Source organism: Streptomyces sp. AHU1 (assembly GCF_045343905.1).
Classification (GTDB): domain Bacteria; phylum Actinomycetota; class Actinomycetes; order Streptomycetales; family Streptomycetaceae; genus Streptomyces; species Streptomyces triticiradicis.
In genome coordinates, this window is record NZ_CP174283.1 from 3593264 (window position 1) to 3650533 (window position 57270).

Sequence of the window (57270 nt, forward strand, 5' to 3'; positions counted from 1 at the left end):
GTCGGGGAGGCGGTAGAGGAGGTCGGTGTCCTCCTCGTCGACGACGTCGAGCCGCGAACCGATGGCGAGGCGCAGGTCGTTCAGGGCGCGCAGCCACTGCTCGGACTGGCCGGCGGTCAGCTCCAGGACCGCCCCGCCGTCACCGCCGGGCGTCAGCGCGTCCAGCGAGCGGATCACCGCGAGGGCGTTCTCACGTTTGCCCGCGCGCAGGTCGTTCTCGGTGAAGCGGCGGAACTCGGCGGAGTGGGCCCGCTGCTCCTCGGCCTGCTCGGGCGTGTCGGCCTCGACGCCGGGGCCGCCGTAGGCGTCGGGGAACAGGCGCTTGAGCACCGGGTCGCTCGGCGGTTCGCTGGGGCCCTCGGCGAACAGCTCGGCGAGCGGGTCGGCGGAGGCGTTCTCCGCGGGTCCGGGCCCGATGAGCTCCAGGAGCTGGACGGCGAGGGAGCGGATGATGGAGATCTCGACCTCGTCGAGCGCGACGGCCGCGCCGCCGCCGGGGAGCGGTTCGAAGTGTCCGGGCATGGAGTGAGTTCGCTACTTCCGGTCCTGCGGGCGGTCGGTTGACAGGGGGCCGGCTACTTCCGGTCCTGCTGAAGGGTGGCCCACAGACCGTAGCCGTGCATGGCCTGCACGTCGCGCTCCATCTCCTCGCGCGTGCCGCTGGAGACGACGGCCCGGCCCTTGTGGTGGACGTCCATCATCAGCTTGGTGGCCTTGTCCTTGGAGTAGCCGAAGTACGTCTGGAAGACATACGTCACGTAGCTCATGAGGTTGACCGGGTCGTTGTGGACGATCGTGACCCAGGGGACGTCCGGCTCGGGTACGGCGAATACCTCCTCCGCCGACTCGGTCTTCTCGATCTCTAGAGGTGCGGGAGCCGTCACATCGCCCATGCTCCCACCAGAGGGGGTCACCCGCATAAACGGCCCCCTGAACAGGGGTTGCGGGGCTCGGGAACCGCCGACGGCCAGAGAAATCGTCAAACTGACGAAATGGGGGTACGATCCCTGCCATGAACACAGCGGACCTTGGGCTGCCGGTGGATGTTCCCTCTACGGCGCTCTTCACTGATCAGTACGAGCTGACGATGCTGCAGGCCGCGCTCGCGGCCGGGACGGCCGAGCGGCGCTCGGTCTTCGAGGTCTTCACCCGCCGGCTGCCCGAGGGGCGGCGCTACGGGGTCGTCGCGGGCACCGGGCGGGTCCTGGACGCCGTCGAGAACTTCCGGTTCGACGCGGACGTCCTCGGCTTCCTGCGCGAACGCGGGATCGTGGACGGGCCCACCCTGGAGTGGCTCGCCTCCTACCGCTTCGGCGGGGACATCTGGGGCTACCCCGAGGGCGAGGTGTACTTCCCCGGCTCCCCGATCCTGCGCGTCGAGGGCAGCTTCGCGGAGTGCGTGCTCCTGGAGACGGTGATCCTCTCGATCCTCAACCACGACTCCGCGATCGCGGCGGCCGCCTCCCGGATGTCCTCCGCGGCCGGCACCCGGCCGCTGATCGAGATGGGCGCCCGGCGCACCCACGAGCTGGCCGCGGTGGCCGCCTCGCGCGCCGCCTACGTCGGCGGGTTCACCAGCACCTCCGACCTGGCCGCCGGTTTCCGCTACGGCATCCCGACCGTGGGCACCTCCGCGCACGCCTTCACCCTCCTGCACGACCACGAGCGGGACGCCTTCCGGGCCCAGGTGGACTCGCTGGGCCGCGGCACCACGCTGCTCGTGGACACCTACGACGTCGCCGAGGCGGTCCGCACGGCCGTCGAGGTCGCCGGGACCGGGCTCGGGGCGGTGCGCATCGACTCCGGTGACCTGCTGCTCGTCGCCCACCGGGTGCGCCGTCAGCTGGACGAGCTGGGCGCGACGGAGACGAAGATCGTCGTGACCTCCGACCTCGACGAGTACGCCATCGCCTCGCTCGCGGCGGCCCCCGTGGACGCGTACGGCGTCGGCACCCAGCTGGTGACGGGATCGGGCCATCCGACGTGCTCGATGGTCTACAAGCTGGTCGCCCGCGCCGAGTCGGCCGACCCGAAGGCACCGCTGGAGCCGGTGGCCAAGAAGTCCACGGGCGGCAAGACGTCCATCGGCGGCCGCAAGTGGGCCGCGCGCCGCACGGACGGGCAGGGGGTCGCGGAGGCCGAGGTCGTCGGCGTCGGGCCGGTGCCCGACGGGCTGGCCGACCGGCAGCTCCTGGTCCAGCTGGTCAAGGGCGGACAGGTCCTGTCCCGCGAGCCGCTCGACGTCGTGCGCCAGCGGCACGCGACGGCCCGCGCCCGGCTGCCGCTGTCGGCGACCCAGCTCTCGCGCGGCGAGCCGGTGCTCCCCACCGAGTACGTCTGACCCGGATACGTCCGACCCGCAGACCTCCGGGACGCCCGGGGCGGGTGGTGCGGATGTTACCGAGGTGGCACCGCGCATGAACCCTCGGTGAGCGGGAATGCAACGGCAGCGTGCCCGCACGGGCCGCGGAAGCCGAACGCCCCCTCCCGCACCGCCCCGGAATTCTCTAGGCTCGGAAGTTCAACGGCCGGGCCCGCACCCTTGTCTGCCTCACCTCATAACCGAAGGACACCACCCATGCGCCGCGCCTTGATCGTCGTAGACGTGCAGAACGACTTCTGCGAGGGAGGCAGCCTCGCGGTGGCCGGGGGCGCCGACGTGGCCGCCGCCGTCACGGAACTGATCGGGCAGGCCCCCGCCGGCTACCGCCACGTCGTCGCCACCCGCGATCACCACATCGCACCCGGGGGCCACTTCGCCGACAACCCCGACTACGTGCACTCCTGGCCCGCGCACTGCGTGGCCGGCACCGAGGGAGTGGGCTTCCACCCGAACTTCGCCCCGGCCGTCGCCTCCGGCGCGATCGACGCGGTCTTCGACAAGGGCGCCTACGCGGCGGCGTACAGCGGCTTCGAGGGCGCCGACGAGAACGGGACGCCGCTGGGCGACTGGCTGCGCGCCCGCGGGATCGGCGAGGTGGACGTGGTCGGCATCGCGACCGACCACTGCGTGAAGGCCACCGCCCTGGACGCGGCGCGGCAGGGCTTCCGCACGACCGTCCTGCTGGACCTGACGGCCGGGGTGGCGGAGGAGACGACCCAGCGGGCGCTGGAGGAACTGCGCGCCGCCGGAGTCGAGCTCACGGGCAAGCCGGTGGTCTGAGGACCGCCCCGGCGCGCCGCACCGCAGCGCGCCACGTCACCGTGGGTGACGCCGTCTCGCACCGCGTCACCGCGGGCGACACCGGGCCGGGCCCGGACCCGCCGCATCCCGCCAGCGCGGTCACGGCTGGGGGGCCGGCTGCCTGAGCAGCGTCCTGGCCGGGTGCCACAGCTCCTCGGCGAGCCCGGGGACCCCGCCCTCGGGGGCCGTGCGCCATATGAGCCCGTCGGGGTGGTGCAGGACCGCGGTGATCTCGTCGGGGGTGGGCGGGGCCGCGTTGCCCCGGAGGTAGACGGCCCGCAGACCGAGGTTGCGCAGCCGGGTCAGGGCGCGGGCGCGGTTCGGGGCGAGGACCAGGAACCGCACGCAGCCGCCCGCCGGACCCGCCGGGCTGGGCAGGTTCAGCGCCACGACGACGCTGCCGTTGGGCAGTCTGCAGAAACCTCCTGCGGCCATGCGGTCACACCCCCGTGTGAGTCGGTGTCGATGTCGGTGTCAATAAGCCGGGCACAGGACGCACCTAAACACGATCGGCGGCAACCCGCCAGGGGTTGCCGCCGATACGCTTCTGACCTGCGGAAATACCGCTTACTTCACCGCGGGGCCGACCTTGAGGGAGATCGTCGAGCCATCCTTGGCCTGCTTGACGATCTCGATCTTGGTGTTGGTGTCAGTGATCTTGACGCCGCCGGTCGGGTTCCGGTTGTCGTAGTAGTCGCTGGTGTGGTCGTTGAAGACCGACACCCCCTTCGACGACGGGATCTTCGTGGCGACGTCGGCGCTGTGCAGCGTGATACCGCCCGTGCGGTACAGGCTGAACGGGGAGTCGTAGGCCTGGATGCGGTTGCGCATCAGCGTGCCGTTGTCCCACCACAGGGCCTTCGGGTGCGAGTCGACCGGAAGCGCGAGGCCGACACCCGGGTGCTCGCTGGTGTTGTTGTCCACCTGCGAGGTGTCCCACTTCCAGATCAACAGACCGGTCTGGTACGGGTAGTGCTCCACCCAGTCCGGACGGGTCGTCGAGAAGCCGAAGTTGTACGGGCCGACCTTGAGGGTCTTGTCGTACGAGACGTACTGACGGTTCTCGGCGAGGTAGTACTGCGCGTAGCTCTTGGTGAACGTGGCGCCGATGCGCGAGAAGCCGTTGGCGGTCCAGGCGGCGTCGGCCGTCTCGGCGTTGTCCGAGAAGAGCGCGGCGCCGTCGGCGGTGACGGTGATCTCGTCGGCCGCGAAGCCCTTGAGCGCCACACCGCCGTCGCTCACGTAGCGGAAGCGGAGGTCGATCTTCTTGCCCGCGTAGGCGTCGAGCGGGTACACCAGCTTCTTGTACGCGTCGATCGTGCCGGTCAGGGCGGGCTTGTCGCTGCCGTCGCGCGGGATGGCTGCGCCGTCCACCGTGCCGTCCAGGGCGGTCCAGTTGGCGCCGCCGTCGGTCGAGACCTCGGTGTAGAGGTAGTCGTAGTTCGCCTCGATGTCGTACCAGCCGTCGAGGGTCAGCTTCGCCGACGACTTGCCCGTGAGGTCCACGGACCGGGTCAGCGTGTTCTTCAGGTCGTTGGCGCTGCCGCTCCACCACTGGGACGAGCCCTGCGCGGGGGTGACGACCGTGGTCGTGACGTCCTTGTTCGGCAGGTCGACGACGAGCGCCTGCTTGTTCCAGGTGTTGTACTCGGCGACGCCCAGCTTGTGGGTGGACTGCTTGCCGGCCTTGGCGGTGTCGTAGTTCAGCCAGCCGAGCTGCATCTTGTCCCAGGCGTTGAAGTCGCCGGGGAGGTCACCGATGGACTGCTTGCCGGTGCCGAGCCAGGAACCCGAGGACATCAGGGTCCAGAAACCGGTGGAGTTGTCGCCGCCGGCGGTGTCGTAGTGGTCCGGCAGACCGAGGTCGTGGCCGTACTCGTGGGCGAAGACGCCGAGTCCGCCGTTCTCCGGCTGGATGGTGTAGTCGCCGACCCAGATGCCGGTGTCGCCGATCTGCGCGCCGCCGAGCTTGTTGTCCGCGGGACCCGTGGCGCCCGCGTCGGTGCCGAAGGCGTACCAGCGGTGGGCCCAGATCGCGTCCTTGCCCTGGACGCCGCCGCCGGCGGACTCGTCCTCACCGGCGTGCACGATCTGGAAGTGGTCGACGTAGCCGTCCGGCTCGTTGAAGTTGCCGTCGCCGTCGTGGTCGTAGCGGTCCCACTGGTCGAACTGGGACAGGTCCGCCTTGATGGCCGCATCGGACCTGCCGGCCGCCTTCTGCTGGGCGACCCAGGCGGTGACGCCGTCCTTGACGACGTTCCACACGCTCGGGCAGTTGGTGCTGCCGCAGGCGTTGTTGCCGTAACGCGCCTCGTTGTAGGGCACCTTGACCCAATCGGCGACCTCGCCGTCGACCGAGTAGCGGCCCGAGGACTGCGCCTCGTAGAACTTCTTCATCGACTCGGTGTTCTTGCCGGTGCCGAAGTAGAGGTCCTGGAAGTGCTTCTGGTTGTAATCCGCCTGCCAGGCCGTGCTGTTGTCCTTCTTGCGGTCCGGCGCGGCTATCTGGTTGTGCGCGGGTCCGGCGGTGCCGCCGAACTTGGGGTCCGTCTTGTCGCCGAACTCCACCAGGATCGTGAAGATCTTGTCGGTCTTCTCACGGCCGAGCTCGACGTACTTCGAGTCGCCCTTCTTGCTCTTCAGCTGGACGACCTGCGAACCGTGACGGTCCTGCATCTTGGCGTCGCCGGAGATGACCTGGTTCAGCGCCTCCTGGCGCTGGGCGTCCTGGGTCTTGCTCAGCGGGCCGTCCAGGTCGTGGTCGACCGTGTTCTTGACCGGCTGGGGGTCGTGGCGGTCCACGACGGGTGACGCGGCGGCCGAGTCGGCCTGCGCGACGGCGTACGTCGAGAACGTGGCGGTGGCCGCCGCGAGGGCGACGCCCACCGCGGCCGCTCTGAACGTCCATGGTCTGTTGGTCACTTGATGTCCTCCCCCGCGCACGTTCGCGCGGAGGGGGTTCCGGGTCATGGAGGTCCGCGCGCGTCTACGCGATTCAAGTGACGTCATTTGACCGGAGTTACGAAAGAAAAAACAGATCTTGACTTGAACCTGGCAAGTGCATTATGCGGAGCCCCCGTTCGGAATCCGGACGCCCCGAAAACTCCTCAACAGGCGCGCTGTCACGTCCACTTGATGGACGTCATGACTCCGTGCGCCCCCTGTGCACCGGCACCGTGGGTAAGGTCACGCTTACCGGACGTTCCACTCGGGCATGCAGGCGAATAGAGTCGATGGGCGAAGCGTCGGAAGCCGGCGGACAGCCACGTCGACACCGTTGTCTCACCCCGACATCCATCCGCCCCCTCCCCCATCGCGAGAGGCACCGGGGGGAGAAACCGCATCCGAGGACACGATTGCCATGCCTCGTCCGACCGCCGCACAGCTCGCCTACGGTTCCTGCACCGTGATCTTCTCCACCCTCGCCATGCTGCTGCTGTCACAGACGAGTTCGAGTCTGGGGATCGTGCTGATCGCCCTCTCGGCACTCGCTCTCGGACTCCTGGTGGCCATGACGGTCCCGCTGCCGAAGCCCGCGCCGGACGCCACCGCGTCCGTCGTCCACGAGCGAGTGCCGGCGCAGCGCGAGACCGCGTCCGTGTCAGCCTCCGCGTCCTCCGCGCCCGAGCCGGTGCGCGAGACCACGGGTCCCTGAAGCCGCGTACGCGCGCCCGCGCCCCGGTCCCCGGCCGGACCGGTGGACCGCCGGCGCCCCGGACGCTCCGGCCTCGTACCTGAACGGCGGGTCCGTCGACCACGGCCCCGCCGTTGTGGTGTGCGCCCGTGCCGCCCGGCCCGCCGTCGTCCGTCGTCCCGTGCGGCGCAGCCGTCCCGCGGCCGTCAGGCGGTGTCGACCACCACCGTCTTGGCCGCCTTGTCGTGCAGACCCTGCTTGTAGGGCTTGTCGAAGAAGCTCCAGCCGCCCGCGATCGCCGTCCAGACGCAGGCGCAGCAGAACGCGAACGGGATCCACAGCACCAGGGCCCGGACCAGGGAGGTCTGCACGGAGGGGGTCGAGCCGTTGTCGAGGTTGGCGACCCGGTGGTTGAACAGCCGCTTGCCGAGGGTCTGGCCCGTCCTGCTGATCATCACGGTGTCGTAGCTGACGTAGAGCACGGCGGCGACCAGGGACTGCCCGAGCGACTTGCCGTAATCGATCTTGTTCGAGTCCATATCGTACTCGGTGACACCGAACGCCCAGGACAGCAGCCACACCACGACGCCCACCAGGATCATGTCCAGGATCCTGGCCAGCACCCGCTTCCCGCTGTCCGCGAGCGGCGGCATGCCGGCGAGCGGATCGCCGCCGTACGGGCCCCCGCCTCCGTATGGGTCGCCGCTCCCGCCGTACGGTCCGCCGCCTCCCGGGTGGGGTCCGCCGCCCTCGCCGTAGGGGCCGCCCGCGAACGGAGGCGGCTCACTGCCGTACGGCGGGGTCTCGCCGCCGGAGGAAGGCGGCGGGTCGTACGGAGACCCCGTGCCCTCACCTGGCGGGGGCTGCTTCTTGAACGGGTCGTCGTCCGGTGGCCGGCCGGGGCCCGGGGGCGGCGGTTCGCTGCTCATGGCCCGAGTCGACCGCGAACCCCCCGGCTCCGCACCCGGCGAAGGGCCGTCCGGGGGACGGGATCACCAGGCCCGTCCCGCCACGAACGTGTGCGCCGCCTTGTCGTGCCAGCACTGGTTCCAGGGCTTGTCGAACAGGCACCACAGGACGCCCGCCAGACCGAAGAACAGCAGGCACGGCACGGTGAGGACGAGCCAGCGGACCAAAGCCATGCCGAAGGAAGGCGGTTCGTGACCCTCTATGTCACGCACCTCGATGCCGCACAGCTTCTTGCCGAGCGTGCGGCCCCATCTGACGGTGGGCAGGACTTCGTAGAGGACACCGAAGACGAGCAGGACGGCGAGGACGGCGCCCAGACAGGAGGCGGTCGTGCCGTCGAGCAGCCAGACGGTCACCTTCTCCCCCGACAGCTTGGCGGCGTCGATCTTCTCGTCGATGTGGTCGACCGCCCTGGTACCCAGCGGCACGGCGGCCGCGGCGGTGACGCCGGCGATGACGACGGTGTCCATCAGCCGGGCGGCCAGCCTTCTGCCGAGGCCGGCCGGACGGGCCGCCGCCTGCCGGCGCGCGGCCTCCTGGAACGGGTCCTCGACCGGCGGTTTCCACGGCGGCGGGACCCGTTGTCCCTCCTCCGCCGGGTCGCCCGCGAGCCGGTGCACCTGCTGGGCCCACGACGGCTGACCGCCGCCGGCCCCGGAGGCCACCGGGGTGGAGCCGCCGGGCTGCGGGGAGGCGGCGGAAGCGGCCTGCGCGGCGGCGCTCCGCGCACCCGCCGCGGGACCGAAGCCGCTTCCGGCCGACGCGGCGGACGGAGAGGACGAACCGGGTGCGGCCGTCGGACCCGACGCGGCGGACACGCCCGGCGCACCCGCCGGACCCGTGCTCCCGCCCTGCTGCTCCGTACGCGGGGAGGGCGCACGGAACGCCGTGTCGCCCCCGGCGGGAACGGGGTCCTGCGTTCCGGGAACGGCGGTGGGACGTCCGGCTCCGGACTGCCCGGCGCCCGCGGCGGTCCCGGTCCCGATCCCGTCCCAGACGTCGGCTCCGTCCGAACCCGCCTCCCCCGTACGGCTCGTGCTCCCCGCACCGCCGGCGCCCTCCGCGTGCTCCGCACCCGTGGACGGCACCGCACCCGTGGGGCGGCGGAAGACCCTCGGACCCGCGGGCCGGACGGGGTCGCCGGAGTCGGCGGGCGGGATCGTCGTCGTGCCGTCCGTGCGCGCCGACGCCCCGTCGGGCGGGCTCACCGTGTCGGCGGGTTCCTCGGCACGGGGGTCGCGCGCGTCGGTCTCCTTCGGCGCGCCCCAGGACACCCGGCGGTCCTGGTCGCCGCCGAAGCCGGACTGCCGGGAACGGTCCGCGCCCCACGAGGCCGCGGGCTCGGGCCGGCTGCCGTGCTGGGACGCGGCGGGAGCGGCACCGTGGGGCTGCGGGTCCTCGTCGAAGAAGTGCGGACCCGTTTCCTCCGTGGCGGGGACGGCCGTCTGCCCGCGTGAGGCCGAGAACTCGGGGGACGACGCCGGAGCGGGCACGTGGACGGCCCGCGCGGCGGCGGGCGGGGTGAGCGCCTCGCCCGCCGACGGTGCCGGGCGGCTCGTGCCCGGCACCCAGGCGGCACCGTTCCAGTACCGGACGTATCCGGGGATGGAGGGGTCCGGGTAATACCCTTCGCGGGGCCTGTCGTCACCGGGGGCCGGGGTTGGGGCGCTCATGTCCGTCGTCCCGTATCTGCTCGGGGGTCGTGTAGGAGGTCCACATCTACCAGACCCGCGCGCGCATCACGGCCCGTCCCGCCGTACCCACTCCTTTCGGGCAACGTTCCGCCACCTTCTGCCGATCGGACGTCCCGGGCCGTGCGCGCCGTGCCCGAAAGGGAGAGGGGGACCGGCCCGAAAGAATCCTCCGGACCCGCGTAATGATCGCGGCACGGGGCGCTCTCCACTCGTACGGGACCCGCGCACGGGGCCCGTACGACGAAAGGGAGCGCATCGACATGCACACCGTGGTGGAACGCGAACTGGAGCTTCATCTCGTCCTGTCGCCCGAGCACAGCATCCCGGTGCCGGCGCGCCTGAGTTACCGCGCCGACGACCCGTACGCCGTCCGCATCGTCTTCCACATCGGCTCCGACCGCCCCGTCAGCTGGGCCTTCGCCCGGGAGCTGCTCGTCGAGGGGGTGTTCCGGCCGTGCGGCCACGGCGACGTGCGGGTGTGGCCGACGAAGGTCGGCGGCCGGGGCGTCGTCCTGATGGCGCTGAGCTCGCCGGACGGCGACGCGCTGCTCGAGGCGCCCGCCGCGCAGCTCACCGCCTGGCTGGAGCGCACCCTCAGGGTGGTCCCCCCGGGCACCGAGGCCGGGCGGCTCGGCATCGACGCCGACCTGGCCGAGCTGCTCGCGCCGTCCCCGATGCTCCCGGCCCCGCTCGACCAGGGGGCAGGCCCCTCGCCCGACGACCTGTGGCTGCGCGACCCGTGGCCGTCGGACGAGTCGGCGGACGGCGAGCAGTCCTGACGGGCCGTCGGGCGGCGGACGGCCGTGAACGGCCGGCGGGCCACCGGGCCCAGGGGCTCAGAACAGCTTGCCCGGGTTCAGCAGGCCCAGCGGGTCGAACGCGGCCTTGATCGCCCGCTGCATCTCCACGCCCACCGGGCCGATCTCGCGGGCCAGCCACTCCTTCTTCAGCACGCCCACGCCGTGCTCGCCGGTGATCGTGCCGCCGAGCTCCAGGCCGAGGGCCATGATCTCGTCGAAGGACTCACGGGCGCGCCGGGACTCGTCGGGATCGGTTGCGTCGAAGCAGACGGTGGGGTGCGTGTTGCCGTCGCCCGCGTGCGCGCAGACGCCAATGGTCAGCGCGTACTTCTCCGCGACGCGCTCGATGCCGTCGAGCATGTCCCCGAGCCGGGAGCGCGGCACGCACACGTCGTCGATCATCGTGGTGCCCTTGACCGCCTCCAGCGCGGTGAGCGACAACCGCCGCGCCTGGAGGAGGAGTTCGGACTCTGCGGCGTCCTCGGCGGGGACCACCTGGGTCGCTCCGGCGGCCTCGCAGAGGGAGCCCACCAGGGCGAGGTCGGCCGCCGGGTCGTGGGTGTCGAAGGCGGCGAGCAGCAGCGCCTCGGTGGTCTCCGGGAGGCCCATGTGCGCGAGGTCGTTGACGGCCTTGACGGTCGTACGGTCCATCAGTTCGAGCAGGGACGGGACGTGGCCGCCCTCCATGATCTTGCAGACGGCGTCGCAGGCGGCCCGCGCCGAGGCGAACTCGGCGGCCAGGACGAGCTGTCGGGGCGGCTGCGGCTTCAGGGCGAGAACGGCCCGCACGACGATGCCGAGCGACCCCTCGGAACCCACGAAGAGACGGGTGAGGTCGTACCCGGCGACACCCTTGGCGGTTCTGCGCCCGGTGGACATCAGCCGCCCGTCGGCGAGGACGACGTCCAGTCCGAGGACGTACTCGGCCGTCACCCCGTACTTCACGCAGCACAGGCCGCCGGAGGCCGTGCCGATGTTCCCGCCGATGGTGCAGGTCTCCCAGCTGGAGGGGTCCGGCGGGTAGTACAGGCCGTGTTCGCCCACCGCGCGGGAGAGCGCGGCGTTGACGACACCGGGTTCGACGACGGCGATGCGGTCGACCGGGTTGATCTCCAGGATGCGGTCCATCCTCACCAGGGACAGCACCACACAGCCTTCGGTGGCGTTGGCCGCCCCGGACAGGCCGGTGCGGGCGCCCTGCGGGACGACGGGGACGCGCAGTTCGGTCGCGACCCGCATGACGTGCTGGACCTGCTCGACCGTGTGCGGCAGGACGACCACGGCGGGCGTGCCCGCCTCGCAGAAGCTCGCCATGTCGTTGGCGTAGGAGGCCGTGACGTCCGGGTCGGTGAGGACCGCCTCGGCCGGCAGGCCGCTCAGCAGACGGTCGAGGAGGCCGCCGGCCGCTGCCGTGTCCTCATCGCGCGGGGCTTCGATACGGCTCATGATCACAGGGTCGCACCCGGGGCCATCGGTGTGAACCCCATCCGCGCGGGGCTTCGTGTGCCCGGGCCCGGTCTTCGTATTGACGCACAGTGAGCGGCATGGAGATCGAAGAGCGACAGCCGGTGCCCGCCGGGTCCGGGCGGGCGGCTCCCCCCGGCCCGCGGCCCGAGGAGCCCTCCGGTCCGCGCCGCTCCCCGCTCGCCCGGCGCTCGTTGATCGGAGCGGTCGCCGGGTGTGCCGTGCTCGGCGGTGCGCTGGTGCTCCTGCTCCCGCCGGACCGGGGCGGGGCGCCGCGGGGCGCGCCGGGTCCGGTGGCGCGGGCGGTGAGCGCGGTGGGGGCCGGGGCACCCGTGGCGCTGCCCGATCTCGCCGCGCTCATCGACGACCGCGAGGCCCGGGTACGGGCCCGTCCCCGTGACGACGCGGCGTGGGCGGTGCTCGGCGCCGCGTACACCGAGCGGGCGCGGCGGACGGCGGCGGTCGCGTACTACCCGAAGGCGGAGAAGGCGCTGCGCACCTCGCTGCGGGTGCGGCCCGGGGGCAACGCGGCGGCGCTGGAGGGGCTCGCCTCCCTCGCCGTGGCGCGGGGCGACTTCCGGACCGCGAAGCGGTGGGGCGAGGCGGCGTCGGAGCTGGCGCCGAAGCGGTGGACGGCGTATCCGGCGCTCGTCGACGCGTACACCGGGCTCGGTGACCACAAGGCCGCGGACCGGGCTCTCGGCAGACTGCTGGCCCTGCGTCCCGGGCCGGCGGCGCGGGCCGTCGCCGCGCGCGTGTACCGGGACCGCGGCCGGCGCGAGGACGCGGCGGCGATGGTCTCGGACGCGGCGGCGGGCGCGGCGGCCCCCTCCGAACAGGCGGCCTTCCTCACGCAGGGCGGAGACCTCGCGTGGGAACGCGGCGACCGTCAGGAGGCTTTGGGCCACTACCGGGCCGCGGTGGACGCCGACCCCGGCGCGTACGACGCGCTGGCCGGGCAGGGGCGCGCGCTGGCGGCGCTGGGGCGCACTTCGGAGGCGCTGCGCGCGTACCGGGCGGCGCTCGACAAGCGGCCCGCTCCACGTTACGCGCTGGAGCTGGGGGAGCTGTACGACAGGCTCGGGCTCGGCGCGGAGGCGCGCGCGCAGTACGACCTGCTGCGGGAACTGGTGCGGCGGGACCGTGCCGCGGGTGTGGACGACGAACCGGTCCTCGGGCTCTTCGAGGCGGATCACGGCGACCCGGGGGCCGCGGTGCGGGGGCTGCGCGCCGAGTGGCGGCGGCAGCCCGGCATCGCGGTGGCGGACGCGCTGGGCTGGGCGCTGCACCGGGCCGGGAACGACAAGGAGGCGCTCGGCTTCGCCGTGCGGGCCACGGACGCGGAGCACGGGGGCGGTGTGCGCAGCGCGCTGTACGCGTACCACCGGGGACAGATCGAGCGTGATCTGGGGCTGTCCGGTCCGGCCCGCCGGCATCTCACCGAGGCGTTGCGGATCAACCCGTACTTCTCGCTGCCGCTGGTGCCCGCGGCGCAGGAGGCCCTGGTGGCACTGGGCGAGCCGCCGGCCGGCGGGCCCCCGGAGGACTCCGGGGAGACGGAGGGAGCGGAGGGGTCCGCGGGATCGGACGATCCGGAGGGCTCCGGCGGTGCGGCGGGGACACCGGGCGCGGCCGGTCCTCCGGGAGCGGCGGAGGCATCAGGACCGGCACCGTCACCCGGCTCCCCCGGTCCCGCGGCCCGGTGAACCCCCGGACGGGTTCGTCCGGGGGTTCACCGGGCGCGGACGGCCTGTCCGGTGGACCGCGCGACGGACGAGCCCGCCGTACGCCGGAACGGAGGAGTCTCCCGAAGACCGGAAGGGGCGAGCTCTAGCGATGACCGGGACGGGTGGGACCGGCGAAGGCCGGGACGGGTGAGCCGGTGACTGTTCGAACGGCCGGGTCCGGTGGACGCCGTGCGGGCGTCCACCGGACCCGGGAGGATGAGCGGGCCTTCAGGGACGGCCCGTCCCCCTGCTCAGAGGTTGCCGCGCTTCTCCTGCTCGCGCTCGATCGCCTCGAAGAGGGCCTTGAAGTTGCCCTTGCCGAAGCCCATCGAGCCGTGCCGCTCGATGATCTCGAAGAAGACGGTCGGACGGTCCTGGACCGGCTTGGTGAAGATCTGGAGCAGGTAGCCGTCCTCGTCGCGGTCGGCGAGGATCTTCAGCTCGCGCAGGGTCTCGACGGGGACGCGGGTGTCGCCGACCCACTCGCCGAGCGTGTCGTAGTACGAGTCCGGGGTGTCGAGGAACTGGACGCCGGCCGCGCGCATGGTGCGTACCGTGCGCACGATGTCGTTGGTGTTCAGCGCGATGTGCTGGACACCGGCGCCGCCGTAGAACTCCAGGTACTCGTCGATCTGGGACTTCTTCTTGGCGATGGCGGGCTCGTTGATCGGGAACTTGACCTTGAGCGTGCCGTCGGCCACGACCTTCGACATCAGCGCGCTGTACTCGGTCGCGATGTCGTCGCCCACGAACTCCTTCATGTTCGTGAAGCCCATGACCTTGTTGTAGAAGCCGACCCACTCGTTCATCTTGCCGAGCTCGACGTTGCCCACGCAGTGGTCGATGGCCTGGAAGGTGCGCTGGGCGGGCGGCTCGACCATCGGGGCGGCGGCCACGTACCCGGGCAGGTAGGGGCCCTCGTAGCCGCGCCGCTCGACGAGCGTGTGGCGGGTCTTGCCGTACGTGGCGATCGCGGCGAGGACGACCGTGCCGTTCTCGTCCTTCAGCTCGTACGGCTCGGCGATCGAGCGGGCTCCGTGCTCGACGGCGTACGCGTGGGCGGCGCGGGCGTCCGGGACCTCGATGGCGAGGTCGACGACGCCGTCGCCGTGCTCGGCCACGTGCTCGGCCAGGAAGTGGCCCCAGGGGGTGGCGGGCTTGATCACCGAGGTGAGCACGAAGCGCGCCGAACCGTTCTCGAGGACGTACGACGCCGTCTCGCGGCTGCCGTTCTCCGGTCCGGAGTACGCGACGAGCCGCATGCCGAAGGCCGTGGAGTAGTAGTGGGCGGCCTGCTTGGCGTTGCCGACGGCGAAGACGACCGCGTCCATTCCCTTGACCGGGAAGGGATCGGCCTGCCGGGCGGTGTCGGGAGTGTCGTGTGTGGTCTGCGTCATGGCCGCAGGCTCCCTCCGTTCCGCAAGGTGCGCAATAGTTCGCCTGTCGACTGAACAATATGTACGGCTGGAGGTCCGGACGGCCGGGCTTTCTGTACATGATGACCATCCCGGAGGCCCCCATGGCGATCGATCATCTGGACGGGCGACTGCTCGTGCTGCTCGCGAAGGAGCCGCGCATCGGGGTCCTGGAGATGTCGCGACGGCTCGGGGTCGCGCGGGGAACGGTGCAGGCCAGGCTGGACCGCCTCCAGTCGAACGGGGTCATCCGGGGCTTCGGTCCGCAGGTCGACCCCGCGGCCCTCGGCTATCCGGTCACGGCGTTCGCCACGCTCCAGATCCGGCAGGGACAGGGCGCGGACGTACGCGCCCACCTGACGACCGTGCCCGAGGTGCTGGAACTGCACACGACGACCGGCAGCGGGGACATGCTGTGCCGGCTCGTGGCCCGCTCGAACGCCGATCTCCAGCGCGTGATCGACCGGGTCGTCGGTTTCGACGGCATCGTCCGGGCCTCGACCGCGATCGTCATGGAGAACCCGGTCCCCCTGCGGATCATCCCGCTCGTGGAACAGGCGTCGACCGAGCGCTGAACCGGGGAACGGGGCACCCGGCCGGCGGGCGCGGCCGGGCGCCGAGCCCGGACGGAGTTACAAAGAAATCGTTGCAAGGACTTCTTTGCAACGCTATCTTTGTACGCATGGAGCAGCCACCGCCCCCGAAACCGCCGCACCTGCCGGACATTCCGGTGCCGTCGGATCCCCCGTATCCACCGGACGTCCCGGGTCCCCCGTATCCGCCGGACCCGCCTCTTCCGCCCGAACCGCCGCAGCAGCGCCGTCTCGACGCCCGCTCACTGCGCGGCATCGCCCACCCCCTGCGCATGGAACTGCTGAGCATCCTGCGCCGGAAGGGACCGGCCACCGCGTCGATGCTCGCGGAGCGGCTGGGCGAGTCCAGCGGAGCGACCAGTTACCACCTGCGCCAGCTCGCCGCGCACGGCTTCGTGGAGGACGCCCCGGAGCTGGGCAAGGGGCGCGAGCGCTGGTGGCAGGCGGTCGACCAGGGTCTGAACTTCGACGAGAACCTGCTCAAGGACCCGGACCCGGCGGTGCGCGGAGCGGCCGACATGTTCCTGCACGAGGTGGCCACCACCCACGCGCGTGAACTGTCGACCTGGCTGGGCACCCGGGACGACTGGGGGGACGGCTGGTCCCGCGCCACCGACATGAGCGACTTCACGATGCGTCTGACGCCGGCTCAGTCCCGCGAACTGATCCAGAAGATGCACGACCTGCTCGACAGCTACTGCGCCCTCGAACGTCCCGAGGACGACCCCGAGGCGGAGCAGGTGCGCTTCCACACGCACGTGTTCCCGCAGGCCTCGGACTGACGCCCCCAGACCGGCACCCCTCCGGCCGGTCCGCCCGATCCGATCCGGACCGGCCACGACCGGCCGGCCCGCTCGGCCCGTACGACCCGTTCGCACCGCTCGACCCGCACGATCACCCCGGCTCGATCACACCGAAGAGAGGTCACCGACATGCACCCCGAGACCCACCTCCAGCTGCAGCACGTCCGCGCCGCCGACCTGCGCGCGGAGGCGGAGGCGTACCGGACCGCCGCCGGGACGAAGGGTCCGAACGGACTGCGCGCCCGCGTCGGCTGGACCATGGTGGAGGTCGGCCTGAGGCTGGCGTCCACGCCGAGGACCGCCGTCGCCGCCTGCTGACGGCCCCGCCCCAGCAAGCTCAGCAGCTCGGAACCGAGCCCTTGCCCTTCTCCAGGGACACCAGGGAGTTCACCGCCCCCTCCAGGTCGGTCACCGGGATCAGCCGGAGGCCCTCGGGCAGCTCCGCCTTCGCGTCCGAGCACTCCGCCTTCGGGACCAGGAACACCGTCGCGCCGTCGCGGCGGGCCGCCTGGGTCTTGAGGCTGACACCGCCGACCGCGCCGACCTTGCCGTCGGCGTCGATCGTTCCCGTACCCGCGACGACCCGGCCGCCCGTCAGGTCGCCCCCGCTGCCGTCACCGTCCAGCTTGTCGACGATCCCGAGCGAGAAGAGCAGTCCGGCGCTCGGCCCGCCGACGTCGGCGAGCTTGAGCGTGACCTTCACGTCGCCCTTCTCGTGCAGGTACCCCAGGGCGGCCTCGGTGGCGTTGTCCTGGGACTCCTTCATCTCGTTCGCGTTGTGCCGCTCGATCTCCTTGACGCTGCCGCCGCTCGGGTACACCGAGTCGCGGGGCATCACGGCCTTGTCCGTGGCGAACCAGGCGCTGACCACGTCGCCGAGGGAGACCTTCGCGTCCGGGCCGGTGGCCTCGATCGTCGTCATCCGCAGCTCGCCGCTGGTCTTCCGGGTGGGCGCCCCGCTGATGGTGATCACCGGGTCGCCCTTGTTCTCGCCGAGGACGTTCGCCGTCAGGCCGGGTTGCGCCAGGGAGAACGGCAGCGGCGCGAACACCGCCGTGGCGAGCAGGGCCACGACGGGGACGGCGCAGACGGCGACGGCTTTGGGGCGCGTGAGGCGAGAGAGCACGGGGTCAATCTAACGTCACCGCCCGACAGGACCTCCGTACAGGTCCCACGGCCTCCGCGCGGACCCCGGGGGCCGGTCAGCGCAGGGCGTCCGCCACCTCGCGGGCCGCGTCGACCACGCGCGGGCCGACCCGCTCCGGTACGGCGTCCGCCAGCATGACCACGCCCACGCTGCCCTCGACCCCCGTCACCCCGACCAGCGCCGCCGCGGCCCCGCAGGCGCCCGCCTCCAGCTCTCCATGGGTGAGCGTGTATCCGGGCTCTCCCACCTGCGCCTGCCGGGCGGCGAGGATCGCGCGGCCCGCGGCACCCCGGTCCAGGGCGTGCCGGAAACCGGCGCGGTAGGCGACGTGGTAGTCCGTCCACGTCGGCTCGACGACGGCGACGGCGAGCGCCTCCGTCCCGTCGACCAGCGTCAGATGGGCCGTCGCGCCTATGTCCTCGGCCAGCGCCCGCAGCGCGGGCAGCGCGGCCTCCCGCACCAGGGGATGCACCTGGCGGCCCAGGCGCAGCACGCCGAGCCCGACCCGGGCGCGGCCGCCCAGATCACGGCGTACGAGAGCGTGCTGCTCCAGCGTGGCGAGCAACCGGTACACCACGGTCCGGTTGACGCCCAGTTTGTTGGACAGCTCGGTGACGGTCAGCCCGTGATCGGTGTCGGCGAGCAACTTGAGGACGCGCAGTCCCCGGTCGAGCGTCTGAGAGGTCTCCGCGGTCACGACGCCCACTCCTTAGTGGTCAGGTCGACGGCCCCTTCACGGCGGATGCGGCACCGAGTCCCGTCGGCGACGCGCTTCAGAGGCCGCCGGTCGGCCGGCGCCCCGGGCTTCTTCCCGGGCCGCAGTCGCTTCACGGCTGCGCTCCGCGGCGGCGCTGCCACGGGGCGTGTGCGTAGCCGGACAGTAGCGAGCCGGTCCGCTCAGCGGAAGCCTTTGTCCAGAATCCGGGCATCCGCGGGTGCGAAGTGATTCCGTTTGTCCCAGAACGCGGGGCGCCCGCAACTCGGCGCGCACCGCCCGCGCACACAGCGCACGGGCCGCGACGCACGCCTCTCCGGACACGGCGCGCCCCCTCGGTGCGGCTTCCGCGTCCGGCGCCACGGGTTCCGGATGCCGGGTGCCGGGATGCCGACGGCCGTGGAGACGGCCGCGGGGACGGCCGGTTCCCCGTGCCGCCCCCACGGGGGACGCTCAGGACGTGCGCCCCGGTTCCCCACGGACGTCACCGCAGGCGTCACCGCGGACACGCGCTCCGCCGCCCGGACGTCAGCGCATCCGGGTGGCCCACTCCTGGACCTTGGCGATCCGCTGCCGGAGCTGTCCGGCCGTGGCCTCCGCGCTCGGCGGGCCGCCGCAGGTCCGGCGCAGCTCGGTGTGGATCACGCCGTGCGGCTTGCCGCTCTGGTGGACGTAGGCGCCGACCATGGTGTTGAGCTGCTTGCGCAGTTCCAGCATCTCCTTGTGGGAGACCACGGGACGCCGCTCGGCGGGCAGTTCGAGGAGGTCCGCCTCCTCGTCCGGCTTCTTGCGGCTGTGCGCGATCTGCCGGGCCTGCCGCTTCTGGAGCAGCAACTGCACCTGGTCGGGTTCGAGGAGCCCGGGGATGCCGAGGTAGTCCTGCTCCTCCGCGCTTCCCGGGTGGGCCTGCATGCCGAACTCGGCGCCGTCGTAGAGGACCCGGTCGAAGACGGCCTCGGACTCCAGCGCCTCGAAGGAGAACTGCTCCTGCTCGCCGGTGTCCTCGTCCTGCTCCTTGTTCGCCTCCTCCATCTCCTTCTCGGACTCGGCGTACGGGTCCTCCTCGCCCTCCTTCTTGGGCCGGTCGAGGGCGTGGTCGCGCTCGACCTCCATCTCGTTGGCGAAGGTGAGGAGGTCGGGGACCGTCGGCAGGAACACGGACGCCGTCTCGCCGCGCCTGCGGGACCGTACGAAACGGCCGACGGCCTGGGCGAAGAAGAGGGGGGTCGAGATGGTGGTGGCGTACACGCCGACGGCCAGGCGCGGCACGTCCACGCCCTCCGACACCATGCGGACGGCGACCATCCACCGGTCGTTGCTCGCCGAGAAGTCGTCGATCCGCTTCGAGGCGCCGGTGTCGTCGGACAGCACGAGGGTCGCCTTGGTGCCGGTGATCTCGCGGATCAGCTTGGCGTACGCGCGCGCGGAGTCCTGGTCCGAGGCGATGACGAGCGCCCCGGCGTCCGGGATGCCCTTGCGCACCTCGGTGAGGCGCTGGTCGGCGGCGCGCAGCACGCTCGGCATCCACTCGCCGCGCGGGTCCAGCGCGGTGCGCCAGGCCTGGCTGACGGCGTCCTTGGTCATCGGCTCGCCGAGCCGGGCGGCGATCTCGTCGCCCGCCTTGGTGCGCCAGCGCATGTTGCCGCTGTAGGAGAGGAAGATGACGGGCCGCACGACGTGGTCGGCCAGCGCGTTGCCGTAGCCGTACGTGTAGTCGGCGGAGGACCGCCGGATCCCGTCGTTGCCCTCCTCGTACGTGACGAAGGGGATGGGGTTGGTGTCGGAGCGGAAGGGCGTGCCCGTGAGCGCGAGCCGGCGGGTGGCCGGCTCGAACGCCTCCAGGCAGGCCTCGCCCCACGACTTGCTGTCACCGGCGTGGTGGATCTCGTCGAGGATGACGAGGGTCTTGCGCTGCTCGGAGCGGTTGCGGTGCAGCATCGGCCGCACTCCGACACCGGCGTACGTCACGGCGACGCCTTGGTACTCCTTGCTGAGGGGTCCGGCGCTGTACTCGGGGTCGAGCTTGATCCCCACCCGCGCGGCGGCTTCGGCCCACTGCTTCTTCAGGTGCTCGGTCGGCGCGACGACGGTCACCTGCTGCACGACGTGGTGGTGCAGCAGCCAGGACGCGAGGGTCAGCGCGAACGTCGTCTTTCCGGCGCCGGGGGTGGCTACGGCGAGGAAGTCGCGCGGCTGCTCCTGGATGTACCTCTCCATCGCCCCCTGCTGCCAGGCGCGCAGCTTGCTGGCGGTGCCCCAGGGGGCTCGTCCGGGGAAGGCGGGCGAGAGGTGGTGGGTGTGCGAGGAGGTGCTGGCGGCGGTGGTAGTCACGGTCTCCGGTCTGGGTGTCGAATGGGAGCGTCCGGGTCCGCGCGCGGCGCGTCGGATGTGGCGTGACGGGAGGCGCGCGGGCGGCTCGGCTACGTATGACAACCGGGCCACCCTACCGGCGCCCGGATGACGACGATGTGCGTACCGGGCCGGGGCGGCGGTGGATGGGACTGAGGTCACAGATCACCCGGCCGCACCCCCGGCACCCCGGTCCGCGCTCCGCACGGGCCGCCTCCGGCGACGGCCGCGCACGCCCGGAACCCTTCCGGAACGGACGGGACCGGGCCCACGGACACCGCGCCGGCACGGACACGGACCACTCGGCGGGACCGGCGACGCGGCCCTCACGCGCTCGGGCGCGGGCGGCACCTGCCCGGGATCGACCGGAGTTCCGCGCGGGCGGCACGGGCACGGACCGCTCGGCAGGACCGGCGGCGCCCCGGGACGAGACCGGCCTGCGAGGTCGGCGACGGCATCGGTCGGGCCCGTCGGCGACAACCTGCCGGGCCCGTCCGTGGGACCGGCGGCACGGTCCTCCTGAGCCCGGCGGCGACGCTTGTCGAGCCCTTCGCCGGGGCCTGCCGGGCCCACCGGCGAAACCAGCGGCGACACCTGCCGGACCAGTCGGCGGGACCGGCGGCGGGGCCGGTGGCGCGTGGCCCTCGTGGGCGCGGGCGGCGGTGACCGCGCGGGCGTCCGTTCACCGCTCTCGCAGCCGTGTCGTCACCCACGCGCCCAGCAGGGCGACTCCCGCCATCGGCAGGAACACGGCGGCGAAGGCGGCCGGGTGGGAGCCGTGGGCGCCGGACGCCGTGGCCGCGCCGGCCACCGAGCCGCCGCCCAGGGCCGCGAAGGCCGCTCCGCCGACGGCGAGCAGCAGCACGTTGGACAGGGCGTCGGAGATCTGCAGGGCGGCCGAGTTGGCGCCGGCCTCCTCGGGGGCCGAGAGCTGGAGCAGCAGCACACTGGTCGAGGCGATCACCAGGCCCATCCCGAAGCAGCCGAACCCCCAGGCGACGGCGACGGTCCACACCGGTACGGCGGGGATCAGCACGCTCGGCGCGGCGGCGACGGCCGCCGCGACCAGCAGCATGCCGAGGAACATCAGGCGCTCCCGGTACGGCTCCACGCCCGGCCGCGCCTGCACCCATGAGCCCAGGGCCCAGGTCCCGCCGCCGGCCGCGAGCGAGAGGCCGGCGAGCGTCGGCGACAGCCCCCGCTGGGTGACCAGCATCAGCGGCACGAAGGACTCCGCGGCGATGAAGGCACCGGCGGAGACCCCGCGCAGCAGCACCACGGACGGCAGTCCGCGTGCCGCCCGCCAGGTGCCGCGGGGCAGCAGCCCGCGCACGGCCGGAACGAGCAGTGCGGCACCGGCCGCGGCGGGGACGAGGGAGAGCGGCCGCAGATCCTGCGCGGCGTACTGGAGCAGCCCCGCGCCCAGGGCGATCCCGAAGGCGAGCCGGACGCGCCGCCGGTCCAGCGGCGCGCGGTCACCCGTTCCGGCGGGCCCGGACGCCCGCCGCCGTATCTGCGGCAGCGCGAGCGCGAGCGGAACGCCGACCAGCGCCGGAATCCCTATGAACACCCAGCGCCAGCCGAGGTGCTCGGTGACCGCGCCGGCGGCGAGCGGTCCGACCACGGACGGCACCACCCAGGCCGCCGCGAACGCCGCCATGATCGCGGGGCGCAGCCGCTGCGGATAGGCCCGCCCGACGACGACGTAGAGCGCGACGATGACGAGTCCGCCGCCGAGCCCCTGGACGGCTCGCCCGAGGATGAACACCCACATGCCGCCGGCCGTCCCGGACAGCAGCAATCCCGCGGCGAACGCGCCGATGCCCGAGGCGAGCGAGGCCAGCGGTCCGTCGCGGTCGGACCACTGCCCGGCGAGCACCATCCCGAGCAGGCTCGTCGTGAAGTACCCGGAGAACGCGAACGCGTACAGGGCGACCCCGTCGAGCTCCCGCGCGGCGACGGGCATCGCCGTCCCCACGGCCGTCGCCTCGAACGCGATGACCAGCACCACGGACACGATCCCGACGGTGAGCGCCCGGTACGCCCGGCCCAGCACTCCGCCCTCGCCGTCGCCGTCGCCCGCCGTCCCGCTCCCGGCCGGAACCGTCACGGCCTCGCCCGCTTCCACTGCTGTCATGCCGGTCAGCGTAAGGTGCGCGGCCTCCCTTGACTCCTGTCGGCGGACGGTGATCAAGCAGTCCTTTGGACCTAGGACCACTCCCCCGGGCCGTCGCGGGTCCCGTTTCCGGGGGCCTCCCCGCCCTTCGTGAACGGCGTGTGGCAGTCGCGTTGCAGCGGCGCCGGAACCCTTGAGCCCCTTCCCGCGCCCCGCCTACGGTCTTCTCATCGGGTTCGGAACGAGTGAGCCGTGCCGCACCTGATGACGACCGTGTGCCCGAGTGGTTCAGGGGCTCGACTGCAACTCGAGTTACGTGGGTTCGAATCCCGCCGCGGTCTCCGTACGGAGGTCGGCCGTCCCGGTTGGGGCGGCCGATCCGTTTTCCGCCCCTCGACAGGGCGGCCGGGGCCGCTACGCGTACAGCGTGCCGGCCGAGCGGTCCTCGAATATCTCCGGCCAGTGGCGCCGGCCGTCGTCGCCCGGGAGGGCCGGGGTCCGGTCGCAGGCGGTGGGGTCGACGGCGGCGAGGGTCTGGGTCAGGGTGGCGGCGAGCTGTCCGTAGGAGTCGCTGAGGTGGTGGGCCGCGTCGACGGTCCTCTCGCGGTGGAGGAGCCAGAGGGTGAACGCCAGCGTGGAGACGTCCGCGTTGAGCGGGCGCAGGGTGAGGTCCGGCTCGCTCCAGGCGAGCACCGCGCCCGTGGCCCCGTCCACCACCAGGCCCGTGTCCTCCAGGAGGTGGCCGAGGCGTATCAGGCGGTCGGCCGAGGCGGGGAGCAGGGCGGCGGAGAACGCGTCGCAGCCCTCGTCGTCCGCGTAGTACTCGGTGAGGACCGCCAGCGGCATCTCGGTGTCCAGCTGGAAGAGGAAGCCGTCCTCGGGCAGGCCCGACTCCCGCAGGAAGCGGCGGGTCGGCTCGTGCGTCAGGGCGGGCGGGAAGTCGACGTCCTCGAAGCGCATGATCTCGCCCGCGCCGAACTCCTCGTCCAGCAGCCGCTCCGGCAGACCGAGGACGAGTCCCTCACCGGGCCCGGCGATCCGGGCGAGCGGGCGGATCAGCGCGGCCATCCGCCAGTACGGCGGCACGTCCTCGCCCGTGGCGTCCTCGAAGACGGCGCTCAGCCGGTCCGACACCTCCGCGACCGCCTTCGGGCCGAACGGGCCCGGCCGGCCCCGGGACAGGGTGAGCTCCTCGGTGGCCGCCGCGAAGCGCAGCAGGGCGTCCAGGGAAGGTGCCAGGGGGGAGAGGTCCAGGCGGGCGGGGTTCCGCCGGACGTACGCCGAGGAGACCTCGCCCGTCGTCCCGTCCAGCACGATCGACTCCAGGTCCCGGTCGAGGCTGCGCAGCGCCCCGATGACGAGCTGGTCGCGCAGTTCCCCGGCCAGTCTCTCGGCGTCGCCCGCCAGGTCGGCGACGGTGCGCAGACCGTGCTCCCGCAGGGTGCCGAAGCCGAGCAGCGCGCTCTCGCGGGGCAGTCCGGGGCCGGTGAGCCGGTCCCGGGTGCCCGCGTGCGTGACGAACGGATCCAGCTCGTCGTCGGTCAGTGTGATCACGCCGCCGACATCGGTGTCAGTCGTGCTCATGGCTCCCCCGCGCATGTGAACGCATCCTGCTTCCCCCGGAGAGAACTGCCGGTCGCTCCACGGCGGTTCCCCATCGACCAGAACGATACGCCGCCCCACTGACAACGCCAGGGGGCGCGCGAACAAGCCGTCCGGGAACGGGAATCGCCGGGACGAGGGCCGTCCGCGGCGGGGGAACGGCACGGGAAACGGCCTGGAAGACGGCACGGGGGACGGCGTCGCGAGCGGAACGGGAACCGCCGGTATCCGGCCATCCGCGGGGGGGCGCGCGACGGGCCGGGGGCGGTGGTCGCGCGGCCGGCCCTGCGACGGACCTCACGCCGGGCCGCACGGTGCCGCGGGCCGTGCCAGGTCCGGGCCGCACGGTGCCGCGGGCGGTGTCAGGTGAAGTACACGCCGCCCAGGACGACGGCCAGGGCCGCCGGCACGAACAGCAGTACCCAGATCAGCAGCTTCCCCGCACTGGGCGGGGATTCGTAGCGCGGCCGCCCGTCCTCGGCGCCGGGGGCCGGGGCGGGGTCGTGCGGGGCGGAGCCGTGCGGCGCGGGTCCTCCGGCCGCCGGCTCCCCCGTGCTCACGAAGCGGTCACCACCGCCGCCTGCGGACGGATCGGCAGACGGTTGACCGGCCGGCCGGTGGCCGCCCGCACGGCGGACGCGACGGCCGCGGGCGAGGTCACGACCGGCACCGCGCTGGCCGCCTTGGCGCCGAAGGGGGCGACGACGTCGCGCTCCTCGATCAGCTTGACGATGCGGATGTCGGGCGCGTCCAGGGCGGTCGGCAGGGCGTAGCCGGTGAGGTCGGGGTGCCGGACCACGCCGCGGTTGGTCCGCAGGTTCTCGGTCAGCGCGGCGCCCACGCCCTGGGTGACGCCGGCCTCGATGCGGGCCCTGAGCTGTGCCGGGTTGAGGATCCGGCCGACGTCCTGGGCGAGCGCCAGCTCCACGACCCGGACCGAGCCGATCTCGATGTCGACGTCCACCACCGCGCGGACGGCGCAGAAGGCGAGGCCCACGAAGGCGTCGCCCTGGCCGTGCTCGTCCAGCGGTTCGGTCGGGTGCGGGCGGCACTGCGCGGTCGCCCACAGCTCCTTGCCGTCCAGCGCCTCGCTGACCGTGGTCGACAGCATTCCGTCGTACGAGGTGATCTTGCCGTCGGTGATCTGGAGCAGTTCGGTGGACATGCCGAACTTGTGCGCCAGGGGCTGCAGCAGCTGCGTGCGGACCATCTTGGCCGCGCGCTCCACCGCTCCGCCGGACACCCAGGTGTGGCGTCCCCGGCAGCTCGGACCGGCCGGGGGCTGGTCGGTGTCGACGGGGGCCACGTGCACCTCGTCGATGCCGAGGGTCTCCTGGACGATCTGCCGGGCCAGCGTGGTGAAGCCCTGGCCGGTCTCCACGGCCGCGCAGAGCACGGTGGCGACGCCGTCGTGGACCTTGACCGTGGCCGTCGAGACCTCGTCGGCGCCCTCGGCGCCGAGCATGTGCACCATGCCGAGTCCGTAGCCCACGCCACGGCGTACGGCGCCGGGTTCGCCCGCGCCCTCGGGGCCGCCGGGCAGCAGCCACTCGTCCTCGGGCGTGTCCTTGGGGAGGGCGGGCAGCGGGTAGTCGCGCACGGCCTGGAGCAGCTCGGCGACGGGCGCCGGGCAGGTCACCGTCTGGCCGGTCGGCAGGACGTCGCCCGTGGCCATGACGTTGCGCAGGCGCAGTTCCGCGGGATCGACCCCGAGTTTCTTCGCCAGCTTGTCCATCTGGGCCTCGTAGGCGGCGCAGACCTGGAGGGCGCCCTCGCCGCGCACGTGGCCGGAGGGCGGGTTGTTGGTCCGCACGGCCCAGCCCTCGATGAAGGCGTTCGGGACGACGTAGGGGCCGCAGGCGAAGGAGACCGCGGCGGCCAGCGACTCGCCGGAGGTGTCGGCGTAGGCGCCCGCGTCGAGCAGGATCTGCGCCTCGACCTTGACCAGGTTGCCCTCGGCGTCGGCGTGGTGCCGGTAGCGCAGCAGGGTCGGGTGCCGGTGGGCGTGGCCGAGGAAGGACTCCTCGCGCGTGGCGGTGAGCTTCACCGGGCAGCCGGTCTTCAGGGCGAGCAGGCCGAGGGCGAGCTGGAAGCCCTGGTCCTCGCGGTCGGCGGTGGCTCCGGGGACGCCGGTGACGACGACCTTCACGCGCGCGGGTTCGAGGCCGTAGCAGGCGGCGGCCGCGTCGCGGTCGCTGTGCGGGTCGGTGGAGGCGATGTAGAGCTCGACGCCGCCGTCGGGGCGGGGCACGGCGAGTCCGGCCTCGGCGCCGATGGGGGCGGGGTCCTGGCGGCCGATGCGGTACAGGCCCTCGACGACGACCTCGCCGACCGCGTCCGGGTCGCCGTGGCGCAGCGGGATGTGCCGGATCAGGTTGCCGTCGGGGTGCAGCGGTTCGGCCTCGAAGGCGTGCTCCGGGTCGGTGACCGGTTCGAGCACCTCGTACTCGACGATGACGGCGGCGGCGGCCAGCCGCGCGGTGTCCGGGTGATCGGCGGCGACGGCCGCGATGGGCTCCCCGTGGTGGCGCACGACGTCGGAGGCGAACACCGGGCGGTCGGCCCTGCCGCGGCCGTGCAGCGGGGTGCCGGGCACGTCCTCGTGGGTGATGACGGCGCGCACGCCGGGCATCTCGCGCGCGTGGCTGGTGTCGATGGACACGATGCGCGCGTGCGCGTGGGGCGAGCGGAGCACGGCGGCCCACAGCAGGCCCTCGGCCCACAGGTCGGCGGCGTAGGGGAAGGTGCCCTCGGTCTTGGCGCGGTCCTCCGCGGCGGGCAGCGAGACGCCGAGCCCGTGCGGCAGGGGCTCGGGGCCCGTCTCGGGCGCCGCCGGTGTCGCGGTCACGGTCTGGTTGGTCACGCCTGGCCTCCGTCCTGGCCGTACGGCTGGTCGTGCTGTGCCGGTGAACCGTAGGCGGCACCGTCGTCGTACGCGGACGGGTGGACGCCGCCAGCGCCGGGGCCGGCCTGGTGCGGGATGCGGGCCTCGTCCGCCCCGGAGGCGGCCTCGGCGTCGGCCGCGGCGGCGGAGTGCGCCTCGCGTTCGGCGACGACCTCACGCACGGCGTCCAGGACACCGCGGTAGCCGGAGCAGCGGCACAGGTTGCCGCACAGCGCCTGGCGGGTCTCCAGCTCGGTCGGCGCGGGGTTGCCCTCCAGCAGGTCGTGCAGGGTCATCGCCATGCCGGGGACGCAGAAGCCGCACTGCACGGCGCCGCACCTGGCCAGGGCCCGCTGGACGTCGGAGGGCTGCCCGTCGGTGGCCAGGCCCTCGACGGTGCGCACGTCGCTGCCGGCGGCGGTGACGCCGGGCACCAGGCAGGAGGCCACGAGCCGGCCGTCCACCTGGACGTTGCAGGCGCCGCACTCGCCCTGCGAGCAGCCGTCCTTGGCGCCCGCGAGGCCGAGCCGCTCGCGCAGCACGTACAGCAGCGACTCGCCGACCCAGGCGTCGGTGACCGGGCGGTCGGCGCCGTTGACGCGCAGGACGTAGGAGGCGAGGGGGTGGTCGTCGTGTCCGGCGGGGGCCAGGAGGTCCGCGTCCGGCGTCCCGTCGTCCGTCACGGCGGCCTCGTGCGCCGGATCCGGCTCGGACGCCTCGTGCGCCTCCGTGGGCACCGGCTCGGGGTCGGCGGCGGGCTCAGGGGCCTCATGAGCGGGCTGTACGGGCTCCTGGGCGGCCCCCGGGACCGATCCGGCCTCCGGCTGCCCCGACTGCCCGGCGGGGGCCTCAGCGGCCGTTTCGCGCGCGTCGGCGGTCCAGGCCTGTCCGATCTCGCCGGCCCAGGGGGCGGCCGCGCCGCCGGGGAGCGTGGCGGGCGGTGTGCCGCCCCACTGCTCGACGAGCGCCGAGGTGGTGAACTCGCCCGATTCGTCCGGCAGATCGCCTCCGGCCACCGGGATCGACCACTGTCCGGTCACGTCGTGTCCGGGGCCCTGGCCCTGGCCGTGCCCCGTGCCGTCGTCGAACTGCCACTGCCCGGTGGACCCCGGGTTGTACGCGAACCGGTCGTCGTGGGCGCCCGCACCCGGCTGCGCGGTCTCCGGGTCCGGCCACGGGGCGTTGCCGCCCTGGCCGGCCCAGGTTCCGCCGGCGGCCGGGTCCGCCGCCTCGGGCGGGGCGGGCGCCACGGCGATCTGCGGGGGCACGTAGCCGTGTCCGGGCGCGGCGAGCGGCTCCCGGGCGGCGAGGAGCGCTTCTATGCCGCCCTCGGGGAGCTGGACGAAGGCGGTGGCCCCGTCGTCGTAGTCGCCCTGGGGCAGCGGGTCCCAGCGGCCCCCGCTGTGCGCGGCGCCCTCTTCGTGCTGGTCGTCGGTCACGACAGTGCCCTTCCAAGTGCTCGTCGGGCCAGCGCGGCGACGGTGCGCCGCAGATGCAGTACGGCGGGCGGGAGCGGTGCCAGGGTTCCGTCCTCGGCGGGGACGGGGTCCGGGATGCAGGCCGCGGCCACGTACTCGCCGAACGCGTGCAGCGCCTCCGGGACGATCGCGCGGTTGTTGTCCCAGTCGATCAGCTGGGCCACCCATGCCTCCGCGTCCAGCGGCCGCAGCGGCATCGGCGCTATGGCGCCGACGGCGCAGCGCACGCCGCGCCGGGCCGGGTCGAGGACGACCGCCACGGAGGCGATGGCGCGCCCCGGTCCGGTGCGGCCGGTGGCCTTCAGGAAGACCTGCGGCGCGTGCAGCAGCGGCACGCGCACGTAGCCGATGAGTTCTCCGCCGCGGAGCATGTCCACGCCGGCGAGCAGGTGCGACACGGGGATCTCGCGGCGGGTTCCGCCCGGCCCCGCGATGATCAACGTGGCTTCCAGGGCGGCCAGTACGGGCAGCGCGTCCCCGGTGGGCGCGGCCGAGGCGATGTTGCCGCCGAGGGTGCCGGCGTTGCGGATCTGCGGTGGTCCGGCCGCCCGCGCGGCGGCCGCGAGCGCCGGGATGAGGGCGGCGAAGTCGGGGCGGCCCATGCGGGCGTGCGTGAGGCCCGCGCCGAGCAGCGCGTGGCCGTCCTGGTACTGCCAGCCGCGGATCTCGGTGATCCTGCCGAGGCCGACGAGCGCGGCCGGCCGCAGCTGTCCGGAGTTGACCGCGGCCATCAGATCCGTGCCGCCCGCGACCGGAACGGCCGTGGGCATGGCGGACAGTGCCGCCACCGCCTCGTCGAGCGAGACGGGCAGCGTCACGGCCTGCGCCGTCTGCGGTGCGTGCGTGGTCAAACCGGTTGCCCCTTCCCGCTGCCCCACCTGGTCCCACCTGTGCTGCCGTACGGTACGTGCTGACAGGGCGGACGTGGCAACTCTGGCACATCTTCCCGGCCCCTCGACGCAGGGGTCCGCTAGGAGGCATTCGCCCCTCTCACCTGGGAGATGACCGGTTTTCGCACGGCATCGCCGCTGGAAGCCGATTGTCACTCTTCGGTGACGCTTGGGGGCACTTTTCCTTGTGGGGCAACGGCACCGGGCCCCTGGCACCGGTGCCGGCCGGCAGTGAGCCGTCTCACACCCTCGGGGGCGCCCCCTCGACAGGGCGTCCGAGCACCCCGGGCCGCCGCTGCCACGGCCGCGGACCCGTGGGCGCCCGGTAGGCCACCCCGAGGGCGTCGAGTCGTCCGTAGTGGGCGTCCATCCGCCGCTCGAAGCCGGCGAAGTCCCGTTCGCCGGGGGCCGGCAGGCGGCTCCAGGCGACCTCGGCGAAGGCGGCGAGCCTCGGGAACGCCTGGTAGTCCACGCGCGCGGGGTCCTCCATCACCTCGGTCCACACGTTGGCCTGGGTGCCCAGCACGTGCCGCGCCTCCGCCTCGGTGAGCTGCGGCGGAACCGGCTCGAAGCGGTAGACGTCCTCCAGGGTGCGCACATAGGCGATCGGCACCGGTTCGTCCTCGCCCGCGGCCTGGCGGTAGTCCAGGTACACGTGCTGCTCGGGGCACATGACGACGTCGTGGCCCGCGCGCGCGGCCGTGACGCCGCCCTGGTAGCCGCGCCACGACGACACCGCGGCGCCCGGCGCGAGACCGCCCTCCAGGATCTCGTCCCAGCCGATCAGCCGTCGTCCGCGCGCGGACAGCCAGGTGTCGAAGTGCCGGATGAACCAGGACTGCAGCCCGTCCTCGTCGGCGAGCCCGAGTTCCCTGATGCGCGCCTGCGCCACGGCCGACTTCCGCCACTGGCCCTTGGGGCATTCGTCGCCCCCGATGTGGAAGAAGCCCGAGAACTCCGGGAAGCGGCCGGGGTCCGCCGGGAACAGCTCCAGGAGTTCCTCGAAGACCCCCTCGTAGAAGCGCAGGGTGTTGTCGGTGGGGGCGAGTACGTTTTCGGAGACGCCCCAGTTGTCCCAGACGGTCAGGGAGGCCGTGTCGACGACATCGGTGTTGCCCAGTTCCGGATACGCGGCGATGGCCGCCTGGGAGTGTCCGGGGATGTCGATTTCGGGGACGACGGCGATATGCCGCTCGGCCGCGTACGCGACGATCTCCCGGATGTCGTCCTGGGTGTAGAAGCCTCCGTGCGGCTTCTCCTCCCACAGCGGCGAGGCCCGGTGGCCGAATTTGGTGCGCGCCCGCCAGGAACCGATCTCCGTCAGCTTCGGGTAGCGCTTGATCTGAACACGCCACCCTTGGTCGTCGGTGAGGTGGAAGTGGAAGACGTTGAGTTTGTGCGCGGCCAGCAGATCGAGGTAGCGCAGAACTCCTTCCTTGGGCATGAAGTGCCGGGAGACGTCGAGCATCAGACCGCGCCAGCGGAATCGGGGCGCGTCCTCGATGATCACGTGCTCGATTTCGTACGCCGTCCGCGGACGGACCGGGGCGCGGCGGAAAGCGTCGGGGCCGAGCAGCTGACGCAGCGTCTGGGCGCCCCAGAAGACCCCGGCCGCGTCGCCGCCGCGGATCTCGACGCCGCCGTCGCCGACGTCGAGCCGGTACGCCTCCGGCCCCAGAGCGCCGTCGAGGAGCAGGCGTACGGCGCGCGGAGCGTCCCGCGGGCCAGGTCGCAGCGGCAGTCCGAGTGCGGCACCGAGCGTCGAGCAGAGCCAGCGGCCGGTGCCGTCCGTGCCGGGCGCGGCCCACAGGACGGTGTCGGCGTCCAGCGCGAACCGTCCGCTCCCGGCGCCTTCGGCGGCGAGGGGAGCGGGAATGAGGCCCGTATCCATCATGTCCATCCGTCCTTCAGTCCTTTACCGTCGCCGGGGCCGGAGACGGGTCACCGGGGTGCTCGTACGAAGAAGACCGGCACGTGAATGGCCGTCACCGCCGGGGCACCCGCCGTACCGTCCGGTCGGATTCTCCGGTTCGCTCGGGACGAGGGGTGACGTCCGCGCGGACCGCGCGCGGTGGCGCCGGGGAGAAGGCGTTCCGGAAGCGGAAACCGTTCCCCCGCCGACGGGCGCGGGAAAACACCCCGGCGGCCGTGAGCCGGGAGAAGGCGGGCGGAAATCCGGCCCGCCGGAGAAAGCGTCCCCGGCCCGCCCGGCCGGGTTCACGACCGCCTTCCGCGCGTCCGCGACGGCCGCGGTGAAACCGCGCGGCACCACGGGCGCGAGGGGCCGCGGGAAGGCCGTGGGCGACGGGTCCGCCGAACCCGGGACGCCCGGCCGGGCGAAGTCCCGCGAGAAGCGGAACGAGAAGGGGAAGAGAGGTCCGGCGGGACTTCGGCGGGTGTCCTCGACACGGCCGGGAACATGATCGGCACGGCGGTCCGGATTCGGAAGCGGAATCGTTCCGGCGCCGTCGTCCGGAGAATTCCGGCGAGTGCGGGGGCGGCCTCGGCGGAGTACGCGGCGAGAAGACTCCGGGGGAACTCGCGGGCGAATTCCCGCCGCTCCGGGGTGCGCGGGAAAGGTCCGCGAGAAGGCCGGGGCCTCCGGAACGGGGGCGCGGCGGACCCCGCCCGCCCGGCCCGCCGGAGAGCGCCGGGCACCGCCCGGCACGGAGACGGTCACCATCGGGACCGTGACGGTCAGGGGCCGCGGGGCACCGCCCGGCACGAGGACGGTCATCGTCCGGACCGCGGGGATCCGGGGGCACTGGGCTTCATCGGGCGTCCTCCGGCAGAGCGTGTCGCGGTACGCGCCACGGCGGTTCCGCATCGCACAACACTCCGGAGGCTATGGAGTACGCGAACCCGGCCACAAGAGGTCTACACCACTCTGTGATCACGGAACCCCGAGAACAGCCCCGCCCCACACACACGACACGGCCGCGACGCCCCCGCAGAGGGGCGTCGCGGCCGTGGGTGGTCCGTGCGGCGTACCGCGCCGGGGGCGGAGCCCGGCCTACTTCTTGTCGCCGCCCTTGCCCTGGTCGCCGCCGGCGCCCATGGACTCGAAGATCTCCTTGCACATGGGGCACACGGGATACTTCTTCGGGTCACGGCCGGGCACCCACACCTTGCCGCACAGCGCCACCACGGGCGTGCCGTCCAGCGCGCTCGCCATGATCTTGTCCTTCTGGACGTAATGGGCGAAGCGCTCGTGGTCCCCGTCGCCGTGCGACACCTGCGGCGTCGGCTCCACGAGGGTCCCCGTCCCCGTGCCTCGCTGGGGCTGGGTCTCAGGCTCAAGAGTGCTCATGGAGCCAAGGGTACTGGGGCCCGCACCCATCGGTCGGGGGAAGGGCCGCGCACGTCCGCCGGATGGCCCGGGGCCGGTGCGCCGGTCAGTTCAGGGAGGGGTCGTCCGGGTACGTCGCCACCATCGCCAGTTCGCTGCGCTGGCGACGCAGGACCTCGCGCCACAGCCGTTCCGGCGCCGGGGAGGAGACGTCGCCGGGTTCGGACTCGACGACGTACCAGGCGCCGTCGGCCAGTTCGTTCTCCAGCTGGCCCGGTCCCCAGCCCGCGTACCCGGCGAAGATGCGCAGGGAGCCGAGGGCGGACGCGAGCAGCTCGGGCGGGGCCTCCAGGTCCACGAGACCGATCGCGCCGTGCACCCGCCGCCAGCCGAGCGGCGCGCGCTCCCCCGCCATGCCGCCCGGGATGACCGCCACCCCCAGCGCCGAGTCCAGCGAGACGGGGCCGCCCTGGAAGACGACCCCCGGCTCCCCGGCCAGGCCGGCCCAGTTCTCCAGGATGTCGCCGACACCCACCGGGGTCGGGCGGTTGAGGACGACACCGAGGGAGCCCTCCTCGTCGTGGTCGAGGAGCAGCACCACCGCGCGGTCGAAGTTCGGGTCCGCCAGGGCGGGCGTGGCCACGAGCAGCCGCCCTGTGAGCGAGGACACCTCGGTCATGCCAGACATGATCCCGCACATTCCCTTCATGTGGGGAGCCAATACGCGTACGGGAGTGAATGCAGCTCAGGGCGCAACGGAGCGTTGCCCGCGCACACGGGCAACGGTGACCCCACGTGCCCGATCCGGAACGGCTCGTGTTGTGTCCAAGCTATGACCCAGCTGAGTCCTGCTCGGGCTTACTGCGCCGGGGCGGGCGGCCATTACCCTTGCTGTTCGGCTCCCGTACGACCGGCCTGCCGACCCACACCTGCCCAACTCATCGGAACGCGAGATACATGACCGTCAACGACGATGTCCTGCTTGTCCATGGCGGAACCCCGCTTGAGGGCGAGATCCGTGTCCGCGGTGCGAAGAACCTCGTACCGAAAGCCATGGTCGCCGCCCTGCTGGGCAGCGGGCCGAGCCGGCTGCGCAACGTCCCCGACATCCGCGACGTACGTGTCGTACGCGGGCTGCTGCAGTTGCACGGTGTGACCGTACGCCCGGGTGACGAGCCCGGTGAGCTGATCATGGATCCCTCGCACGTCGAGAGCGCGAACGTCGCCGACATCGACGCCCACGCGGGCTCGTCGCGCATCCCGATCCTCTTCTGCGGCCCGCTGCTGCACCGTCTCGGCCACGCCTTCATCCCGGGCCTCGGCGGCTGCGACATCGGCGGCCGGCCGATCGACTTCCACTTCGAGGTGCTGCGGCAGTTCGGCGCGAAGATCGAGAAGCGGGAGGGCGGCCAGTACCTGGAGGCCCCGCAGCGGCTGCGCGGCACCAAGATCCAGCTGCCGTACCCGTCCGTGGGCGCGACCGAGCAGGTGCTGCTGACCGCGGTGCTCGCGGAGGGCGTCACGGAACTCTCGAACGCGGCCGTCGAGCCGGAGATCGAGGACCTGATCTGCGTCCTGCAGAAGATGGGCGCCATCATCGCGATGGACACCGACCGCACGATCCGCATCACCGGTGTGGACTCGCTCGGCGGTTACACCCACGCGGCCCTCCCGGACCGCCTGGAGGCCGCCTCCTGGGCTTCCGCGGCGCTGGCGACCGAGGGCAACATCTACGTCCGCGGCGCCCAGCAGCGCTCGATGATGACGTTCCTGAACACCTACCGCAAGGTGGGCGGCGCCTTCGAGATCGACGACGAGGGCATCCGCTTCTGGCACCCGGGCTCGCAGCTCAAGTCCATCGCGCTGGAGACGGACGTCCACCCCGGCTTCCAGACGGACTGGCAGCAGCCGCTGGTCGTGGCCCTGACGCAGGCCACCGGCCTGTCGATCATCCACGAGACGGTGTACGAGTCCCGGCTGGGCTTCACGTCCGCGCTGAACCAGATGGGCGCGCACATCCAGCTCTACCGCGAGTGCCTCGGCGGCTCCAACTGCCGCTTCGGCCAGCGCAACTTCCTGCACTCCGCGGTCGTTTCGGGCCCCACGAAGCTGCAGGGCGCCGACCTGGTCATCCCCGACCTGCGCGGCGGCTTCTCGTACCTGATCGCGGCGCTGGCGGCACAGGGCACGTCCCGTGTCCACGGCATCGACCTGATCAACCGCGGCTACGAGAACTTCATGGAGAAGCTCGTGGAGCTGGGCGCGAAGGTCGAACTGCCCGGCAAGGCACTCGGCTGACCCCAGCCCCTCCACCCCGCCCCGGCCCGCTCCGGCACTTCTCGGCCGGGGGTCCGGGGGTCGTCCCCCGGACAGACACAGCATGGAGAAGCTCGTGGAGCTGGGCGCGAAGGTCGAGCTGCCGGGCAAGGCACTCGGCTGATCCCAGCCCTTCCGATCCGCCCCGGCCGACCGCTCTTCCGGCCGGGGGCCCGGGGGTCGTCCCCCGGGTGAACGCAGCGCCAATGGGGCGGCCCCCCTGAAAGGGGCCGCCCCATTGGCGTTGCTGGGCCTCTCACGCGTCCCGCGTCCCGCGTCCGCGGGGAACGTGCCGGCGCCGGGCTTACTTGCCCTTGGCGGCTTCCTTGAGCTTGCTGCCCGCGGAGACCTTGACGCTGTAGCCGGCCGGGATCTGGATCGGGTCGCCGGTCTGCGGGTTGCGCGCGGTGCGAGCGGCACGGTGGGTGCGCTCGAAGGTCAGGAAGCCGGGGATGGTCACCTTCTCGTCGCCCTTGGCGACGATCTCGCCGACGGTCTCGGCGAAAGCGGCCAGAACGGCGTCGGCGTCCTTGCGGGTCACCTCGGCGCGGTCGGCCAGCGCGGCCACCAGCTCACTGCGGTTCATGTTGTTACTCCCGTGTTCTTCTTGCTGTTGAGGCGTGCCACGCGGCGGAGCCGCATATCGGGCACAGTGAAGCCGATGCTGCCAGGGTCCTCGGTCGGCTCCCGGACCCGGGTCCGTAGCCGGACCGTCGCGCCCAAAGACGCATCCTGCCCCCACCTGCGGCGGGAAAGCCAATCCGGCACCCCTGGGAGTCACACGAACACCCTTGGGGGTCACACGAAGAGGCCCTGCGAGGCCTGAGCCTGGCCGCCACCCTAGAGGCGGCCACAGGCCCCGCGTTCCGCGACGCGCCGGGTTCCGGGCGGCCGTGGCGCCCGTCACAGACGGGAGGACGGCCGGTGCGGCACGGGCGTGCGGCCCGGCCCGGTCCGTGCTACACGGTCGCGTCGGCCGCGTCCGTCGTCCCCGCCGCCTTCGCCGCGTCGCGCACCGCTCCGGCGACCGCGCCCGCGACCTTGTCGTTGAAGACGCTGGGGATGATGTAGTTCGGGTTGAGCTCGTCCTCGGTCACCACGTTCGCGAGCGCGGTCGCGGCGGCCAGCATCATGTCCGTGTTGACGGTACGCGACTGGGCGTCCAGGAGGCCACGGAAGACGCCCGGGAACACCAGGACGTTGTTGATCTGGTTGGGGAAGTCGGAGCGGCCGGTGGCCACAACTGCCGCGGTCTGGCGGGCGATTGCCGGGTCGACCTCGGGGTCGGGGTTCGCGAGCGCGAACACGATGGCGTTCTCCGCCATCGAGGCCACGTCGTCGCCGTCGATCACGTTCGGGGCGGAGACGCCGATGAACACGTCGGCGCCCTGCACCGCCTCCTTCAACGTGCCCGTGAGGCCTTCGAGGTTGGTGTTGTCGGCGATCCAGCACAGCGGCGAGTCCGGATCGGCGTCGACGAGGTCGGCGCGGCCCGCGTGCACGACACCGTGGATGTCGGCGACGACGGCGTGCTTCACGCCCGCCGCGATCAGCAGTTTGAGGATGGCCGTACCGGCCGCTCCGGCGCCGGACATGACGACCCTGATGTCGCCGATCGCCTTGCCCGCGACGCGAAGTGCGTTGGTCAGGGCGGCGAGGACGACGATCGCGGTGCCGTGCTGGTCGTCGTGGAAGACGGGGATGTCGAGGGCCTCGCGCAGCCGGGCCTCGATCTCGAAGCAGCGCGGCGCGGAGATGTCCTCCAGGTTGATGCCCGCGAAGCCGGGGGCGATCGCCTTGACGATCTCGACGATCGCGTCGGTGTCCTGGGTGTCCAGGCACAGCGGCCAGGCGTCGATGCCGGCGAAGCGCTTGAAGAGGGCCGCCTTGCCCTCCATGACGGGCAGCGCGGCCTTCGGGCCGATGTTGCCGAGGCCCAGCACCGCGGAGCCGTCCGTCACGACCGCAACGGAATTGCGCTTGATGGTGAGGCGGCGGGCGTCCTCGGGGTTCTCGGCGATCGCCATGCACACCCGGGCCACGCCCGGGGTGTAGATCATGGAGAGGTCGTCACGGTTGCGGATCGGGTGCTTGGACTGCATCTCGATCTTGCCGCCGAGGTGCATGAGGAACGTACGGTCGGAGACCTTGCCGAGGGTCACGCCCTCGATGTGCCGCAGTTGCTCGACGATCTCGTCCGCGTGCGAGGTGGAGGACGCGGCGATGGTGACGTCGATCCGGAGCTTCTCATGGCCGGACGCGGTCACGTCGAGGCCGGTCACCGAGCCTCCGCTGGACTCCACGGCCGTGGTGAGCTGGGAGACCGCGGTTCCGCTCGCGGGCACCTCCAGCCGGACCGTCATCGAGTAGGAGACGCTGGGCGCCGTTGCCATGGCCGACTTCCTCTGCTTTCACCGAGACACTGCTTTGTGCCGTCCGATCGTCGCACCTACCCCTGAGTACGCGGTAGTCGCCCCGGATTGCGAACGTTTTGTTCGCCGGGGTTCGCGATTCCGGAAAACGGATTCCACCCTACGAGAGGGCGGTCCCCGCGCCGGAGGCCGCCCCGGCACGACGAAAGAGGCCCACGTCACGGTGACGTGGGCCTCTTTCGGTCCTTCGGTGAAGGACGACGTTCAATGACACCGACCCGCCATGCTCGCCTCGCGGCAAGTGGTCGCTCGTAGCGACGAAGGTTGGGCCCGGGGGCTTGGATCGGGCCGGTGCCACGTCAAAGGTAACAAAGGATTCCCGTGGAGCAATTCCCGTCCCGGGAGATCTTTTCGGCCGGGACGGGGCACGGGGCGGGCGTCAGTCCCGCAGGAGGTCGGGCACGCCGTCCGCGTCGGGTTCGTCACGGCCGCTGGAGACCACGGTCAGCTGCTGCGTGGCCCGGGTCAGGGCGACGTACAGCACCCGCAGCCCGGCGGGCGACTCGTCGGCGATCTCCGCGGGCGAGACGACCACCGTCGCGTCGTACTCCAGGCCCTTGGCCTCCAGGCTTCCCAGGGCCACCACGCGGTCCCCGAGTCCGGCGAGCCAGCGAGCGGCCTCCTCGCGCCGGTTCATGGCGACGACGACGCCCACGGTGCCGTCGACCCGGTCGAGGAGGTGGGCCGCCTCGGCGCGCACGGTCTCGGCGAGGGAGTCCCCGACGACCGCGAACCGGGGCTCGACGCCGGTGGACCGCACGGCGGACGGCGACGGCGAGCCCGGCATGGCCAGGGCGAGGACCTTGGCGGCCAGCTCGGCGATCTCCGCCGGGTTGCGGTAGTTGACGGTGAGGGTGAAGCGGCGCCGGGGACGGGTGCCGAGCGCCTCGTCCCGGGCCTCCGCCGCCTCGTCGGGGTCGGACCAGGAGGACTGGGCCGGGTCGCCCACGACCGTCCAGGTGGCGTGCCGCCCGCGCCGGCCGACCATCCGCCACTGCATCGGCGTGAGGTCCTGCGCCTCGTCGACGATGACGTGCGCGTACTCGGTCCGCTCCTGCGCCAGCCGCTCGGCGCGCTCGCGCTGCGTCTCCTCGCGCACCGGCATAAGCTCCTCGAGACCGGTGAGCTGGTCCAGCGGGTCCAGGTCGCGGCGCTTCTTGGGCCGGGCGGGCGCCCCGACGATCGCCTCCAGCTCGTCGAGCATCGCCACGTCGTGCACGGAGAACCCGTCCCGCTTGAGCGAGCGGGCCACCCGGCGGACCTCCCCGGGGTTGAGGATCCGGCGCGCCCAGCGCCCCAGGCGCCGTTCGTCGGCCATGGCGGCCAGCACCCCGCGCGGGGTCAGCTCCGGCCACCAGGCGTCCAGGAACGCCGTGAAACTGTCCTCGGAGGTGACGTCCTCGTCGAACGAGGACCGCAGCTCGGCGGCCAGTTCCGGGTCCGAATGGCGACTCCCGGCGCCCGACTTCGACCACAGCGCGTCCAGCAGCAGCCTGCGGGCGCGCGGGCGCAGCAGGTTGACCGGCGCGGTCCCGCCGAGCGCGTTGTGCTTGATGCGGTCCAGCTCGGCGGACTCCAGCTCCAGCCGGCGCCCGAAGGCGACGACCCGGAGCCGGGTGGGAGCACCCGCGGGAGCCGCCTCCGGCTCACCGAGGGCGAGCTGGCCGGCGGCGCCGCCGGCCGCTCCGGCCGGTGCCTCCAGCGCCCCGCGCGCCGCCTTCCGCAGCACCTTCAGCATCCGGTACGAGCCCTTGGCGCGGGCGACGGCCGGGGAGTCGTACAGCGTGGCGGCCACGCCGTCGACGAGGGAGCCGATCGCACGGATCGCGACCTGCCCCTCCTCGCCGAGCGAGGGCAGCACGCCCTCGGTGTAGGCGACGAGCAGCGGGGTCGGGGAGACGATCAGGATGCCGCCCGCGTACCGGCGGCGGTCCTGGTAGAGGAGATAGGCGGCCCGGTGCAGGGCGACGGCCGTCTTGCCGGTGCCGGGGCCGCCCTCGACGTAGGTCACGGACGCGGCGGGCGCGCGGATCACCAGGTCCTGCTCGGCCTGGATGGACGCCACGATGTCCCGCATGGTGTGGCTGCGGGCCTGCCCGAGCGCGGCCATGAGCGCGCCGTCGCCGATGACGGGCAGCTCACGGCCGTCGAGGGAGGCCTTCACCTGCGGGCGCATCAGGTCGTCCTCGACGCCGAGGACCCGGCGGCCCTTGGAGCGGATGACCCGGCGGCGCACGACCCGGCCGGGGTCGACCGGGGTGGAGCGGTAGAACGGGGCGGCGGCCGGTGCCCGCCAGTCGATCACCAGCGGCGCGTACTCGGCGTCCAGGACACCGATGCGGCCGATGTGGAGCGTCTCGGCGATGTCGGCGGTGCTGTCCTCGCGGACCGCGCCCTCGGCGGGTTCCACCGCCGTGTAGGCGCCGTCGGGCCCCTTCACGCCGTCCTTGCCGCGGAGCAGGTCGATCCGGCCGAAGAGGAAGTCCTCGAACTCGTTGTTGAGACGGTTGAGGTGGATTCCCGCGCGGAACACCTGGGCGTCCCGCTCCGCGAGCGCCCCCGGTGTGCCGACGTGACCGCGCTGGGCGGCGTCGTGCATGAGGAACTCGGCCTCGTGGATCTTCTCCTCGAGGCGCCGGTAGACCCGGTCCAGATGTTCCTGTTCGACAGCGATCTCACGGTCCCGTACGGAGTCGTCCTTGACGGATTCATCCGGTACGGACGTACGGACCGAGCCGAGCGCGGTTTCCTGCTGAGCCTGAGCGGCCACCGGGCGCCCCCTTCTGACGTGCTGGGCAGCCGTCAACCGTACGCGAAGGGAGGCCCGCCGGGCTACGTCCGGGCCCGGAGTCCGCTCAGGCCTTCACCTCGACGAGACGCTTGCCCGAGAAGGTCATGACCTCGAAGTGGTCGATCTGGTTCGGCTCGAAGGCCGCGCCGCCGTGGACGTAGAGGGGCTCCTTGGCCTGTTCGGTCTTCGCGTTGGGGGTGCCGTAACCCCACTCCGGGACCGACCAGGAGGTGACCGTCTCGCGCTCGCCGTTCTTGCCGACGGCGATCAGGGAGCACTTCTCCGGGCCCGTGACGTTCTTGAGCTGGAGGACCGCGTGGGTGCCCCAGTCCTTCGGCTCGATCGCGACGACGGCGCTGACCTTGGTCTTCGGGTCCGTGGCCGACGCCTTGTCGGTCATGACCTGGAAGGCGGCCTTGGCCGGGCTGGTCGCGTGCGCCTGCGGCGGGTTCGCGCCGCTGTCGTTGCCGCCGTTGACCGCCAGGACGGTCAGCGGGCCGCCGATGATCAGCGCGGCCGCGGCCGCCACCAGGTACATGCCGCGCCGGCGCTTCTGGGCACGGCGCGCCGAGACCTCGTCCACCAGCCGCTCCGCGAGCCGTGGGCTCGGGCGGGCCGAGAGGGACTCCGCGATGGCCGGGCTGCCCTGCGAGGCGGGCAGGTCGGCGAGGGCCGCGAGCATCGGTTCCATGCCGGCGAGCTCGTCGAGCTGCTGGGCGCACCACTCGCAGGAGGCGAGGTGCTCCTCGAAAGCGGTTGCCTCGATGTCGTCGAGAATGCCGAGCGCGTAGGCGCCGACAGTCTCGTGAACGTTGTCCCCGGACCCTTGCTGTCCTCGTGGACCTTGCATGGCTCCCGGACCACCTGTTCCGTAACCCCCGTACGTGTTCATGCCGTCACCCCCCGCTCCTCAAGCGCCAGCTTCATCGACCGCAGGGCGTAGAAAACCCGTGAGCGTACGGTTCCGCTGGGAATGCCGAGCGTTTCGGCCGCCTCATTGACGGTACGCCCTTTGAAGTAAGTTTCGACCAGTACTTCCCTGTGAGCAGGGGTCAGGTCGTCCAGCGCGTCCGACAGTGTCATCAGCCACAACGCCTTGTCGATCTCGTCCTCCGCGGGGATGACCTCCAGCGGCGACGGGTCGACCTCCTGCGGCCGGGCCTGCCGGCTGCGGTGGCCGTCGATGACGATGCGCCGGGCGACCGTCACCAGCCAGGGGCGTACCGAACCGGTCGCTCGATTGAGCTGGCCGGCGTTCTTCCAGGCACGGATGAGTGTTTCCTGCACCACGTCCTCGGCGCGCTGCCGGTCTCCGGCCACCAGGCGCAGCACGTAGGCCAGCAACGGCCCCGCGTGTTCCCTGTACAGTGCACGCATCAGCTCCTCGTCGGGTTCGGTCGACGAGGACTGCTGAGACATGCGATGTCGGGCTCTTGGCCTGTGTTCATCAGCCACGGCTGAATCCTTGCGCACGCCTACCTCCGGTGTCCGGGGGTTCCCCCAGTCGGTCGCTCATCACCGGGTACGTGTGCTGGTACTCGGGTGTTCAAAGTGTTCAGGATTTTTTCTGGTGAAGATGTGTAGACGGCGAAAAGAATGGTTCCGATCACCGCACGTCACTGGAAGATCACGCACGGATGTGATCAGGCACGCGCCAGAGCCGCCCGCCGCCGATGCCGGGCCACGCGCTCCCGATTGCCGCACACTTCACTGGAGCACCAACGGCGGCGCCGGCCGCGCGAGGTGTCGAGATAGACGATCGGGCAGTTGTCGCCCTCGCACTGCCGCAGACTCGCGCGCGCACGCGGGTCGGTGAGCAGATCGAGGGCGTCCCTGGCCACCACAGACAGTAGTTCACCGCACTGCGGCGGAACGCACAGCCCCCGGTTCAGCGAACCGTCGTCGCCGCGGACGGCGCAGGGGGCGGGCGGCGGCACGAGGGCGACGGCGTTGACGCGGGCGAGCGCGCCGTCCGCGGGGCGCCCGTCCAGTTCACCTCGTACCAACTGGGCGATATGTCCGCGCAGTTCCCGGAAGGCGAGCAGCCAGGAGTCGTCCACGGCGGCCGGCGCGGTGCCCTCGGGCAGCAGTCCGGACGCGACGACCCAGACGCCCAACCGGGCGACCGAGTCGAGGCGTTCCTCGGGGTGCGTGGTCGCCGTCAGGTCCAGGCAGATCCGCCCGGAGTCGAACCGCGGCTCGTACGAGGCTGTGGCCGTGCCCGATGCCATGCGCCTGTCACCGCCTTGGGGTCACCCGCCGTCGTCCCCCTAACAGTGCATCCCCCGGCGCCCCGCCGGAAGAGTCGGTACCGGTCCCGTACCGGACGCGTACCGCGCGCACGGGGCGGGTGGCCGTGGCACCGCGGCGCCGACGGCCTCAGCCGTCGGCGTACTTGGCGTCCGCGGCCGGGTCGAGCGAGAGGCGGTAGCCCCGCTTGACGACCGTCTGGATCAGCTTGGGCGCGCCGAGTGCCGTGCGCAGCCGGGCCATCGCGGTCTCCACGGCGTGCTCGTCGCGCCCGGAGCCCGGCAGCGCGCGCAGCAGTTCGGACCGCGCCACCACCCAGCCGGGCCGCCGCGCGAGAGCCCGCAGCAGCGACATCCCGGCGGGCGGCACGGGCCGCAGCTCCCCGTCCACCAGCACCGCGTGCCCCCGGATCTCCACCTGGTGCCCGGCGATGGGCAACGCCCTGGCCCGGCCGGGCAGTTCCTGGCAGAGCAGCTGCACGAGGGGACCGAGCCGGAAGCGTTCGGGCTGGACGGTGTCGATGCCGTGGGCCTGCAACGGCAGCGCGGTGACCGGGCCGACGCAGGCGGGCAGGACGTCGTGGTGCAGGGCCGCGAGGAACTCCGCGCGCACGCCCCGTTCCTCGGCCCTGGACAGCAGGGAGGCCGCGGCGGGGGCGCTGGTGAAGGTGAGCGCGTCCAGGCCGCGGGTGAGGGCCGCGTCGAGCAGCCGGTCGACCGGGGCGATGTCCTCCGGCGGCATCCACCGGTACACGGGCACGAGGACGACCTCGGCGCCGGCGGCCCGCAGCGACTCGACGAACCCGGGCAGCGGTTCACCGTGCAGCTGTACGGCGATGCGGCGGCCGTCCACGCCCTCTTCGAGCAGCCGGTCGAGCACCTCGGCCATCGACTCGGAGGAGGGCGACCACTCCTCGGTCAGCCCCTGGGCCCGGACCGCGCCCTTGACCTTGGGCCCGCGGGCGAGCAGTTCGATGCCCCGCAGCCGGGCGAGCAGTTCCTCGCCCAGCCCCCAGCCGTCGGCCGCCTCGACCCAGCCGCGGAATCCGATGGCGGTGGTGGCCACCACCACGTCCGGCGGGTTCTCGACCAACTCCTTCGTCGCGGTGAGCAGTTCGCCGTCGTCGGCGAGGGGCACGATCCGCAGGGCCGGCGCGTGCACGACGGTGGCCCCGCGCCGCTGGAGCAGCGCGCCCAACTCGTCGGCCCGGCGCGCGGCGGTCACCCCCACGGTGAACCCGGAGAGTGGCCCGTGCTCGGGTCGCTGCTGTTCGTCGTACATGGGGTTCTCGTCTCGCGCTCGTCGAGTCGTCGTACGGGTCTGTGCTGTCGTACGTCGTGGCTGATCCGAGCCTGTCAACGGACCATGACAGGCTCGGATCAAGGTGATGTCGGGCGTGTTACGTCATACCTCGGCGTAGCTGAGCTGGGGCTCGGCCTCCGCGGTGGCACTTGCCCGGGTCACGGCGGCCGGGCGGCGAAGGTATACGGCCCAGGTGACCGCGAAGGCGACCGCGTAGAAGGCGAGGAAGGTGACGAAGGCGCCGGTGCCGGTGCCGGAGTCGAGGAACGACTGGCGGAAGGCGAGGTTGATGCCGACGCCGCCGAGCGCGCCCACCGCGCCGATGAGCCCCATGGCGGCACCGGAGAGCCGCCGTCCGTGGCGGGCGGCCTCCTCTCCCTGGAGCCCCGCTTCCAGCGCCTTGTTCTGGAAGATGCCGGGGATCATCTTGTACGTCGACCCGTTGCCGAGACCGCTGAGGACGAAGAGGACCACGAAGACCGAGACGAACAGCGGCAGCGACTTCTCACTGCTGGCGAACACCAGGACCCCGGTTGCCGCGGCCATGGCGACGAAGTTCCACAGGGTGATCCTGGCGCCGCCGTAGCGGTCGGCGAGCCGGCCGCCGACGGGCCGGATCAGGGATCCGAGCAGCGGGCCGATGAAGGTGAGGTAGGCGGCCTGGAGCGGGGTGCGCCCGAACTCGACCTGGAGCACCTGCCCGAAGGCGAAGGCGTAGCCGATGAACGAGCCGAAGGTCCCGATGTACAGGAACGCCATGATCCAGGTGTGCGCGTCCTTCGCGGCGTCCAGGGCGGCGCCGGTGTCGTTCTTCACGGTGGTGAGGTTGTCCATGAAGAGGGCGGAGAGGACGGCGGCCACGACGACGAGCGGGATGTAGATCCCGAGGAGCACCCGGGGCCCGCCGCTCGCGCCGATGACGGCGAGCGCCACGAGCTGGATGACGGGGACGCCGATGTTGCCGCCGCCCGCGTTGAGTCCGAGGGCCCAGCCTTTCTTCCGCAGCGGGAAGAAGGCGTTGATGTTGGTCATGCTGGAGGCGAAGTTGCCGCCCCCGACACCGGCCAGCAGCCCGACCACGAGGAACGTGCCGAACGAGGTGCCCGGCTCCATCACCACGAACGCGGCGACGGTCGGCACGAGCAGCAGGCTCGCGGACACGATGGTCCAGTTCCGGCCGCCGAAGAGCGCGACGGCGAAGGTGTAGGGCACCCGCACCACCGCGCCGACCAGCGTCACCATCGAGGTGAGCAGGAACTTGTCGGCCGGGGTGAGCCCGTACTCCGGTCCCATGAACAGGACCAGCACCGACCACATCGTCCAGACGGAGAACCCGATGTGCTCGGACAGGACGGAGAAGAACAGGTTGCGCCGGGCGACCCTCTCCCCCTTCTCCGCCCAGAAGACCTCGTCCTCCGGATCCCACTCCTCGATCCAGCGACCGCCCCGCGCGGGGGCCGTACTCGTGGCTGGGGCAGTCATCTCACGCCTCCATATGGTTCTCCGGGCCTACCGGCCTGCTGCTTCCCGAAGGTAGGGAGGACGCGTTTCCACGCTGTGGCTGTGAGTGACCTGAAGGGAACGTTGCTCTCACCCGGTCCCGGGCCCGGCGGTGAGGAAGGGCCCGGGACCGGGTGGGAGGCGGGAGCGTACGGGATCTCGTCCGGACCCGTCAGACGGCCGCGTTGTGGTACGAGGTGATGGCCCAGGCTCCGTCGGCGGGGTCGCGGACGAGCACCCAGGTCGCCCGGCGCCGCCGGTCGGCGGGGACCTGGCTCTCCCCGGGCAGGAGGATCCCGGCCTCGCTGACGACGACGGCGGTGCCGGGCCGCGGGAACCGGATCCGCCGGGGCTCGTCGAGGGGCCGGGACCCCTTCAGCGGCCCCTCGAACCCGGCCTTGATGTAGGCGCGGATCTCCTCCCGCCCGTCGTTGAGGACGCCCGGCATCACGACGGTCGCGTCCTCGGTGTAGAGCGCGGCGAAGGCGTCGGCGTCGTGGTCGGCCCAGGCGGCGTAGAGGCGGTCGAGGACGGCGCGGACGTCCTGGTCGGCGTCGGTACTGGTCATGATGGTTCCTTCTGCTCGATCGGGTTCGGTCGCCGGTATGTACCTCGGGGCCGCGGGGAACTCATCGGTGCCGGGACGATGAGTCCGGGCGGGCCCGGAGGTAGGTACCGGTGAGTGACGGGACGCGGCCGAGGGGCAGACCATGGGGACACGGGACGACGGGCACGACGACTTCGAGGGTCACGGCCACCGCGACGACTTCGACGGTCACGGCGATCGCGAGGACCGCGAGGGCCGCGAGGACTTCGAGAGGCGGACGGCGCCCCACCGCCGGGAGCTGCTGGCCCACTGCTACCGCATGCTCGGTTCGGTGCACGAGGCCGAGGACCTGGTGCAGGAGACGATGCTCCGGGCCTGGCTCGCGTACGGCCGTTACGACGCCGACCGCGCCTCCCTGCGCACCTGGCTGTACCGCATCGCCACCAACCGGTGCCTGACCGCGCTGCGCGGCCGCGCCCGCAGAGCCCTGCCGTCGGGCCTGGTCGGCGCGCTGGAGGATCCGGGGGCGCCGATGACACTGGGGGCGGAGGTGCCGTGGCTCGAACCGTTCCCGGACCAGGGCGCGGCCGGGGCCGCGGCCGGGGATCCCGCGGGTGTGGTCGTCGCCCGGGGCAGTCTGCGCCTCGCGCTGATCGCCACGATGCAGCTGCTGCCCCCGCGGCAGCGGGCGGTCCTCGTCCTGCGCGACGTACTGGCCTGGCCGGCGGCCGAGGTGGCCGAGGCGCTCGGCACGTCGACCGCCTCCGTGAACAGCGCGCTCCAACGGGCCCGCGCACGGATCGGCGAGGCCGGTCTGACGGAGGAGGAGGTGACGGAACCCCCGGACCACGAGCAGCGCGCGGTGGTCGACCGCTACCAGCGCGCCTTCGAGAACGCCGACCTCGACGCCCTGCGCGCCCTGCTCACCCAGGACGTCGTCCTGGAGATGCCCCCGGTCCTCAACTGGTACGTCGGCCCCGACGCCTACGTCGCCTTCATCGCCCGCGTCTTCGCGATGCGCGGCACGGACTGGCGCCTGCGCCCCACCTCGGCGAACGGCCAGCCCGCCCTGGCGGCCTACGTCCGCGCCCCCGACGACGACACGCACCGCCTGCACACCCTGCAGGTCTTCACGGCGGACCACACCGCGGTGAGCCACACGGTGGTGTTCCAACTCCCGACGGTCTTCAGGGCGTTCGGCCTGTCGGAGGTGTGGGAGGGGTGACCGCGCCGGGACCGGAGAGGTCCCGGCGCGGCCACGGCGGTACGGGGCCGGGCGGACCGGCCGACGGTCCGGGGCTCAGCGGTTGACGGACTGGATCTCCTGCACGACGACGTCCTGGTCCGCCCCGAAGGTGCCGTCCGGCAGGTCCCGGGCCCCCGCCACACCGGTGCCCGTCCAGTGGATCTTCCAGGTGATGGTGGCCCTCAGCTTGTACGAACCGTCACCCGAGGAACGCAGGTACTTCACCCCGCAGGGGGGCGTCTCCCCGGCCTTGCCCTTCGCGTACGCCTCGCCGATGCGATCGCCCGTGATCTCGCAGACCCCCGAAGCGGGATACGTCTGCGCGTCCGACGTACCGGGCTCGATCTTCAACGCGACCGGCTCCGCGGTTGTCGTCGCGAACACGCCCAGAAGCGGCACCGACGCCGTCACGGACACCGGCTTGAACTTCGTGGTGTCCAGCCACGCCCATGTCGGCAGATTCACCTTTGTGGTGCCTTCGGGAGCAAGGTCCACTTTCGTCGAGGGCACCCGTATCTCCGCATACGCCAGCTGCGCCAGCATCTCGGGGGTGATCGCCTGCGGAAATCTCGCTGGCGGAGCCTCGCCTTTGTCGACCCAGAAGATATCCCCCGTGCAGTCTCCGGCGGACGGGTCACCCTCACGTCCTTCGGTGACGTACGAGTCCCACCAATAGCCCTTGTCGGCCTTGTCCTTGTTGAAGTTCTTGTACGGGTGTCCGTTGACATACGTGTCGCGCTGTTCCGCGTCCCACTGATATCCCGTCGAGTCGACTCCCCAGATCCCCTCCTTGTACTTCTCCAACTGGGCTGGGGTGTACTTCGGGGCGTAGTAGCACGCAGGAGGGCTCCACGTTCCCGACGAAGAGGTCACAGGACCGGTCGAGTCGCCCTTCCCGTTCTTCGAACGCTCGAAGACGACAGCCCCGGCAGTAGCCGACAACGTGCCGTCATCAGTGGCATTGCCATGTGGATCGGGAGTCGTGTTCTCGTTGCCCTCGCCGCCTCGGCCTCCGGCATGGGCGACTTGGGGGCCGAGTACCGCAAGGCACAGGAGCGCCACGAATGCCGCTGACCCCGCTGAACGCTTCACGGCTGGCACTGGTCAGCACCTCGCTTCGAGATCACGTTGGTCGTCTGCCACACCCCGTCCGAGTTCTTGACCAGCTTGGTGTTGTACAGCACGTAGCTGTCCGCCGAGGTCGGTGTCTTCTCGCGCTTGTTCGTCTTCCGGCTCTTGAGGAAGGACTTACTCTCGTCCGAGCAATAGACGACGACCGCGCTGCCATCCGGACGGAACGTGACCTGGCGGTCGAAGTAACGCGTCGTCCCCGTCCACGACCGATCGTCGTCCAAGTAGCCCTTGACGAAGGTCCTCGCACTGTCGAGGGCGCCTTGTGCACTGTAGAAGCCGAGTGCCTCAGTGTTCACTCTTCCCTGGAAGATCGCGTCATCGATGGAGTTGATGCGCTCGGCGTTGTCTGCAAGCACCGCGTCCTTCTTGGAATCCCCCGTCTTCCGACCCTCGAACACGTTCCGGGCGTCGGACGGGAACTTGATTGTGGGCCGCCCTCCGGAGACAGTCGCACTCGTCTCCGGCGTAGCCGAAGTCTCACCTCCGGTGTCCGCGCCGGCGATCTTGTCGTTGGCCTTCGGCTTGTCACCGCCTCCGCCGCACGCCGTCAAAAGCAGCACGGCTGACGCTCCGACAGCGACTGTGGCAAGCAGGCGGGAACGGGGGTTCACGGCGGACTCCTGTGCGACGTGGGGTGCAGAAGGGCACCAACACGCTAACGGTGGCCTGTGCGACGACACCAGCGCGAATGGTGCCAAGGGCGTAACAGTGGTCGGCCATAGAGGCCCATAGCGTGGTCAACCAGCCTCCGCACAGCCCCGATCGAGTGACAGCGACCGGCGGGACGGTTCACCCGGTTGCTGTCCGCAAAGCCCTCGGCCCGTGATCACGACGCTTCCGGGGAAGCCGACCGCAGCGGATTGTCGAAGGTGGCCAGGGTCGCGATCTGGCGGAGGACCGCGCGGTATTGATCACGACGATCGACAGCCGCGGCGCTCAGCGTGAACACAGCCAGTCGCTTGCAGTCCGGATGCGGCAGGTGAGCGCGGAACTGGATCAGAGGTGTCCGGGGAAGCCCGCCGACAGCTTTGGGAGCGAGAACGTTCTCGCTGAACGTGACCGGTCCACAAGGAAGTTCGGCGTACTCGACGCGCGTCTGCGTGTCGAGCCCGGTCACCGCGCGGGCCGCTGTCACGGCTCGCGGTGCCACCGCCGTGACACGCCAGGAGACGGTGAAGAACGACAACAACGGCCGGCCGTCGCGCACGGCGTCCTCGCCGACGTCGTCACGGTGCAGTCCGATCGAACAATGGACAGTTCCCTCCTCCCTCAACGCGCCGAGCAGTTGCTGCCCTTGGGCCAGCTGGGCGATGAACCGCTGTCGCGTCGACTCATCGGGCGCCGCCTGGAGAAGCGGTGCGAGGACGGCACGCAGATCACCCGCGGCCGGAGAGCCCGGCGGGGGAAGCAACGCGTCGAGGGGCACAGCGGTGAAGCCGGCGGGCTCCGCGAACCAGATGTCGGCGTCGGGGTCTTCGGCCGAATCGGCGACGGTGAAGTGGGGGACCGTGGTCATCGTGTCCTGCCGGGTACAGGTCAGTGGGGGTGCGAGTGCGGGCGCACCGCGTCGGGAACGTGAGCGCCGGAACGGCGGGCCCGTTCGAGGGCGGCCGGGCTCGCGTTCCAGTCGGTCGGCTCGACGCCTCGGTGCCCTGTGGCCGTGCGCTGGTACAGCAGATGGAGCCGTTTGGGCGCCTTGCCCTTCCGCCCGGAAGCCGCGATGACGGCGATGAAACGGGGGTCGCCGGCGAACCAGAGCGGTTCGATCTCCGCCTTCAGTTCCGGCTTCGTACGGGCCGTACCGAACCGTCGCATCCACCAGAAGGTGCGCATGGTGGAAAGGAACAACAGCGGAATCCGCTCCCCCGGCTCCTCCGGGTTGGGCAACTCCAGCCACATCTCGTCCTCTTGAACCCGAGGATGCTTGTTCCGCCCCCGGGGGACATCCGTCAGGAGCTGCCAGGGGTAATTCCAGAGGACGCGCTGGATGTAGATGGAGGGACGGAGGTAGGCGAGCTGGAGGACGGCTCGGAAGGTCGAATAGACGAGGAGAATGAGGAACAGCCAGCCGATCCAACGTGGCGTTGCCACAATGAGGAAAAGGCTCCCGATCCAGACTGCGAGCCAACCGATCAAACGCCCTGCAATCATGGCCATGTGCTGGAACCAAGCGCGTCTGGTCGGTGAATGGTCCCACGCGGTGAGGTAGTTCGTTGGATCCATAGAGCAAACTTTTCCCTCTGTCCCGGATCAGAAGATGTGGCGGGCAAGACTGACGATTCCACCTGCATCAAGACCGAGTCGCGCTCCGTCGATACTCGCCACCGAGCCGTCCTTGAGCCCGTCATCCTCGGTGTCAACGGCAGCCATGACCAAGCCGAACCCGGCTGTACCAACACCAATCGAGGCCGAGGTCACTTCGACTGTCTTCACGATTGACGCTGCTCGAGCACCCCGAACAGTGAAGCCGAGCAGTGCGTTGTCCAGGTCCGCAAAGGTCTTCGCATGTTCCATGGTTTCAGCACCGAATCGAGCCGCCCGCTGAGTGAGCGTCAAGGCTTCTCCCGCTTCACCAGTGGCTCGCACGACGGCTGCAGCTCCCTTTCCTGCTGCTCCGACGCCGGGAAGCATTCCCAGCGCATCACCACCCACAGTGACAAAGTTGCTCCAGAAGTCAGTGTCCAACTCGCCCTTCGTGAATCCGTCCCACAGGGATTCACGCAGCGTCGGGTCGCCAAAAACCCGCATCGCCAAAGCCGTCCCGCTCAACGCCGCAGTAGCAAGCAAGAGCGCCGCAGCCACCGCCCCACCCGACACCACGAACAACGCAACCAGCCCGATCACCGCCCCCAAAGTGCTCAAGATGTCCGGCAGGTTCTCGGTGACCCAGTCGAGTGCCGAGTCGAACCAGCCCGGTTCGTGCGGGGTCAGCTTCTTCGTGGCGTCGCGGATCTTCCCCGCTCGGAGCTGAGCCCGGTGCTCGTGTTCGTCCGCGAGTTCGCGCGCCTTGCCGCGGATCCTGCGCAGCGCGTCCTCGGCGTCGTCCACCGCCGTCTTCGCCCTGGCCAGTTCTTTCCGCGCCTCGTCGTGCCCGGCGCCCTTCCCGTCCAGGTCGGGGTCGGCGCCCGCCTTCGCGGCGTGGCCCTTCGCCCGGTCGACGGCGGCCTGCGCTTCCTCCGCTTCCCGTTCCAGGCGTTTCGCCCGCCGCTGGAAGTCGTCCAGTTCGCCTTGCCAGCGGTCGAGTTGTCCGGCCGCCTTGCGGATGGAGTGCGCCGCGTTCTTCAGGTTCAGGGGAAGCGGACCGCCGTCCAACTGCTCACGGAAGGCGACGGCCGCATCGCCCTTCCAGTAACTGCCGTCCATCAGCCTGGTGACGAGCTCGTGCGTCTCCTCGAGGACCTTCGCGCATCCCTTGAGTTTCCTGCGCAGGCCGCCCACGGTCTCCGTGCTGCCCGGCACCGGATCGAACCCGAGATGCGGGTAGTCGGGGTTGGGGATGCGCGGGACCGACTTGAGCCCCTGCGGCTTGTCCCGGTCGGCGAGGGACCGCGGGTCGAGCGCCGCCCCCGTGTCCTCGGGCGGATAGGTCACCTCGTACCACCGCCCCTGCCGTTCCCGGCCTTCCCGAGGGCCCGCTCCAGGGCCTCGTCCACCTCGCGGTAGCCGTCCCGGCTCTTCCTGATGATCTTGGCCAGGGCCTCGGTCTGCTCACCGATCTGGTCGGCGCCGTACTTCCAGTCGTCCTGGAAGTCCTCGCAGGCGCAGTCGAGGTCGTCCGTGCCCAGACCGGTGACCGTGGCGTCCTCCAGCGCCCTGCGCAGACCTCGCAACGACTCGGTCGACGCCCTGAGCATCCTCATGAAGTGTGACAACTCGTCGCCGTCGACGGCCAACCGCTCTGCCACGCTTCCCGCCGCCCCTTCCGGATCTCAACAGGTCGGGAGCGGGGCGGCTGTCGCTCCGGCGGCGGTTGCGGCGGGCGGGCGGGGGCGGCGGTTCACGGCTGGCTCCTGGGCTGCGGGAGGGCTGGCGGGAGAGCAGCGTCACGCTAGCGGGAGCCCGTACAGCAGCACTAGGACCGAGGGGGCGGGCGAGTGGGCATAAGGGTTTATCGCGTATGTAAACGGACGCACTAAACCTTCGATCGAGTGACATCGCGGGACGGACGGGACGGGGTGCCCGGCGCGGCCGAACGGCTGCCGCTAGGCCCTGTCGTCACATTCCCGTCGTCGCCCGAAGGGCGGCCCTGCGGCGTCGTGGGGGTCCCCTGCTCGAGCGAAGCCGAGAGCTCGGGGGAGCGTGCTCTGGGGGTACCCCCTGCTCGAAGAGCTAGGGGGAGTGCCGGGCGGAAGTCCTCGTACTGGACGTACTTGGGCTTTCGCCCGGTGCGGCGAGTGGGGGTACCCCCTGCTCGGAGAGCTTGGGGGAGTACCGGGCGTCGCGGGGCAGGCGGGAATGTGACGACAGGGCCTAGGCCTTGGCCCGGTGTCCCCGGGCCTCTGGTCGCCCCCTGGACCTGCGTCCCTCGGAACCGTTCGGCCACAAGCGCGGGCTTCGCCTCGCCGCGATGTCCTCGATCCAGCCGAAGGACAGGACGGCCAGGCCGATCAGCGGCCACACCAGGACGAAGGTCCACAGGTTGTAGGTCGAGTCGAGGGCCGCCGACGCACGGTCGCTCTCCATGAAGGGGAGGTCGTAGAGACGGTCGAGGATCGGGAACGTGGCCATGATGAGCATGTTGTGCCACAGGTAGATCGTGACCGCCCGGTTGTTGGACAGCGTCACCAGCTTGTCCCACCGCGCGAGGCGGCCCGGCAGTTCTCGCCAGGACGGGCTGTACTGGAGCAGGATCACCACGAAGCCGAAGGACCACGTCGCGTCGGCCAGCGGGATGTCGTTCAGGTCCCAGCCCTCGGAGCCCTGATGACCCGAGGCCCACCACAGGGCGAAGGCCATCACCAGGCTCGAGCACGAGACGGCGAGGTAGCGCGGGACCTTCGCGAGCACCCCCTCCTGGTGGGCGAAGCCCAGGATCCAGCAGCCGCCGTAGACGGCGAAGTCGGTGACGGCGTTGCCCGTCTCACCGGGGATGGTGACGAGCCCGGTGCCGACGACCGCCGTCAGGGCGAGGGGAGCCAGCACGGTCGCCCACGGGGCACGGCGGAACGCCCACAGCATGAGCGGGGACGCGACCACGAACCACAGGTACGCGCGCAGGTACCAGAGCACGCCCGCGGCCTGATCCGCCCAGGTGTCGTCCAACAGGCCCGACGGGGAGCCGATGTGCCAGGGGTACGGAGGGGCGCCGATCGGGACGATGTAGTCGAACAGCTCGGCCAGGCCCCAGGTGCCGCCGAGGTCCGGGTCCTTCACCGGGTTCCAGCCGGCCGCGAACATCATGGTCAGCGCCACCGCGCCGAACGCCCAGAACGGGGGCAGCAGACGCCTCAGACGTCCCCGGATCACACTCAGCGACGGCCGGCTCAGCGAGCGCGCCATCAGGGAGCCCGCGAGCGCGAACATCACGCCCATGGAGGGGAAGAGGACCGTCAGCCACGCCCAGCCGAACAGGTGGTACGCGACCACGCGGAGCAGCGCCAGGGAACGGAGCAGGTCCAGGTAGCGGTCCCGGCCGGGGCGGCGCGGGGCGGGCTTCCGCCCCGGTTCGTCCGGCCCCACCGCGGCCCCGGGGAGCGGACCTGCCGCGGTCCCGGGGAGCGGTCCCGGCCCGGACAGCGGTATCGGGTCCGGCCCGGACAGCGGTATCGGGTCCGTCCCGGACAGCGGTGTCGGGTCCGTCCCGGACAGGGGTGCCGGGTCCGTACCCGTCCGCGGCCGGTCGTCCGCGGGCGCGGGCGCGGGCGGATACGGGTACGGACGCGGATGGGGGACCTCCGCCTCCGGGGTGCCCGGGGGCGGAGTCGCCCCCGCCGGGTACTCGTGCGTGGTCATCCGACCGGCCTCCGTTCGTTCCCGCCGTGCGACACCCGCTGCTGTGCCACCGCTCCCGCCACCATTTCCGGCGCCGCTCCCGGGGCCGCCCCCACGACACCCGTGCGGCGCAGCTTCTGCCAGCGCAGCCGGCCGCCGGTGAGGGCGGTGATCCAGGACTGCAGCAGGACGACGTACATCAACTGCCGGTAGAGGATCTGCTGCAGCGGGAGCGAGACCAGATGGGTCATGCGTTCCTTGTCCAGGCGGAACGCGTACGCCGCGCACACCGCCTGGACGGCGAGGACGCCGAGCCAGGCGACGATCGTCTTCTGGGTGGGGCCGAAGACGACGCCGTACAGGAGGAAGACGTCGATCAGGGGCGCGAGGAGCGGGGCCAGGACCATGAAGAGGGACACCAGGGGCAGGCCGACCCGGCCGAAGCGGCCCGAGGGGCCCCGTTCGACCAGGGCGCCGCGGTGCTTCCAGATCGCCTGCATGGTGCCGTAGCACCAGCGGTAGCGCTGGGACCACAGCTGCTGGACGGACTCCGGGGCCTCGGTCCAGGCGCGCGCGTTCTCCGCGTAGACGACGCGCCAGCCGTCGCGGTGCAGGGCCATCGTGATGTCGGTGTCCTCGGCGAGCGTGTCGTCGCTCATGCCGCCGACCCGTTCGAGTGCCGTGCGGCGGAAGGCGCCGACGGCGCCGGGGATGGTCGGCATGCAGCGCAGCAGGTCGTACATGCGGCGGTCGAGGTTGAAGCCCATCACGTACTCGATGTGCTGCCAGGCGCCGATGAGGGAGTCCCGATTGCCGACCTTGGCGTTGCCCGCGACCGCGCCGACCTTCGGGTCGGCGAAGGGCTGGACGAGTTCGCGGACGGTCGCCGGTTCGAAGACGGTGTCGCCGTCCATCATCACGACGATGTCGTGGCTCGCGTTCGCGAGGCCCCGGTTGAGGGCCGCGGGCTTGCCGGCGTTGAGCTGGCGCACGACGCGCACGTTCGGCAGGTGCAGGTCCTCGACGATGCGGGCGGTGCCGTCACTCGATCCGTCGTCGATGACGAGGACCTCGACGGGGTGCTCGCTCGCCATGAGGGAACGCACGGTGTTCTCGATGCACTTGGCCTCGTTGTACGCCGGCACCAGCACCGACACCGGTTCGGTGACCGGCTCCGCGCCCCAGCGGAAGTCCCCCCGGCGGACCCGGCGGGCGTGCAGCGCGGAGAGCAGGAGCATCATCCCGAAGCGGGTGAAGACCAGCACGCCGATGACCGCGATACCGACGACCAGGATGTCGGTGGTCCTCTCCGAGGCCTGGACCAGGAAGATCCAGGCCTTGCCCTTCCACAGGTCGAGGCCCGTCACCGGGGTGTTCGCGCTCGGTGCGTCGAGTGCCTCGGTGAGGTTCTGGAACGCGTAGCCCTCGGCCTGCAGCCGGGGCAGGAGCTCGGCCAGCGCCTGCACGGTCTGGTGGCGGTCGCCGCCCGAGTCGTGCATCAGGACGATGGCGCCCTTTCCGCCCTCGGGCGTGGCCCGGCGGATGATCTCGTCGACGCCCGGCTTCCGCCAGTCCTCGCTGTCGGTGTTGTTGACGACGGTGATGTAGCCGCGGGTTCCGACGTACTGCGTCACGGGCCAGGACCTGTCGTCCATGGCGTCGGCGAACGAGGAGTACGGGGGACGGAAGAGGGAGCTGCGGATGCCCGCCGCGCCCTCCAGCGCCAGCTGGTTCTGCGACAGCTCCCAGTCGATGCGGCTCTTGGACTGGTACGACAGGTCGGGGTGGTTGAAGGTGTGCAGGCCCACCTCGTGGCCCTCCTTCACCATCCGCTCGACGAGGTCCGGGTAGCGCGAGGCCATGGTGCCGGTGACGAAGAAGACCGCGTGGGCGTGGTTCGCCTTGAGGACGTCCAGGACCTTGGGGGTCCAGGTCGGGTCCGGACCGTCGTCGAAGGTGAGGACGAGACGGTGGTCCGGGACGCCGAGGCTGGTCGTGCGGCCGCTGCGGGTGTCGATGACCGGGCCGCCGTCGAGGATCTTCTGCGGCACCTTGTCCGTGGCCGCCTCGGGCCGGACGCGGTGGTCCGCGAGGATCTCGCTGTGCACGTAGCCGCGCAGCATCAGCATCGCGATCACCGCGACCAGGATGAGGACGGGCAGCAGGAAACGCATGGGCAGACGGCGGCGCCGGGCACCGCGGTCGCGTGGCGGGGCGGTCTCGTGGCCGTCGCCCGGCGTGCCGGGTGCGGGACCGTGGCGGCTGGTGCTGGACATCAGAGGAAGTTCTCCGGGAACGAGGGGGAGAGGGTGCGCGGGGAACCGGGGCGGTCGGGCCCGGACACCGCGAAGGGGTCCCGTACGGACATCGCCACCGCGCCGGACGCGGTGGCGGGAGCGGGCTTCCGCCCGGCGGGGGCGCGTCGGCGGAGGTCACTCATCCGGTACCGGTCCCCTCTCCGACGGCGCCGGTGGAACCGGTGGGGTCGGTGGTCTCCGGTGGGGTCGGCGTACCGCCGGGCGTCGTCGCCGGGGCCGAGGGCGTGGGCCGGCCGTCCGCCGAGGAGGACGGTTCGGGGTCGGGAGCCGGGCTCTTGGTGGTGACGCCGGGATTCGACTTCCTGGTCGCCGACGTGCTGGGCCCGGGGCTGCTGGACGCGCCCGTGGCGGAGGCCGAGGCGGAGACGGAGGCGGAGGCCGTGGGGACCGGGCCGGGTGAAGGCGTCGTGCCGTCGGTGGCGGTGACCACCGCGCCGGGCGCGGTGGCGCCGGGGGCGCCGGACGGGTTCACCGGCCGGGCGGGCCGGGGCGAGGTCTCGGCCCGGCCGGCGGGCGTGTCCTCCTCCTGGCCCGGCACCGGGAGCCAGGGCGCGTTCGAGTTGCCCGACAGGAGCGTGGTGACGATCACGACGGCGTAGACCGCGCAGGCCACGGCGACGAGCATGCCGAGGCGGCGGAAGCGGCGGCTGCGGCGGCCGGACGCGTCGACGAAGACGGGGCCGTCCGAGGCCTCGGCGGTCGCCGGGACGCCCTTGCCCGGCTGGACCGTCCGGCCGTCCGCCCCGACGC

At 72.0% G+C, this 57270-nt stretch carries 49 protein-coding genes and 1 tRNA gene (2 of these 50 only partly in view); 11 read left to right on the plus strand and 39 right to left on the minus strand.

Annotation, left to right across the window (positions count from 1 at the left end):
• A protein-coding gene (locus ACICHK_RS16180) for a DUF2017 domain-containing protein (RefSeq protein ID WP_406837460.1) crosses the window boundary here: on the minus strand, nt 1-522 show its 5' portion. Its footprint begins 84 nt before the window's first position; only the first 522 of its 606 coding nucleotides appear in the window; its start codon is at nt 520-522; the stop codon falls past the left edge of the window.
• A 53-nt stretch (nt 523-575) separates the two neighbouring features.
• On the minus strand, nt 576-893 hold the full coding sequence (gene clpS / locus ACICHK_RS16185; protein WP_037619207.1) for an ATP-dependent Clp protease adapter ClpS: 318 nt from the start codon (nt 891-893) through the stop codon (nt 576-578).
• 119 nt (nt 894-1012) lie between these two features.
• On the opposite strand from clpS, the gene ACICHK_RS16190 reads away from it, so the two are divergent.
• Together ACICHK_RS16190 and ACICHK_RS16195 are read left to right on the plus strand one after the other, a co-directional pair.
• Nucleotides 1013-2341 (plus strand): nicotinate phosphoribosyltransferase, encoded by a 1329-nt coding sequence (locus tag ACICHK_RS16190; protein WP_406837461.1) that lies wholly within the window; start codon nt 1013-1015, stop codon nt 2339-2341.
• Between the two features lie 237 nt (nt 2342-2578).
• Entirely contained in the window at nt 2579-3163 is a 585-nt protein-coding gene (locus ACICHK_RS16195) for an isochorismatase family protein (protein WP_151470907.1), read from the plus strand.
• 120 nt (nt 3164-3283) lie between these two features.
• Here ACICHK_RS16195 and ACICHK_RS16200 read toward each other — a convergent pair whose 3' ends face one another.
• Nucleotides 3284-3619, minus strand: a complete 336-nt coding sequence (locus ACICHK_RS16200; RefSeq protein WP_406837462.1) for a hypothetical protein — start codon at nt 3617-3619, stop codon at nt 3284-3286.
• A gap of 132 nt (nt 3620-3751) precedes the next feature.
• Nucleotides 3752-6106, minus strand: a complete 2355-nt coding sequence (locus ACICHK_RS16205; RefSeq protein WP_406837463.1) for an immune inhibitor A domain-containing protein — start codon at nt 6104-6106, stop codon at nt 3752-3754.
• A gap of 439 nt (nt 6107-6545) precedes the next feature.
• Here ACICHK_RS16205 and ACICHK_RS16210 point away from each other — a divergent pair, with 439 nt between their 5' ends.
• Entirely contained in the window at nt 6546-6839 is a 294-nt protein-coding gene (locus ACICHK_RS16210) for a hypothetical protein (protein ID WP_406837464.1), read from the plus strand.
• A gap of 185 nt (nt 6840-7024) precedes the next feature.
• Here ACICHK_RS16210 and ACICHK_RS16215 read toward each other — a convergent pair whose 3' ends face one another.
• Both ACICHK_RS16215 and ACICHK_RS16220 read right to left on the minus strand, forming a co-directional pair.
• Nucleotides 7025-7747: an RDD family protein gene (locus tag ACICHK_RS16215; protein WP_406837465.1), complete on the minus strand. Its 723-nt coding sequence runs from the start codon at nt 7745-7747 to the stop codon at nt 7025-7027.
• 63 nt (nt 7748-7810) lie between these two features.
• Nucleotides 7811-9460: an RDD family protein gene (locus tag ACICHK_RS16220; RefSeq protein ID WP_406837466.1), complete on the minus strand. Its 1650-nt coding sequence runs from the start codon at nt 9458-9460 to the stop codon at nt 7811-7813.
• Nucleotides 9461-9741: 281 nt separating this feature from the next.
• Between ACICHK_RS16220 and ACICHK_RS16225 the strand changes: the two genes are divergently transcribed.
• Nucleotides 9742-10260 carry an SsgA family sporulation/cell division regulator gene (locus tag ACICHK_RS16225; RefSeq protein ID WP_406837467.1) on the plus strand — a complete coding sequence of 173 codons (519 nt, stop codon included), beginning with the start codon at nt 9742-9744 and terminating at the stop codon, nt 10258-10260.
• 57 nt (nt 10261-10317) lie between these two features.
• On the opposite strand, the gene ACICHK_RS16230 is transcribed toward ACICHK_RS16225, so the two are convergent.
• A complete protein-coding gene (locus ACICHK_RS16230; protein ID WP_406837468.1) occupies nt 10318-11733 on the minus strand; it encodes an FAD-binding oxidoreductase in 1416 nt (471 codons plus the stop codon).
• 92 nt (nt 11734-11825) lie between these two features.
• Between ACICHK_RS16230 and ACICHK_RS16235 the strand changes: the two genes are divergently transcribed.
• Complete coding sequence (locus ACICHK_RS16235; protein WP_406837469.1) at nt 11826-13451, plus strand: tetratricopeptide repeat protein; 1626 nt, start codon at nt 11826-11828, stop codon at nt 13449-13451.
• A gap of 272 nt (nt 13452-13723) precedes the next feature.
• Here the strand turns inward: ACICHK_RS16235 and hppD are convergent, their stop codons facing one another.
• Nucleotides 13724-14869, minus strand: a complete 1146-nt coding sequence (gene hppD / locus ACICHK_RS16240) for a 4-hydroxyphenylpyruvate dioxygenase (protein ID WP_406837470.1) — start codon at nt 14867-14869, stop codon at nt 13724-13726.
• 122 nt (nt 14870-14991) lie between these two features.
• Between hppD and ACICHK_RS16245 the strand changes: the two genes are divergently transcribed.
• From ACICHK_RS16245 to ACICHK_RS16255, 3 genes are all read left to right on the plus strand, one after another.
• Nucleotides 14992-15462 carry an Lrp/AsnC family transcriptional regulator gene (locus tag ACICHK_RS16245; protein WP_151470919.1) on the plus strand — a complete coding sequence of 157 codons (471 nt, stop codon included), beginning with the start codon at nt 14992-14994 and terminating at the stop codon, nt 15460-15462.
• A gap of 107 nt (nt 15463-15569) precedes the next feature.
• The gene (locus tag ACICHK_RS16250; protein WP_406837471.1) at nt 15570-16262 is read left to right on the plus strand and encodes an ArsR/SmtB family transcription factor; all 693 of its coding nucleotides are present in this window, start codon (nt 15570-15572) and stop codon (nt 16260-16262) included.
• Between the two features lie 150 nt (nt 16263-16412).
• Nucleotides 16413-16601: a hypothetical protein gene (locus ACICHK_RS16255; RefSeq protein ID WP_406837472.1), complete on the plus strand. Its 189-nt coding sequence runs from the start codon at nt 16413-16415 to the stop codon at nt 16599-16601.
• 19 nt (nt 16602-16620) lie between these two features.
• Here ACICHK_RS16255 and ACICHK_RS16260 read toward each other — a convergent pair whose 3' ends face one another.
• The 4 genes from ACICHK_RS16260 to ACICHK_RS16275 form a co-directional block, all read right to left on the minus strand.
• Nucleotides 16621-17409: a S16 family serine protease gene (locus ACICHK_RS16260; RefSeq protein ID WP_406837473.1), complete on the minus strand. Its 789-nt coding sequence runs from the start codon at nt 17407-17409 to the stop codon at nt 16621-16623.
• 76 nt (nt 17410-17485) lie between these two features.
• Nucleotides 17486-18127: a helix-turn-helix domain-containing protein gene (locus ACICHK_RS16265; RefSeq protein WP_406837474.1), complete on the minus strand. Its 642-nt coding sequence runs from the start codon at nt 18125-18127 to the stop codon at nt 17486-17488.
• Between the two features lie 546 nt (nt 18128-18673).
• Entirely contained in the window at nt 18674-20476 is a 1803-nt protein-coding gene (locus tag ACICHK_RS16270) for a DEAD/DEAH box helicase (protein WP_103553564.1), read from the minus strand.
• Between the two features lie 700 nt (nt 20477-21176).
• Complete coding sequence (locus ACICHK_RS16275; RefSeq protein ID WP_406837475.1) at nt 21177-22631, minus strand: MFS transporter; 1455 nt, start codon at nt 22629-22631, stop codon at nt 21177-21179.
• Between the two features lie 248 nt (nt 22632-22879).
• Between ACICHK_RS16275 and ACICHK_RS16280 the strand changes: the two genes are divergently transcribed.
• A tRNA-Cys gene (locus ACICHK_RS16280) sits at nt 22880-22951 on the plus strand.
• A gap of 73 nt (nt 22952-23024) precedes the next feature.
• Here ACICHK_RS16280 and ACICHK_RS16285 read toward each other — a convergent pair.
• From ACICHK_RS16285 to ACICHK_RS16320, 8 genes are all read right to left on the minus strand, one after another.
• Complete coding sequence (locus ACICHK_RS16285) at nt 23025-24194, minus strand: SUKH-4 family immunity protein (RefSeq protein WP_406837476.1); 1170 nt, start codon at nt 24192-24194, stop codon at nt 23025-23027.
• Nucleotides 24195-24574: 380 nt separating this feature from the next.
• Complete coding sequence (locus tag ACICHK_RS16290; RefSeq protein WP_406837477.1) at nt 24575-24772, minus strand: hypothetical protein; 198 nt, start codon at nt 24770-24772, stop codon at nt 24575-24577.
• Nucleotides 24769-27075, minus strand: coding sequence for a xanthine dehydrogenase family protein molybdopterin-binding subunit (locus ACICHK_RS16295; protein WP_406837478.1), 2307 nt, complete (start codon nt 27073-27075; stop codon nt 24769-24771). The genes ACICHK_RS16290 and ACICHK_RS16295 overlap by 4 nt, the downstream gene beginning before the upstream one ends.
• Nucleotides 27072-28535 carry a 2Fe-2S iron-sulfur cluster-binding protein gene (locus tag ACICHK_RS16300; RefSeq protein WP_406837479.1) on the minus strand — a complete coding sequence of 488 codons (1464 nt, stop codon included), beginning with the start codon at nt 28533-28535 and terminating at the stop codon, nt 27072-27074. The genes ACICHK_RS16295 and ACICHK_RS16300 overlap by 4 nt, the downstream gene beginning before the upstream one ends.
• Nucleotides 28532-29425: a xanthine dehydrogenase family protein subunit M gene (locus ACICHK_RS16305; RefSeq protein ID WP_151470929.1), complete on the minus strand. Its 894-nt coding sequence runs from the start codon at nt 29423-29425 to the stop codon at nt 28532-28534. Before ACICHK_RS16305 ends, ACICHK_RS16300 begins: the two co-directional genes overlap by 4 nt.
• 280 nt (nt 29426-29705) lie before the next feature.
• On the minus strand, nt 29706-31364 hold the full coding sequence (locus ACICHK_RS16310) for a beta-N-acetylhexosaminidase (protein ID WP_406837480.1): 1659 nt from the start codon (nt 31362-31364) through the stop codon (nt 29706-29708).
• Between the two features lie 1113 nt (nt 31365-32477).
• Nucleotides 32478-32774 carry a DUF3039 domain-containing protein gene (locus ACICHK_RS16315; RefSeq protein WP_103554931.1) on the minus strand — a complete coding sequence of 99 codons (297 nt, stop codon included), beginning with the start codon at nt 32772-32774 and terminating at the stop codon, nt 32478-32480.
• Nucleotides 32775-32859: 85 nt separating this feature from the next.
• On the minus strand, nt 32860-33432 hold the full coding sequence (locus ACICHK_RS16320) for a YqgE/AlgH family protein (protein WP_151470930.1): 573 nt from the start codon (nt 33430-33432) through the stop codon (nt 32860-32862).
• A gap of 278 nt (nt 33433-33710) precedes the next feature.
• On the opposite strand from ACICHK_RS16320, the gene murA reads away from it, so the two are divergent.
• Nucleotides 33711-35051: a UDP-N-acetylglucosamine 1-carboxyvinyltransferase gene (gene murA / locus ACICHK_RS16325; RefSeq protein ID WP_151470931.1), complete on the plus strand. Its 1341-nt coding sequence runs from the start codon at nt 33711-33713 to the stop codon at nt 35049-35051.
• A 322-nt stretch (nt 35052-35373) separates the two neighbouring features.
• On the opposite strand, the gene ACICHK_RS16330 is transcribed toward murA, so the two are convergent.
• From ACICHK_RS16330 to ACICHK_RS16370, 9 genes are all read right to left on the minus strand, one after another.
• Nucleotides 35374-35655, minus strand: coding sequence for an HU family DNA-binding protein (locus tag ACICHK_RS16330; protein WP_007382399.1), 282 nt, complete (start codon nt 35653-35655; stop codon nt 35374-35376).
• Nucleotides 35656-36028: 373 nt separating this feature from the next.
• Complete coding sequence (locus ACICHK_RS16335; RefSeq protein ID WP_406837481.1) at nt 36029-37462, minus strand: NAD-dependent malic enzyme; 1434 nt, start codon at nt 37460-37462, stop codon at nt 36029-36031.
• Between the two features lie 418 nt (nt 37463-37880).
• A complete protein-coding gene (locus tag ACICHK_RS16340; protein ID WP_406837482.1) occupies nt 37881-40271 on the minus strand; it encodes a HelD family protein in 2391 nt (796 codons plus the stop codon).
• Between the two features lie 85 nt (nt 40272-40356).
• A complete protein-coding gene (locus ACICHK_RS16345; protein WP_406837483.1) occupies nt 40357-41142 on the minus strand; it encodes an anti-sigma factor family protein in 786 nt (261 codons plus the stop codon).
• Nucleotides 41143-41180: 38 nt separating this feature from the next.
• A complete protein-coding gene (locus tag ACICHK_RS16350) occupies nt 41181-41711 on the minus strand; it encodes a sigma-70 family RNA polymerase sigma factor (RefSeq protein WP_037619265.1) in 531 nt (176 codons plus the stop codon).
• Nucleotides 41712-41935: 224 nt separating this feature from the next.
• Nucleotides 41936-42523 (minus strand): CGNR zinc finger domain-containing protein, encoded by a 588-nt coding sequence (locus ACICHK_RS16355; protein WP_406837484.1) that lies wholly within the window; start codon nt 42521-42523, stop codon nt 41936-41938.
• A 148-nt stretch (nt 42524-42671) separates the two neighbouring features.
• Nucleotides 42672-43823, minus strand: coding sequence for a uroporphyrinogen-III synthase (locus tag ACICHK_RS16360; protein WP_406837485.1), 1152 nt, complete (start codon nt 43821-43823; stop codon nt 42672-42674).
• 123 nt (nt 43824-43946) lie between these two features.
• Nucleotides 43947-45326: a nitrate/nitrite transporter gene (locus tag ACICHK_RS16365; RefSeq protein ID WP_406837486.1), complete on the minus strand. Its 1380-nt coding sequence runs from the start codon at nt 45324-45326 to the stop codon at nt 43947-43949.
• 190 nt (nt 45327-45516) lie between these two features.
• Nucleotides 45517-45912 carry an SgcJ/EcaC family oxidoreductase gene (locus ACICHK_RS16370; protein ID WP_406837487.1) on the minus strand — a complete coding sequence of 132 codons (396 nt, stop codon included), beginning with the start codon at nt 45910-45912 and terminating at the stop codon, nt 45517-45519.
• 142 nt (nt 45913-46054) lie between these two features.
• On the opposite strand from ACICHK_RS16370, the gene ACICHK_RS16375 reads away from it, so the two are divergent.
• A complete protein-coding gene (locus ACICHK_RS16375) occupies nt 46055-47116 on the plus strand; it encodes a sigma-70 family RNA polymerase sigma factor (protein ID WP_406837488.1) in 1062 nt (353 codons plus the stop codon).
• A 75-nt stretch (nt 47117-47191) separates the two neighbouring features.
• Here the strand turns inward: ACICHK_RS16375 and ACICHK_RS16380 are convergent, their stop codons facing one another.
• The 10 genes from ACICHK_RS16380 to ACICHK_RS16425 all read right to left on the minus strand — a co-directional run.
• Nucleotides 47192-48238, minus strand: a complete 1047-nt coding sequence (locus ACICHK_RS16380; RefSeq protein WP_406837489.1) for a hypothetical protein — start codon at nt 48236-48238, stop codon at nt 47192-47194.
• Nucleotides 48226-48882: a hypothetical protein gene (locus tag ACICHK_RS16385; protein WP_406837490.1), complete on the minus strand. Its 657-nt coding sequence runs from the start codon at nt 48880-48882 to the stop codon at nt 48226-48228. Before ACICHK_RS16385 ends, ACICHK_RS16380 begins: the two co-directional genes overlap by 13 nt.
• 215 nt (nt 48883-49097) lie before the next feature.
• A complete protein-coding gene (locus ACICHK_RS16390; RefSeq protein ID WP_406837491.1) occupies nt 49098-49787 on the minus strand; it encodes a hypothetical protein in 690 nt (229 codons plus the stop codon).
• Between the two features lie 20 nt (nt 49788-49807).
• Nucleotides 49808-50362 carry a hypothetical protein gene (locus ACICHK_RS16395; RefSeq protein ID WP_406837492.1) on the minus strand — a complete coding sequence of 185 codons (555 nt, stop codon included), beginning with the start codon at nt 50360-50362 and terminating at the stop codon, nt 49808-49810.
• Between the two features lie 159 nt (nt 50363-50521).
• Nucleotides 50522-51862, minus strand: coding sequence for a hypothetical protein (locus ACICHK_RS16400; RefSeq protein WP_406837493.1), 1341 nt, complete (start codon nt 51860-51862; stop codon nt 50522-50524).
• Entirely contained in the window at nt 51859-52176 is a 318-nt protein-coding gene (locus ACICHK_RS16405; protein WP_406837494.1) for a hypothetical protein, read from the minus strand. Before ACICHK_RS16405 ends, ACICHK_RS16400 begins: the two co-directional genes overlap by 4 nt.
• 565 nt (nt 52177-52741) lie before the next feature.
• Complete coding sequence (locus ACICHK_RS16410) at nt 52742-54223, minus strand: acyltransferase family protein (RefSeq protein WP_406837495.1); 1482 nt, start codon at nt 54221-54223, stop codon at nt 52742-52744.
• Nucleotides 54220-56481, minus strand: coding sequence for a glycosyltransferase (locus tag ACICHK_RS16415; RefSeq protein WP_406841239.1), 2262 nt, complete (start codon nt 56479-56481; stop codon nt 54220-54222). Before ACICHK_RS16415 ends, ACICHK_RS16410 begins: the two co-directional genes overlap by 4 nt.
• Nucleotides 56478-56642 (minus strand): hypothetical protein, encoded by a 165-nt coding sequence (locus ACICHK_RS16420; protein WP_406837496.1) that lies wholly within the window; start codon nt 56640-56642, stop codon nt 56478-56480. Before ACICHK_RS16420 ends, ACICHK_RS16415 begins: the two co-directional genes overlap by 4 nt.
• Nucleotides 56639-57270: the 3' portion of a hypothetical protein gene (locus tag ACICHK_RS16425; RefSeq protein WP_406837497.1), read on the minus strand. Its footprint extends 499 nt past the window's final position; only the last 632 of its 1131 coding nucleotides appear in the window; the start codon falls outside the window, past its right edge — the gene reads right to left on this strand; its stop codon occupies nt 56639-56641. Before ACICHK_RS16425 ends, ACICHK_RS16420 begins: the two co-directional genes overlap by 4 nt.

Excerpts from the sequence above, each read along its gene's own strand:
- ACICHK_RS16195 (WP_151470907.1), top strand. The coding sequence starts at position 2,579 with ATGCGCCGCGCCTTGATCGTCGTAGACGTGCAGAACGACTTCTGCGAG.
- ACICHK_RS16245 (WP_151470919.1), top strand. The coding sequence starts at position 14,992 with ATGGCGATCGATCATCTGGACGGGCGACTGCTCGTGCTGCTCGCGAAG.
- ACICHK_RS16420 (WP_406837496.1), bottom strand. The coding sequence starts at position 56,642 with ATGAGTGACCTCCGCCGACGCGCCCCCGCCGGGCGGAAGCCCGCTCCC.
- ACICHK_RS16210 (WP_406837464.1), top strand. The coding sequence starts at position 6,546 with ATGCCTCGTCCGACCGCCGCACAGCTCGCCTACGGTTCCTGCACCGTG.
- hppD (WP_406837470.1), bottom strand. The coding sequence starts at position 14,869 with ATGACGCAGACCACACACGACACTCCCGACACCGCCCGGCAGGCCGAT.
- ACICHK_RS16190 (WP_406837461.1), top strand. The coding sequence starts at position 1,013 with ATGAACACAGCGGACCTTGGGCTGCCGGTGGATGTTCCCTCTACGGCG.
- ACICHK_RS16255 (WP_406837472.1), top strand. The coding sequence starts at position 16,413 with ATGCACCCCGAGACCCACCTCCAGCTGCAGCACGTCCGCGCCGCCGAC.
- ACICHK_RS16360 (WP_406837485.1), bottom strand. The coding sequence starts at position 43,823 with ATGTACGACGAACAGCAGCGACCCGAGCACGGGCCACTCTCCGGGTTC.
- ACICHK_RS16330 (WP_007382399.1), bottom strand. The coding sequence starts at position 35,655 with ATGAACCGCAGTGAGCTGGTGGCCGCGCTGGCCGACCGCGCCGAGGTG.
- ACICHK_RS16315 (WP_103554931.1), bottom strand. The coding sequence starts at position 32,774 with ATGAGCACTCTTGAGCCTGAGACCCAGCCCCAGCGAGGCACGGGGACG.
- ACICHK_RS16320 (WP_151470930.1), bottom strand. The coding sequence starts at position 33,432 with ATGACCGAGGTGTCCTCGCTCACAGGGCGGCTGCTCGTGGCCACGCCC.
- ACICHK_RS16250 (WP_406837471.1), top strand. The coding sequence starts at position 15,570 with ATGGAGCAGCCACCGCCCCCGAAACCGCCGCACCTGCCGGACATTCCG.
- clpS (WP_037619207.1), bottom strand. The coding sequence starts at position 893 with ATGGGCGATGTGACGGCTCCCGCACCTCTAGAGATCGAGAAGACCGAG.
- ACICHK_RS16225 (WP_406837467.1), top strand. The coding sequence starts at position 9,742 with ATGCACACCGTGGTGGAACGCGAACTGGAGCTTCATCTCGTCCTGTCG.
- ACICHK_RS16220 (WP_406837466.1), bottom strand. The coding sequence starts at position 9,460 with ATGAGCGCCCCAACCCCGGCCCCCGGTGACGACAGGCCCCGCGAAGGG.
- ACICHK_RS16365 (WP_406837486.1), bottom strand. The coding sequence starts at position 45,326 with ATGACTGCCCCAGCCACGAGTACGGCCCCCGCGCGGGGCGGTCGCTGG.
- ACICHK_RS16335 (WP_406837481.1), bottom strand. The coding sequence starts at position 37,462 with ATGGCAACGGCGCCCAGCGTCTCCTACTCGATGACGGTCCGGCTGGAG.
- murA (WP_151470931.1), top strand. The coding sequence starts at position 33,711 with ATGACCGTCAACGACGATGTCCTGCTTGTCCATGGCGGAACCCCGCTT.
- ACICHK_RS16275 (WP_406837475.1), bottom strand. The coding sequence starts at position 22,631 with ATGACAGCAGTGGAAGCGGGCGAGGCCGTGACGGTTCCGGCCGGGAGC.
- ACICHK_RS16390 (WP_406837491.1), bottom strand. The coding sequence starts at position 49,787 with ATGACCACGGTCCCCCACTTCACCGTCGCCGATTCGGCCGAAGACCCC.
- ACICHK_RS16215 (WP_406837465.1), bottom strand. The coding sequence starts at position 7,747 with ATGAGCAGCGAACCGCCGCCCCCGGGCCCCGGCCGGCCACCGGACGAC.
- ACICHK_RS16355 (WP_406837484.1), bottom strand. The coding sequence starts at position 42,523 with ATGGCATCGGGCACGGCCACAGCCTCGTACGAGCCGCGGTTCGACTCC.
- ACICHK_RS16410 (WP_406837495.1), bottom strand. The coding sequence starts at position 54,223 with ATGACCACGCACGAGTACCCGGCGGGGGCGACTCCGCCCCCGGGCACC.
- ACICHK_RS16350 (WP_037619265.1), bottom strand. The coding sequence starts at position 41,711 with ATGTCTCAGCAGTCCTCGTCGACCGAACCCGACGAGGAGCTGATGCGT.
- ACICHK_RS16375 (WP_406837488.1), top strand. The coding sequence starts at position 46,055 with ATGGGGACACGGGACGACGGGCACGACGACTTCGAGGGTCACGGCCAC.
- ACICHK_RS16345 (WP_406837483.1), bottom strand. The coding sequence starts at position 41,142 with ATGCAAGGTCCACGAGGACAGCAAGGGTCCGGGGACAACGTTCACGAG.
- ACICHK_RS16200 (WP_406837462.1), bottom strand. The coding sequence starts at position 3,619 with ATGGCCGCAGGAGGTTTCTGCAGACTGCCCAACGGCAGCGTCGTCGTG.
- ACICHK_RS16235 (WP_406837469.1), top strand. The coding sequence starts at position 11,826 with ATGGAGATCGAAGAGCGACAGCCGGTGCCCGCCGGGTCCGGGCGGGCG.
- ACICHK_RS16310 (WP_406837480.1), bottom strand. The coding sequence starts at position 31,364 with ATGGACATGATGGATACGGGCCTCATTCCCGCTCCCCTCGCCGCCGAA.
- ACICHK_RS16285 (WP_406837476.1), bottom strand. The coding sequence starts at position 24,194 with ATGAGCACGACTGACACCGATGTCGGCGGCGTGATCACACTGACCGAC.
- ACICHK_RS16370 (WP_406837487.1), bottom strand. The coding sequence starts at position 45,912 with ATGACCAGTACCGACGCCGACCAGGACGTCCGCGCCGTCCTCGACCGC.